The 57,671-nt window shown below is 53.4% G+C and carries 53 protein-coding genes, 1 tRNA gene and 1 pseudogene (2 of these 55 running past the window's edge); 24 read left to right on the forward strand and 31 right to left on the reverse strand.

Translation table 11 applies throughout. The features are described from left to right. From G340_RS0104145 to G340_RS0104160, 3 genes are all read right to left on the reverse strand, one after another. Positions 1-105 carry the beginning of a methyl-accepting chemotaxis protein gene (locus tag G340_RS0104145; protein ID WP_020072398.1) on the reverse strand. The gene continues 1,611 nt to the left of window position 1, outside the view, so 105 of the gene's 1,716 nt are visible here — the first part of the coding sequence; it begins with the start codon at positions 103-105; its stop codon lies off the left edge, out of view. A 320-nt stretch (positions 106-425) separates the two neighbouring features. Further along, positions 426-1,601 (reverse strand): tyrosine-type recombinase/integrase, encoded by a 1,176-nt coding sequence (locus G340_RS0104150; protein WP_020072399.1) that lies wholly within the window; start codon positions 1,599-1,601, stop codon positions 426-428. Positions 1,602-2,341: 740 nt separating this feature from the next. Then, the gene (locus tag G340_RS0104160) at positions 2,342-3,112 is read right to left on the reverse strand and encodes an IclR family transcriptional regulator (RefSeq protein ID WP_020072401.1); all 771 of its coding nucleotides are present in this window, start codon (positions 3,110-3,112) and stop codon (positions 2,342-2,344) included. A 330-nt stretch (positions 3,113-3,442) separates the two neighbouring features. Between G340_RS0104160 and G340_RS0104165 the strand changes: the two genes are divergently transcribed. From G340_RS0104165 to G340_RS0104205, 9 genes are all read left to right on the forward strand, one after another. Continuing rightward, positions 3,443-4,369, forward strand: a complete 927-nt coding sequence (locus G340_RS0104165; RefSeq protein WP_020072402.1) for a dihydrodipicolinate synthase family protein — start codon at positions 3,443-3,445, stop codon at positions 4,367-4,369. Between the two features lie 68 nt (positions 4,370-4,437). Beyond that, entirely contained in the window at positions 4,438-5,763 is a 1,326-nt protein-coding gene (locus tag G340_RS0104170; protein ID WP_020072403.1) for an ABC transporter substrate-binding protein, read from the forward strand. An 86-nt stretch (positions 5,764-5,849) separates the two neighbouring features. Further along, positions 5,850-6,785, forward strand: coding sequence for a carbohydrate ABC transporter permease (locus tag G340_RS0104175; protein WP_020072404.1), 936 nt, complete (start codon positions 5,850-5,852; stop codon positions 6,783-6,785). A gap of 3 nt (positions 6,786-6,788) precedes the next feature. Then, positions 6,789-7,622: a carbohydrate ABC transporter permease gene (locus G340_RS0104180; protein WP_020072405.1), complete on the forward strand. Its 834-nt coding sequence runs from the start codon at positions 6,789-6,791 to the stop codon at positions 7,620-7,622. A gap of 6 nt (positions 7,623-7,628) precedes the next feature. Continuing rightward, positions 7,629-8,684, forward strand: coding sequence for a sialidase family protein (locus tag G340_RS0104185; RefSeq protein ID WP_020072406.1), 1,056 nt, complete (start codon positions 7,629-7,631; stop codon positions 8,682-8,684). Then, positions 8,681-9,151, forward strand: coding sequence for a YhcH/YjgK/YiaL family protein (locus G340_RS0104190; RefSeq protein WP_020072407.1), 471 nt, complete (start codon positions 8,681-8,683; stop codon positions 9,149-9,151). Before G340_RS0104185 ends, G340_RS0104190 begins: the two co-directional genes overlap by 4 nt. Before the next feature lie 16 nt (positions 9,152-9,167). Next, complete coding sequence (locus G340_RS0104195) at positions 9,168-10,166, forward strand: ribokinase (RefSeq protein WP_020072408.1); 999 nt, start codon at positions 9,168-9,170, stop codon at positions 10,164-10,166. Positions 10,167-10,181: 15 nt separating this feature from the next. Further along, positions 10,182-10,796: a KpsF/GutQ family sugar-phosphate isomerase gene (locus G340_RS0104200; RefSeq protein WP_020072409.1), complete on the forward strand. Its 615-nt coding sequence runs from the start codon at positions 10,182-10,184 to the stop codon at positions 10,794-10,796. A gap of 15 nt (positions 10,797-10,811) precedes the next feature. Next, complete coding sequence (locus G340_RS0104205) at positions 10,812-11,216, forward strand: RbsD/FucU domain-containing protein (RefSeq protein ID WP_020072410.1); 405 nt, start codon at positions 10,812-10,814, stop codon at positions 11,214-11,216. 261 nt (positions 11,217-11,477) lie between these two features. Here the strand turns inward: G340_RS0104205 and G340_RS0104210 are convergent, their stop codons facing one another. Genes G340_RS0104210 through G340_RS0104230 form a run of 5 tightly spaced genes read right to left on the reverse strand, consistent with a single transcriptional unit; the run spans position 11,478 to position 16,867 of the window. Continuing rightward, positions 11,478-12,200: a phosphatase gene (locus G340_RS0104210; protein ID WP_020072411.1), complete on the reverse strand. Its 723-nt coding sequence runs from the start codon at positions 12,198-12,200 to the stop codon at positions 11,478-11,480. Next, the gene (locus tag G340_RS0104215; RefSeq protein ID WP_020072412.1) at positions 12,197-13,234 is read right to left on the reverse strand and encodes an ABC transporter ATP-binding protein; all 1,038 of its coding nucleotides are present in this window, start codon (positions 13,232-13,234) and stop codon (positions 12,197-12,199) included. The genes G340_RS0104210 and G340_RS0104215 overlap by 4 nt, the downstream gene beginning before the upstream one ends. Then, positions 13,231-14,961, reverse strand: coding sequence for an ABC transporter permease (locus G340_RS0104220; protein ID WP_020072413.1), 1,731 nt, complete (start codon positions 14,959-14,961; stop codon positions 13,231-13,233). The genes G340_RS0104215 and G340_RS0104220 overlap by 4 nt, the downstream gene beginning before the upstream one ends. 60 nt (positions 14,962-15,021) lie before the next feature. Further along, positions 15,022-16,086, reverse strand: a complete 1,065-nt coding sequence (locus tag G340_RS0104225) for an ABC transporter substrate-binding protein (protein ID WP_020072414.1) — start codon at positions 16,084-16,086, stop codon at positions 15,022-15,024. A 1-nt stretch (position 16,087) separates the two neighbouring features. Beyond that, positions 16,088-16,867, reverse strand: a complete 780-nt coding sequence (locus G340_RS0104230) for a sugar phosphate isomerase/epimerase family protein (RefSeq protein WP_020072415.1) — start codon at positions 16,865-16,867, stop codon at positions 16,088-16,090. Between the two features lie 166 nt (positions 16,868-17,033). Here G340_RS0104230 and G340_RS0104235 point away from each other — a divergent pair, with 166 nt between their 5' ends. Beyond that, positions 17,034-17,876, forward strand: a complete 843-nt coding sequence (locus tag G340_RS0104235) for a MurR/RpiR family transcriptional regulator (RefSeq protein WP_020072416.1) — start codon at positions 17,034-17,036, stop codon at positions 17,874-17,876. 341 nt (positions 17,877-18,217) lie between these two features. Here G340_RS0104235 and G340_RS0104240 read toward each other — a convergent pair whose 3' ends face one another. From G340_RS0104240 to G340_RS0104265, 6 genes are all read right to left on the reverse strand, one after another. Beyond that, positions 18,218-19,666: a sigma-54 interaction domain-containing protein gene (locus tag G340_RS0104240; protein ID WP_020072417.1), complete on the reverse strand. Its 1,449-nt coding sequence runs from the start codon at positions 19,664-19,666 to the stop codon at positions 18,218-18,220. A gap of 108 nt (positions 19,667-19,774) precedes the next feature. Next, positions 19,775-20,902: a 2-hydroxyacyl-CoA dehydratase subunit D gene (locus G340_RS0104245; protein WP_020072418.1), complete on the reverse strand. Its 1,128-nt coding sequence runs from the start codon at positions 20,900-20,902 to the stop codon at positions 19,775-19,777. Beyond that, positions 20,895-22,190: a 2-hydroxyacyl-CoA dehydratase subunit D gene (locus G340_RS0104250; RefSeq protein ID WP_020072419.1), complete on the reverse strand. Its 1,296-nt coding sequence runs from the start codon at positions 22,188-22,190 to the stop codon at positions 20,895-20,897. Before G340_RS0104250 ends, G340_RS0104245 begins: the two co-directional genes overlap by 8 nt. Positions 22,191-22,195: 5 nt before the next feature. Further along, positions 22,196-22,981, reverse strand: a complete 786-nt coding sequence (locus G340_RS0104255) for an acyl-CoA dehydratase activase (protein ID WP_020072420.1) — start codon at positions 22,979-22,981, stop codon at positions 22,196-22,198. A 26-nt stretch (positions 22,982-23,007) separates the two neighbouring features. Further along, the gene (locus G340_RS0104260; protein ID WP_020072421.1) at positions 23,008-24,210 is read right to left on the reverse strand and encodes a CaiB/BaiF CoA transferase family protein; all 1,203 of its coding nucleotides are present in this window, start codon (positions 24,208-24,210) and stop codon (positions 23,008-23,010) included. Between the two features lie 82 nt (positions 24,211-24,292). Next, positions 24,293-25,075 (reverse strand): enoyl-CoA hydratase/isomerase family protein, encoded by a 783-nt coding sequence (locus G340_RS0104265; protein ID WP_027103857.1) that lies wholly within the window; start codon positions 25,073-25,075, stop codon positions 24,293-24,295. Between the two features lie 629 nt (positions 25,076-25,704). Between G340_RS0104265 and G340_RS0104275 the strand changes: the two genes are divergently transcribed. The 4 genes from G340_RS0104275 to G340_RS0104285 all read left to right on the forward strand — a co-directional run bounded on the left by G340_RS0104275 (position 25,705) and on the right by G340_RS0104285 (position 29,319). Then, the gene (locus G340_RS0104275) at positions 25,705-26,898 is read left to right on the forward strand and encodes a thiolase family protein (protein WP_020072424.1); all 1,194 of its coding nucleotides are present in this window, start codon (positions 25,705-25,707) and stop codon (positions 26,896-26,898) included. A gap of 41 nt (positions 26,899-26,939) precedes the next feature. After that, positions 26,940-27,833, forward strand: a complete 894-nt coding sequence (locus G340_RS0104280; protein WP_020072425.1) for a 3-hydroxyacyl-CoA dehydrogenase family protein — start codon at positions 26,940-26,942, stop codon at positions 27,831-27,833. 119 nt (positions 27,834-27,952) lie between these two features. Continuing rightward, on the forward strand, positions 27,953-28,135 hold the full coding sequence (locus G340_RS17790; protein ID WP_154653090.1) for a hypothetical protein: 183 nt from the start codon (positions 27,953-27,955) through the stop codon (positions 28,133-28,135). A 2-nt stretch (positions 28,136-28,137) separates the two neighbouring features. Continuing rightward, positions 28,138-29,319 carry a hypothetical protein gene (locus G340_RS0104285; RefSeq protein WP_020072426.1) on the forward strand — a complete coding sequence of 394 codons (1,182 nt, stop codon included), beginning with the start codon at positions 28,138-28,140 and terminating at the stop codon, positions 29,317-29,319. A gap of 421 nt (positions 29,320-29,740) precedes the next feature. Here the strand turns inward: G340_RS0104285 and G340_RS0104290 are convergent, their stop codons facing one another. The 3 genes from G340_RS0104290 to G340_RS0104300 all read right to left on the reverse strand — a co-directional run bounded on the left by G340_RS0104290 (position 29,741) and on the right by G340_RS0104300 (position 33,714). Then, entirely contained in the window at positions 29,741-31,180 is a 1,440-nt protein-coding gene (locus tag G340_RS0104290; RefSeq protein ID WP_020072427.1) for an aminoacyl-histidine dipeptidase, read from the reverse strand. Positions 31,181-31,401: 221 nt separating this feature from the next. Continuing rightward, positions 31,402-31,743 carry a PqqD family protein gene (locus G340_RS0104295; protein ID WP_020072428.1) on the reverse strand — a complete coding sequence of 114 codons (342 nt, stop codon included), beginning with the start codon at positions 31,741-31,743 and terminating at the stop codon, positions 31,402-31,404. Positions 31,744-31,812: 69 nt separating this feature from the next. After that, positions 31,813-33,714 (reverse strand): OPT family oligopeptide transporter, encoded by a 1,902-nt coding sequence (locus G340_RS0104300; protein ID WP_020072429.1) that lies wholly within the window; start codon positions 33,712-33,714, stop codon positions 31,813-31,815. A 272-nt stretch (positions 33,715-33,986) separates the two neighbouring features. Between G340_RS0104300 and G340_RS17795 the strand changes: the two genes are divergently transcribed. Next, positions 33,987-34,382: a hypothetical protein gene (locus tag G340_RS17795; RefSeq protein ID WP_154653092.1), complete on the forward strand. Its 396-nt coding sequence runs from the start codon at positions 33,987-33,989 to the stop codon at positions 34,380-34,382. Here G340_RS17795 and G340_RS0104310 read toward each other — a convergent pair. The 13 genes and pseudogenes from G340_RS0104310 to G340_RS0104370 form a co-directional block, all read right to left on the reverse strand. After that, the gene (locus G340_RS0104310) at positions 34,348-35,706 is read right to left on the reverse strand and encodes a CitMHS family transporter (RefSeq protein WP_020072431.1); all 1,359 of its coding nucleotides are present in this window, start codon (positions 35,704-35,706) and stop codon (positions 34,348-34,350) included. The genes G340_RS17795 and G340_RS0104310 overlap by 35 nt on opposite strands. A 50-nt stretch (positions 35,707-35,756) precedes the next feature. After that, positions 35,757-36,464, reverse strand: coding sequence for an S-adenosylmethionine--2-demethylmenaquinone methyltransferase (locus G340_RS0104315; RefSeq protein WP_020072432.1), 708 nt, complete (start codon positions 36,462-36,464; stop codon positions 35,757-35,759). After that, complete coding sequence (locus G340_RS0104320; RefSeq protein WP_020072433.1) at positions 36,461-37,360, reverse strand: DUF1932 domain-containing protein; 900 nt, start codon at positions 37,358-37,360, stop codon at positions 36,461-36,463. Before G340_RS0104320 ends, G340_RS0104315 begins: the two co-directional genes overlap by 4 nt. Positions 37,361-37,633: 273 nt before the next feature. Then, positions 37,634-39,577 (reverse strand): sigma 54-interacting transcriptional regulator, encoded by a 1,944-nt coding sequence (locus tag G340_RS0104325; protein ID WP_020072434.1) that lies wholly within the window; start codon positions 39,575-39,577, stop codon positions 37,634-37,636. 430 nt (positions 39,578-40,007) lie between these two features. Further along, positions 40,008-41,003 carry a zinc-dependent alcohol dehydrogenase gene (locus G340_RS0104330; RefSeq protein ID WP_020072435.1) on the reverse strand — a complete coding sequence of 332 codons (996 nt, stop codon included), beginning with the start codon at positions 41,001-41,003 and terminating at the stop codon, positions 40,008-40,010. A gap of 13 nt (positions 41,004-41,016) precedes the next feature. Further along, positions 41,017-41,796 carry an SDR family NAD(P)-dependent oxidoreductase gene (locus tag G340_RS0104335; protein ID WP_020072436.1) on the reverse strand — a complete coding sequence of 260 codons (780 nt, stop codon included), beginning with the start codon at positions 41,794-41,796 and terminating at the stop codon, positions 41,017-41,019. Between the two features lie 68 nt (positions 41,797-41,864). After that, a complete protein-coding gene (locus tag G340_RS0104340; RefSeq protein ID WP_020072437.1) occupies positions 41,865-42,977 on the reverse strand; it encodes a sugar ABC transporter substrate-binding protein in 1,113 nt (370 codons plus the stop codon). A gap of 72 nt (positions 42,978-43,049) precedes the next feature. After that, positions 43,050-44,051 carry an ABC transporter permease gene (locus G340_RS0104345; protein ID WP_020072438.1) on the reverse strand — a complete coding sequence of 334 codons (1,002 nt, stop codon included), beginning with the start codon at positions 44,049-44,051 and terminating at the stop codon, positions 43,050-43,052. Continuing rightward, positions 44,041-45,579, reverse strand: coding sequence for a sugar ABC transporter ATP-binding protein (locus G340_RS0104350; protein WP_020072439.1), 1,539 nt, complete (start codon positions 45,577-45,579; stop codon positions 44,041-44,043). Before G340_RS0104350 ends, G340_RS0104345 begins: the two co-directional genes overlap by 11 nt. Positions 45,580-45,618: 39 nt before the next feature. Next, complete coding sequence (gene hisD, locus G340_RS0104355) at positions 45,619-46,881, reverse strand: histidinol dehydrogenase (protein WP_020072440.1); 1,263 nt, start codon at positions 46,879-46,881, stop codon at positions 45,619-45,621. A 432-nt stretch (positions 46,882-47,313) separates the two neighbouring features. Next, entirely contained in the window at positions 47,314-48,318 is a 1,005-nt protein-coding gene (locus tag G340_RS0104360) for a MerR family transcriptional regulator (RefSeq protein WP_407635353.1), read from the reverse strand. A 158-nt stretch (positions 48,319-48,476) separates the two neighbouring features. Further along, positions 48,477-48,602, reverse strand: a pseudogene (locus tag G340_RS17400) (hypothetical protein); the annotation flags it as partial. 145 nt (positions 48,603-48,747) lie between these two features. Beyond that, positions 48,748-48,832: transfer RNA gene (locus G340_RS0104370), tRNA-Tyr, on the reverse strand. A 149-nt stretch (positions 48,833-48,981) separates the two neighbouring features. On the opposite strand from G340_RS0104370, the gene G340_RS0104375 reads away from it, so the two are divergent. The 4 genes from G340_RS0104375 to G340_RS0104395 all read left to right on the forward strand — a co-directional run bounded on the left by G340_RS0104375 (position 48,982) and on the right by G340_RS0104395 (position 52,495). Then, on the forward strand, positions 48,982-49,500 hold the full coding sequence (locus tag G340_RS0104375) for a hypothetical protein (RefSeq protein ID WP_020072443.1): 519 nt from the start codon (positions 48,982-48,984) through the stop codon (positions 49,498-49,500). Positions 49,501-49,586: 86 nt separating this feature from the next. Further along, complete coding sequence (locus G340_RS0104380) at positions 49,587-50,237, forward strand: DUF6550 family protein (protein ID WP_020072444.1); 651 nt, start codon at positions 49,587-49,589, stop codon at positions 50,235-50,237. A gap of 66 nt (positions 50,238-50,303) precedes the next feature. Continuing rightward, positions 50,304-52,070 carry a hypothetical protein gene (locus G340_RS0104385; protein ID WP_020072445.1) on the forward strand — a complete coding sequence of 589 codons (1,767 nt, stop codon included), beginning with the start codon at positions 50,304-50,306 and terminating at the stop codon, positions 52,068-52,070. Positions 52,071-52,285: 215 nt separating this feature from the next. Further along, the gene (locus G340_RS0104395; protein WP_020072447.1) at positions 52,286-52,495 is read left to right on the forward strand and encodes a helix-turn-helix domain-containing protein; all 210 of its coding nucleotides are present in this window, start codon (positions 52,286-52,288) and stop codon (positions 52,493-52,495) included. Positions 52,496-52,782: 287 nt separating this feature from the next. Here the strand turns inward: G340_RS0104395 and G340_RS0104400 are convergent, their stop codons facing one another. Further along, on the reverse strand, positions 52,783-53,241 hold the full coding sequence (locus tag G340_RS0104400; protein ID WP_020072448.1) for a hypothetical protein: 459 nt from the start codon (positions 53,239-53,241) through the stop codon (positions 52,783-52,785). Between the two features lie 233 nt (positions 53,242-53,474). Between G340_RS0104400 and G340_RS17190 the strand changes: the two genes are divergently transcribed. From G340_RS17190 to G340_RS0104425, 5 genes are all read left to right on the forward strand, one after another. After that, positions 53,475-54,374 (forward strand): hypothetical protein, encoded by a 900-nt coding sequence (locus tag G340_RS17190; RefSeq protein WP_020072449.1) that lies wholly within the window; start codon positions 53,475-53,477, stop codon positions 54,372-54,374. Between the two features lie 12 nt (positions 54,375-54,386). After that, positions 54,387-54,722, forward strand: coding sequence for a hypothetical protein (locus G340_RS0104410; RefSeq protein WP_020072450.1), 336 nt, complete (start codon positions 54,387-54,389; stop codon positions 54,720-54,722). A gap of 78 nt (positions 54,723-54,800) precedes the next feature. After that, on the forward strand, positions 54,801-55,568 hold the full coding sequence (locus tag G340_RS0104415; RefSeq protein ID WP_020072451.1) for a ParA family protein: 768 nt from the start codon (positions 54,801-54,803) through the stop codon (positions 55,566-55,568). Between the two features lie 4 nt (positions 55,569-55,572). Beyond that, on the forward strand, positions 55,573-57,444 hold the full coding sequence (locus G340_RS0104420; protein ID WP_081626924.1) for a ParB/RepB/Spo0J family partition protein: 1,872 nt from the start codon (positions 55,573-55,575) through the stop codon (positions 57,442-57,444). Next, positions 57,425-57,671, forward strand: the 5' portion of a protein-coding gene (locus G340_RS0104425) for a SpoVG family protein (protein ID WP_020072453.1). The gene runs 38 nt beyond the window's last position; only the first 247 of its 285 coding nucleotides appear in the window; its start codon is at positions 57,425-57,427; its stop codon lies beyond the right edge, outside the window. Before G340_RS0104420 ends, G340_RS0104425 begins: the two co-directional genes overlap by 20 nt.

Here is a 57,671-nt window from a genome sequence, read left to right on the forward strand (position 1 = left end):
CAGACCGAAAGCGCCCACACCGCCTACAATGATCATGCCAAGCACCAAGCTGAGAAACCCCGTAAGCAGCTTGCGTGAAATGCTAAAATCCTTGAATTTCCTCATAACCCTGAACCCTCCTGTATTGTGTTTTCTCCGGACCGCCACGGCGCTTTCCCGCCCTTGAGACGTGCTCCCATTCGGGATGCCTTCGGAAAGAAAAACCGCATTTGCCTCCTGTTCCAGCAAAGCTTGCCTTTTTACACGCAGGCAGCATCTTCTTTTCTTGCTGTTTTGCGTTATGTATTCCAAGAAATCTCTCCCGAAATGTCCCGGAATAAATTTTTGAATCTTTGCTCTTTGCAGAGGATATAATAGAATCAATCGGCCTCTTGCAGTGTCGCAGTTTATCCTAAACGAAGACCGGCAGGGGTTTTTTTCAGGGCTTATCCGGAAACGCGGGAGGCTATGACGGCAGAATCGACGGCGAATGATGCCGGCTTCATATACATCACATGCATCTCATTAAACTTTTCGATGGCGACCTTTTTCTGCTCCATCAAAGAGTGTGCATATACGTTTAATGTAATATTCACGCTGGAATGTCCCAGTATTTCGCTGAGGGTTTTGATGTCGACGCCCAGCTCCAGAGCCCTGGTTGCAAAGGTATGGCGGATCGTGTGGAATTTTCGGTCTTTGACCCCCGCCGCGGCCAAAACCTTTTTGTACAGCCTTTGGTAGATTCGGGGGTCGAAGGGAGCCGCCTTCCCCGAGAGCATATAGCAGCCTTCCTCCGGGGCGGGGGGACTGTTTTTTTCGATCAGCCGCAGTAAAAAATCCGGCAGCGGAATTTTTCTCAGCGAGGTCTCACTTTTTGGGGTTCCGACAGAAAGAACCGTCTTTTCTCCGTTTGGCTCGCGATTGCGGATGCGCGACACCGTACGTGTAATGGACACGGCGCCGGCGTCAAAATCAAAATCCTCCCATTGTAAGGCGCAAAGCTCGCCGAGACGGATACCGGAGTAAAAGCAGAGCAGAATCCCCAAAAGCCTTTTGTCTTCCGATTGCTGCACGGCATACTCCAGTACCCGCTGCTCCTTCATGGAGAACACCGGCACTTCTTTGCCGCTCCTGACCTTCGGGAGGGTTATAAGCTCTGTGACGGAGGGGTGGTTCGGAGTGTTCCTGTATATTTCCCGGAGCGCCGTTTTGAGGATGGAAAGAATTTTTCTTCGGTACGATACGGAAATCACGGTATTCTGATTGATTTTTTCCACAAGCTGCTTGATGGACTCCTGCGAAAGCCGCGCGTTGCCGGGGAGCCTGAAATAGGGGATGACATATCTGCTGATGCAGTGATAATAATTTTCGTAAGTTGAGGGCTTTAAACGGGTGGTGATCTCTCCGGATAGCCATGCCTCAAACAAGTCCGCGGCGCTTTCTTCCCCGCCTGTTCTCTTTGGATGGACGAGCTTGTTCAGCTCCCGCGTGTCTTTCATCTTACAGCGGACTTCCCGGTAGGTTTTCGCATACAGGTACCGATATGTTCCGTCCGGCTTCAGTACCCTCCCCTCCCATCGTCCATCCTTGCGTTTATAAATATTTTCTCCTTTGCGCGGCATATTCAAATGTCTCCTTTCGTTATGACGGTTGTTGCTGACGGCGATACTTTTCAGAACAGGCGAAAAAGAACTGTATTTTCATTCAAAATCATCTGTCCTTTTTGTCAAAAGACTGTACTGCCTGTCAGATTGACAAGCAAAATAAGATACTATATAATAAAAATTGTCGTAGTTTGTCAAATCGATGCGGTCTTCGTTTAGGATAAACTGCGACAGCTTCGACTATTTTCGCCGGCAGCAATTGGATAGAAATTGAAATAACAGATTGCTGCAACGCTTTATTGAATTAGCTGCGATTGCTTTTGAAGCAGGTGCAGCAGATCGTTCGGATCATTCATTTAATACCATATCATAATGTCTCAGAAGATTGCTGCAAATAGCCCAAAAAAGCGTTCCGATTGTCATTTTCGGAACGCTTTTTTCTTTTGCGCGTACAGATAAATCAAAAGGAATTCGCACCGCGGCCAGGCGGCACCCGCAATGCCCGGCCCCTGCGGAAAGGAGCCAAAGGCAGTGCTTCATCCCATAAATCGCCGCGTTTGCCGTTGAAACCGCGCGTGATCAGTTACAACAGCCAAAAGCCCCAAAAGAGCGCAAGCTTGCACTCTTTTGGGGCTTTCCTCTGAAAACAGGGAACGGGGATTCTTTCAAAATCCGTTTTGCTTTTTATTGCACAACTTGTTTTTTAAAACCGCAGCGGAGCAGGCTTCCTGTGAATCTTTCTGCTCGGCCTTTCCGAGTTACAGTCGGTTGCGAATCTGATTCGCATATCCGTTCAGCAGCTTTGCGTATTCCACAATCTGCTGCTCATTGAAGCGCAGGGAAGGGCCCGAAAGACTGATTCCGCCAATCACCTGGTTGCGCCCGTTGCAGATTGGAACCCCCACACATTTGATGCCGTATTCATGCTCCATATTATCCACCGAATACCCCACCGCGCGAATGTGATCGATCTCCTCGCGGAAACGCTGTGCGTCCGTGATGGTATACGGCGTAAACCCCTCCAGACCCGCCGCGATCACCTGCTCGACCATAGAGGGCTCCATGCGGGAAAGAATCGCCTTTCCAAGGCTGGTGCAGTACATCGGCGCCACAACGCCCTTGATCGACCGCACTGACATCGCGCCCTTTGGAAAGGCCGCCTCCAGATAAATGATGTTCGTCCCGTAAGGGGTGGCCCAAAAAACCGTCTCGCCGGTTCGGTCGGTCAGCTCTTCCAAAAACGGGCGGATCACGCGCCCAAACATATCGTTCTGGCTCAGCGCGTTGCTCCATTCCAAAATCTTCAGACCCAAACGGTACTGGCTTGTTTTCGGATCCTTTTCCACCACTCCGCAGCATTCAAACGTACTCATAATATTATAAACACTGCTCTTGAGCATTCCGCTCAGCTCGGCCAGCTCACTGATCCCCCGTTCCGGATGGGCGGAATTAAAATAATCCAACAGCTTTACCGCCTTATACAGAGAACGAACCTTTACTCCTTCAGGGTAATTTTCTTCGTTAGGCATTTTGTAATTCCTCCAAAATCCGCAGTATTCCAAAATGAAGAGAACGTTGTTCCACATAACAGAATTATATTCATTTATTATAAATCATCTTTCAAAAAAGTCAATTCTTCCTCACAGAATATAATTCAGTTTTATGGAACAGCAAAGCTTTTCGCCATCATATTGGGTATTTTATATATTTTTATAAAAAATTTTAAAAACAACTTGACACATATATGAAATTCAAGTAAAATCAAAATAAAAGAACATCGTTCATTAATAATGAACTTGCAGTATTTTCACATTTGGAAAAGCAGAATTTAACCTAACAGCTTGGAGGGACTACCGTATATGAGTACGAACTTTGCACACGGGGCGTGGCCGACGATGATTACCCCGTTTAACCGCGATAACGAAATTGATTACATCGCGCTTGGCGCGCTGATCGAATGGTATATTCAAAACGGGGCGGACGGATTATTCGCAACCTGCCAGTCCAGCGAAATCTTTTATTTGTCTTTGGAAGAGCGGGTAAAGCTTACTCGATTTGTCCGGGAAAAAGCCGCCGGCAGAATCCCGGTGATCGCCTCGGGCCATGTTTCCTACGATTTACGGGATCAGGCCGAGGAGCTCAACCGCATTGCCGAAACAAACGTGGACGCCGTCATCCTCATCAGCAACCGGCTTGCGGCGGAAAACGAAAGTGACGACGTCTTTATTGAACGCCTCGAACGCCTGCTGGAGCAACTGCCAAAAGACGTGAAGCTGGGCTTTTACGAGTGCCCGGTTCCTTATAAGAGGGTGCTGACGCCCCCCATTTTAAAATACTGCGTTTCCACCGGCCGTTTCGCCTTTTTAAAGGACACCTGCTGCGATATGGAACAGATTGGGGAAAAGCTTGAAATTTTAAAGGGCAGCGGAATTCACCTGTTCAACGCCAACACGGCCACCCTGGTGGAAAGCATGAAGCGCGGCGGCTCGGGCTACAGCGGCGTGATGGCGAATTTTCAGATGAAGCTGTATTCCTGGCTGGTAAAGCACTGGCAGGACGACCCCGAAACGACCGATTTTATACAAAATATTTTAACGGCATGTTCTTACATAGAGCTGAAAAATTACCCCGCAAATGCAAAGTGTTATTTGAATATGGTCGGCGTGCCGATGAAAGAAGCCGCGCGAAAAGGCAGGCAGAGCATCCAAACCGCAACGGAACTGCTTGAGCTTTCTCAACTGGCCCAGCTGACGAAAAGGCTGGAGGTACAACTCGGAATTTCGTAAATTTGCAGTTGCCGTACCAAAAGCAGGCCCGGGAACGCAACTGTAAAAAATATTTGGGAGGAAAAGAAATGAAAAAAATTATTGCCGTTTTGGCAAGCATTGCAATGGTTTCTTCTCTGTTTTCCGGATGCGCGGGAGGCAGCCAACCGGCCAGCACCGCTTCCGGGGCTGCTTCAGGAGCCGCTTCCAGCAGCGCGTCCGCCCCGGTAAGCATCAATTACTATGGCGGCTGGACGGGCGGGGATCTGGACAAAATGAGCGCTTTGGTCCAAAAGTTTAACGAGAGCCAGAGCGAGGTGCAGGTTACCTTTACCTCTTTGCAGTGGTCGCAGATGTTTACCAAGTTTCTTGCGGACTACCAGGCCGGCTCCACTCCGGATGTTGTCGCCATGCACACATTTGAGCTCGGGCAGTTTGTCGACATGGGCGTTCTGAACGCCGACGCCATCAAGGGCCTGAACCTGAACGCCGCCGATTACATTAAAACCGCCTGGGACGGCACCATTCTGAACGATGTGCAGTACGGCATACCGCTGGACGTGAACATGCACGCTTTGTATTACAATAAGGATCTGTTCAAAGCGGCGGGCATTGCCAGCGCACCCACCAACAAGGAAGAGCTGATTGCGGCCGCGCAGAAGCTCACTGTGGACGCCAACGGAAAAAATGCTACGGAGAGCGGCTTTGACGCCGCGAACATCAAGCAGTACGGCTTCGGCTTTTTGCAGAATCACCACGCGTTCTACCAGACTTTTGCACTGATGAACCAGCAGGGCTACAACCCCTTTACGGACAATATGACCACCCTTTCTCTCGACAGCGGGAAAACCTCCGCCGCCCTCCAGTTCCTGGAGGATCTTGTCTACAAATACAAGGTGACACCCGCCGGCGAAAAATCACCCATTGATGACTTCAAGGCCGGCTCCGTCGCGATGGTAATCGACGGCAACTGGCAGCTCTCCGGCGTGAACAGCGCCGCCAAATTCGATTGGGACACCGCCGCTTACCCGCAGATTTTCAGCCAAAAGGCAGTGTGGGGCGCGGCCGAACTGCTGGCGATCCCGAATAACAAGGACGCCGACAAGGTCAAGGCCGCTCAGACCTTCATCAAATGGCTCTCCGACAACTCCGCCGAATGGGCACTTTCCGGCCAGATTCCCGCCAATGTGAAGGCACAGCAGGCCGCGACAAAAATCAAGGGCATTGACGCCTATAACAGCGAGCTGGATTATGTCAAGTTCCTGCCCGCACACAAAAAATCCGTCAAAATATTCTCCAGCGCGGCTCCGAGCCCGATTCTCACCGCCGCACAAAACGCGATGCTGAACGGCAAGGACCCGGCAGAAATTACAAAGCAGCTTGAGAGCGACATCAATAAAGTTCTGGCAGGCTAACCTGATTTCTTTCGGCGGGCAACCTCCCACAAGGCTGCCCGCCCTTTTATTAGAATGTTGTTCCTCATCTAAGGAGTGATAAGCGTATGTCCAACAGACAAATGAGTTCGGGCGCAGCTGCCCGGAACCTGACCAGCACCAAAGGAACAAAGCCGCTGAGAGCCTCGCAGGGGAAAATCGCAGCGCTGTTTTTGCTGCCGTATCTGGCGGTGTTCCTCGTGTTCCGCCTTGGGCCGAGCATTGCGGGGATTGCCATCAGCTTCTTCAAATGGGATCTTGCCGGATCGCTGTCCTTTATTGGAATCAACAACTTCAAGCGCATGCTGACCGACAGCAATTTTCACACCTCCATCCTCAACACGCTCATCTTTTTCGTTCTGACACTGCCTCCCCTGATTCTCCTCAGCCTTCTGCTCGCTGCCTTTTTCAATCAAAAAATGCGGGGAAGAAACGTCGGCCGAGTTGTCGCAATCATCCCCTATGTTCTGATTCCGGCGGTCGTAGGCATTATCTGGAACTGGATGTACGACAACAATTTCGGCATATTGAACTTTTACATAAAGAAAATGGGAGGATCTGCGATACACTGGCTGACGAATGAGCATGTGGCCCTTATTTCCGTCGCCATTGTCATCATCTGGTCCTTTTTGGGATATAACACCATTCTGTTTCTTGCGGGTCTTCAGGGAATCCCCAAGGAGCTGTACGAGGCGTCTTTAATTGACGGGGCCACGCGTTTTCAAACCTTTATGAAAATCACCCTGCCGCTCCTCAAACCGACCACCTCCATGGTCGTCACCCTCACAATGGTGAACACCGTGCAGCTGTTCGACCAGATTTACGTGATGACAAACGGCGGGCCCGGCACCTCTACCCTAACGATGGTGCAGTACCTGTATACCTCTGCGTTTCAAAACTACGAGATGGGCTACGGCTCCGCAATCGAAGTCGCCGTACTCATCATCCTTGTCATCATGATCTTTATTCAGAACAAATTTCTGAAAGTGGACGAGGGGGTGTAAAAAATGGAAAAGGGAATGAGACAAAGTCTGAAATACATTCTTCTGATTGTAATCTGCGTTGTGTTTCTGTTTCCACTCGCCTGGGCGCTGGCCTGCTCGATAAAGCCCGAGAGCGAAATTCTGAGTTACCCGCCCAAATGGATTCCGGACACCTTCACGGTTTCCAACTATACCACCGTGCTGGAAAAATACCCCTACCTTTCCTGGGGGGCCAACAGCCTGATTACTGCCGTTTGCGGCACACTGATGATTCTTTTTCTGTCGTCTCTCGCGGCTTACGCGCTCGGGCGCTTTGAATTTCGCGGGCGCAAGCTGATTTACGGCACAATCGTCACCATGCTGCTGATCCCCATTCAGGCATACATGATCCCGCTGTATTTGATGTGCGCCAAGATCGGCCTGCTCAACACCTATGCCTCCATTATCTTCCCTTCCGCGGCGAACGTGACCAGTATTTTCATACTGACCAGCTTTTTCAAGAGTTTGCCGCGCGAGCTGGAGGAAGCCGCCCGCATCGACGGCTGCGGCGAATTCACGATTTTTCTCAAGATCATGCTGCCGCTCTCCAAGCCGGCGCTTTCTACCGTTACGATTTTGACCTTTATCGCAAACTGGAACAGCTTCTTGTGGCCGATGATCGCCATCCGCTCCGACAAAATGCTGACGCTCCCGGTCGGGATCGCTCAGTTCATGGGTTCGGTAAACTCCAATGCGCAGTTCCAGTACGGCACCGCACTGGCGGCCTGCTGTATGGCCATTATTCCAACCATGGTCGTCTTCCTGCTGCTGCAGCGGTATTTTGTGGAGGGAATTGCAACGTCGGGGATTAAGGGGTGACACAAAATGAAAACAGACACCGCCAGACAGTTCCGGCAGATTGAAAAAGAAAGCATTCTGGGGCAGCAGCCCCCGTTTGCATCCTGCCACGCTTCCTCTCTGGCCATTCTTCCAAACGGCGACTTCTTCTGCGCTTGGTTCGCCGGCAGCCGCGAGGGCGCGGACGACGTCGCCATTTGGGGCGCGAGGCGCAGCGGCGGCAGGTGGCAAAAGCCGCAGATTCTTCAGCAGAACGGTCTGCCTCACTGGAACCCGGTCCTCTTTGTGCAGAAGAGCGGTTCCGTCTGGTTATTCTTCAAGATTGGAAGAGAGATTTCCTCCTGGCAGACCTGGGTTTCCATATCTCAGGACGGCTGCCGCACATGGTCGCCCGCGCGGGAGCTTGTCTCCGGCGACGCCGGCGGCCGCGGCCCCGTGCGCAATAAGCTGATCGTCCTTTCGAGCGGGCGCTGGCTGGCTCCGGCATCGCTGGAAAACGGGCAGTGGCGCAGCTTTGCCGACCGCTCGGATGACGAGGGAAAAACCTGGAGCAGAAGCAGCGAGGTTTTCATCCCCCTTGCCGGAACGGGAACAAAAAGCGAAACCTATCAGGAGATTCCGGTTTCGGAACAGTCCTTCACCGGCCGGGGCGCCATTCAGCCCACCCTGTGGGAATCCGAACCCGGTAGGGTGCATATGCTCCTGCGCACGTCGGAGGGCTTTATCGCCCGCAGCGATTCACAGGACAGCGGCGAAACCTGGTGTGAGGGCTATGCCACAAGCCTGCCGAACAACAACAGTGGCATCGACCTTGCCCGAACGGCTGACGGACGCCTGTTTCTGGTTTACAACCCGGTGGGCGAAAACTGGGGCCCGCGCTTCCCCCTGCGGCTGGCCCTTTCAAAGGATAACGGGCAAACCTGGGAGGACGTTTTCACGCTGGAGGAAGCGGAGGGAGAATATTCGTACCCTTCTGTCAATTGCAGCGGCAATTCTCTGTTCGTCACCTACACCAACTGCCGAAAGGACATCTCCCTCTGGCATTTTGAGCTGGAGGAGCAAGGAAAGGAGGCGGGAGTATGATTTACGACCACTGCGGCAGCCTGCTTTCTTACCGCGGGCTGTCTCCCCTGTTTGATCTTGCGCTGCGTTACCTGGAAAGAACAGACCTGGCCGCTCTGGAACCGGGGAAATACCCGATTGACGTCGATGCGGTCTTTGTGCTGATTCAATCTCCTCGCACCCGCAGCCGTGCGGAAGGCCGCTGGGAATCGCACCGGCGCTACATCGACATTCAATCCCTCCTCTCCGGCAGCGAGCGGATCGGGATCCAAAGCAACGAATCGCTCACTGTGGAGGAGCCGTATGATTCAGGCCGAGACATCGCGTTTTACCGGGACAACGGGCAGGGGTTCTTTGTGCCGATGGCACCGGGGAACTTCGTCGTCTGCTTCCCGCAGGACGCCCACATGCCCCTTGTGTGCGCGGACGCCCCGGAGCAAATCAAGAAGGCGGTGATAAAGATTAGAATACCCGAAGGAAAATCCTGAGAAAGAAGAGATCCATATGTCACGAAAACCGAAAATACTTGTCGTTGGCAGTTTTGTGATGGACCTGATCGTAAAGACGGGGCAGTTCCCCAACGCGGGGGAAACGGTGCTGGGGCTGGATTACCAGACGGCGCCCGGCGGAAAAGGAGCAAATCAGGCGGTTCAGGCGGCGCTCCTCGGCGCGCAGGTAACAATGGCCGGGAGAGTCGGGGATGACGATTTCGGGCGCAGACTGATTGCCTCCTGCCGGGAGGCGGGCGTCAACACGGAGTTCGTTTCTGTGGACGGCACGACACACTCCGCCATCGGCAACGTGCAGCTTGAGGTTCGGAACGGAACCACACGCAACCGCATCATTGTGGTCTCCGGCGCCAACATGGCGATCCGCCCGGAGGACGTCGCGTTCCTGAAAGATTCCGTCGCCGAATACGATATGGTGATGCTCCAGCTGGAAATCCCCATGCAGATCAACGAGCTGGTGGCCGCGTACGCTTATGAAAAAAACGTTCCGGTTATGCTGAACTCCGCGCCCTCCGCCCCGCTCTCCGATGAACTGCTCTCGCATTTGACCTATATTTCGCCCAACGAGCATGAGGCGGCCGACCTGACCGGCATCCCCATTCGGAAAGACGGGAAGCGGGTGAACATGGACGACGTTCATAAGGCCGCAGATATTTTGCTGGCAAAGGGCGTCAAAAACGTTGTGATCACACTCGGGAACGCGGGCGCCGCTGTGGCAAATCGGGAAGAATTCCTCTATGAGCCGTGCATCGACGTGGTTGAGGTAAAAGACCCCACCGCGGCCGGAGACTCCTTTGTCGGCGCGTTTACCGCTTCGGTTTGCGCGGGGCTCAGCCATAAGGACGCGCTCCATTTTGCCAACTACACCGCAACGCTCACGGTTTCGCGCATGGGCGCACAGCCGTCCCTGCCAAAGCTTCCGGAAGTCGTTGCGCTCCTGCAGCGGGAAAACGATCTGACCTTCCGCCTCTCGGCTCTGGATGGTCTGAAATAGAAGGGAGACATATTTATGATATCGGAAGGAACTCGCCAGGCCCTGCGTCAATTTCAGCAAACCTCTGCCGAGGAGATCGGCCACTTTATCCCCTCCATCACGCCGGAAAGCCTGGAACCGGCTGCCGAGCTGATTCTTCAGGCGCAAAAAAACGGGGGCCGCGTTCATATTACGGGCATCGGCAAGCCCTCTCATGTGGCCGCTTACATGGCCTCCCTGCTCTCCTCCACCGGCACCCCAACCTATTTTCTGCATGGAACCGAGGCGGTGCACGGCTCCTGCGGCCAGCTTGTCGCCGGGGATGTCGTCATCTGCATTTCCAACAGTGGAGAAACCGCGGAGCTGAAAGCTACCGTAACCGCCATCAAAAACAACGACTGCCGTGTCATTGCTGTTACCGGCAACCCCGAATCCTGGCTGGCAAAGAACGCCGGGGCAACCCTGCTGGCCAATGTCACACAGGAGGGCGGGCCGCTGAACCGCGCGCCCCGTGCCTCGATTCTTGCGGAAATGTATGTATTGCAGGCACTGAGCGTCTACTTACAGACCATACGCGGTCTCACTCCGCAGGAATATGTTCGGTGGCACCCTGGCGGAACCCTGGGGCAGCTTCGGGACGGCGAAAAATAAAAGGAGGGACTGAGCATGCTGAAATCCGGATGCATTCATCCCGGAATCATGAGCGCGCTTTCCCTGTGCGGGCACGGGGATAAAATTTTGATCGCCGACGGAAATTACCCGCTCTGCGCAAAGAGCGGGGGCGCCGCCAAAGTATATTTGGGGCTGACGGAAGGAATTCCAACCGTCACCGATGTGTTAAGGGCGCTTTTGAATTGCGTCACTGTTGAAAAAGCCGAGGTCATGCTTCCCGACGGCGAAGAACCGGAAATCTTCGCTGAATTTCGCACTCTTCTCGGCGGCATGAAGCTGGATGGCATCGACCGCTTCGGTTTTTATGACGCATGTGAGCAGCCCTGCGTTTGCCTTGCAATCTCCACCGGCGAAAAGCGTACCTTTGCCAATCTTTTGATTACGGTCGGCGTCGCCTGACCCCCTTTTCCCCGTGATTGGCAAGTCCAAAAGAAGCAAAAAAGGCCGGTGTTTTATCGTACTCTTATGTAACGCAGCAGTGATCCCCCGCCATAGGCGGGGGATCACTGCTGCTTTACATAAGACCATTTGAAAGGAAATGGTCTAGAACGGAATCGTTCTAAAGGGAATCAATACGAAAAAGATGCACTTGAAAATCAGATTCTCATGGCAGCGAGTACCGTACAGATCAAGCACTGCCCGGCAGCCTACTTCGCGTATTTATATTCTGGTGCAGGATTCGTTTAAAACGGCCCGGATTCCGTCCGGACTCAGGTTTAAGACCAGTTCCTGCGGAAAACCGACTTCTTCCAGCAAGGCATACGCCTCGTCAAAGCGGCCCACATCATACCAGATATGCGCGTCACTCCCCAAAATTACAGGCGTTCCAACGCGTTTGCAGGTATTCAAAAGCACCTTGGCGTTTTCCCTGCCGTTGAGCCGCGTGGAGTCGGGGATCAGGGAAGAATTGTTCAGCTCCAGCGCTACTCCAAGCTCCTTGGCCGCCTGTACCAGCGCTTCGTAATCCAAAGGATACCGGCTGTCGTCGGGGTGCGCGATGATTTTTACATAGGGGTTCCTCATCGCGCCGATCAGCGCCGCCGTGTTCTGTTCGGCGGTTCCGCTTGGGATGCACGGGGTGTGCAGGCTTGCCATGACGTAATCCAATCTTTGCAGCAGGGCTTCCGGCGCGTCGATCGTGCCGTCGAAATCACAGATATTCGCTTCCATTCCGCAGAAAACCCGAACTCCCTGCAAGGATTTCTGTACGACTTTATAGTTAATAAAGACATTGGGGTTGGCCCCGGGCATTTTTTCCGCGTGGTCACTGGTACCGATTGCCCAAAGGCCCTTTTGCCCCGCCTCTTCTATATTCTCCTTCAGGGTGCTGTACGCGTGGCCGCTGGCCAGCGTGTGTGTGTGAAGATCAAACAGTGCCTTCAACCTATCTCCTCCTTTTTGATGAGAACCACCGATTCATTTAAGTCGTAGCTGGTCTGGATGGGCGCATACACCGTAATCAAATTTCCGGCGCTTTCAACGGAATAATGAATCTCGCGCCCGCAGTACTGCCGGTTCCTGATTTTTCCGGGGATTCCGTTCCCCTGCTTTTCGATTTGGAGCTGATCGGGCCGCACGGGGTACAGCCCCAGCTTTTTCAGCTCCGGCCCCACGGTTTGGCCGGGGAAGCAGACGCGCGAGCTTTCCTCGTAAAAGCGGTCGCTGTCCCAGGTTCCGCGGAACAAATTGTATTTGCCGACGAAGGTTGCGGCGAACGGCGTACGGGGGTGCAGATAAATTTCTTTCGGCGTGCCGATCTGCTCCACTTCGCCGTCTTTCAGGATCATGATGCGGTCCGCCATGGCAAGCGCCTCGCTTTGGTCGTGTGTAACATACAGAATCGTCGCCCCGGTCATGCGGTGAATGTCCTGAATCTCTTTTCGCATGCTGATTTTCAGCTCGGCGTCCAAAGCGCTGAGGGGTTCGTCCATCAGCAGAATTTTCGGCTTTGTGATGATGGCCCTCGCCAGCGCAACGCGCTGTTTCTGCCCGCCGGAGAGCTCATCCGGGTAGCGGCCGGAGAGCGCTGCAAGACCGACGCTCTCCAGCGTACGGTCAATCAGCTTCTGCTTTTCCGCCGCATCCATTCGCGCGTATTTCTTTTGCCGCAGGGGGAATTCCGCGTGCTGGCGCACCGTCATATTGGGCCACAGCGCAAACGACTGGAACACCATGCCCAAATCCCGCCGCTCCACCGGAATGCATTCCTCTTGAGAAGAGTATAGCACATCTCCCGCATAAATAAAACCTTCGGTGGGCTGCTCAAAGCCCCCCACCAGCCGCAACAGGGTGGTTTTGCCGCAGCCGGAGGGGCCAAGGATGCAGACGAACTCGCCGTCCTCAATCTCGGCAGACACCTTCCACAGCGCCGGGTGGTCGCCGTACTTCTTAGATAAACCGCTGATCTTCAGGCTCATAAAGCAGATTCCTCCATCTTTTGGGATGCTTTGAGGGGATACAGGCGGAGCAGCCCCGCATTCCGCCTTCTTTCGCACTTTTCCTTTTTCACCGGTTCCCGGCACACATACTGAACCAGTGCATATCCGCAAATGATCAAAAGAACGATCAGAACAGAAAACGCGTACGCAAGGTTGTAATCGCCGGACTGCTGCAGATTAAACACGCTCAGGCCGATCGTTTTGGTACCGGCGGATGCCAGAATGGAAGACAGCGTCATTTCGGTCAGGGCGGAGACAAAAATCAGAAGAGAGCTCGAAATGGTCTGCCGGAACAGCAGGGGAATCAAAATTCGCTTCCACATCCGCGCGTTCCCGCTGCCCGACACATGCGCCGCTTCCTCCAGCGACGGGTGGACGGAAAGCATTGCCGCCGAGCTCCCCTTCACCTGAAGGATCAGGTACCGCGTCACATAAGAAACCAGCAGGATTTGGATACTGCCGTAAACACCCGGAATCGCGGACCAGTGAAAGATCATGGCCAGCGCCAGCACGATGCCCGGAATCGCGTAGGTGAGGGAGGAGCAGGCTTCCAGCAGGCGAACCGCCGGGCCGCTCCCGTGCAGCTTTTGATACGCCGCCGCCGTGCCGACCAGAATGCAGACCGCGCAGGTGACGAGCGAAAGCATCAGGCTGTTGCCGACGGCGCTGGATATACCGCTGTTCGTAAACAGGAACCGATAGTTTTGCAGCGAGAAATTCTTGAGCGAAAAGCTCTGGCCGTACAGGTCCTGAAAGGAAGCGGCGGTCATCGTGAGCAGGGGAACCAGATCGATCACCGCAAAGACCCCGATGCTGATCCATTCCACCCATCTTCTCGTTTTGTCCTTCAAAAGGATGCGCTCCGAAAAATCCGCGCGGATGCTGTCGGCCTGCTTTTCTTTTTGCGAAAAGGCGGAAATTCCCAGCGACCCGGCGATCGCCACGACAGACAGCATGACGGCCAGAGCGGAGGCCATGGAAAAGGCCTGCGAGCCGAAGCTGATCGCCTTTTCATAAATATAGGTGCTGAGTACGGGGATGGAGGCCGGTATCCCGAGAAAGGCCGGAACGGAAAAATTGTCGATACACGAGAGAAAGGCCAGCACGCTGCCGCCGATGATCGCCGGGGCCGCCTGCCGAAGATTGATCCGCAGCAGCGTTTCCCATTGGCCGCAGCCCGAGGCGCGGGCGGCCCACTCCAGATCCCGCGGGATTTTCCGCAGCATGTTCACGGTGGTGAGATACACCAGCGGAATATTGCAGATGCCGAGGATGAAGATGATCCCGCCCAGCGAATACAGGTTCACGGGGCCAAGGTGCAGCAGCCGCAGGAGCCGGTTCACCTCGCCGTTCCCGGCCAGCGCGCTGGTCCATGAAATTGTGATCACATAGGATGGAATGATGAAGGGCGCCAGCACAAGCAGCTCGAGCAGCTTTTTGCGCCGGATATTCAGGTAAGCGACAACAAAGGCAAACAGAACGCCCAGAACGGTGGAAAGCGCGGTGGCCGCCAAAGAGATGACCACCGTGTTTCCAATGGCGCGAAGCGTGCGCGGCTCCTGAAGCAGCGCAGTGTAATTGCCGAAGCTGAAGCTGCCGTCGTGCTGCGTAAAGCTCATCAGCACCAGTCGCCACAGCGGAACCAAAAACAGGAAGGCGACCGCAACGCAGCCAACCGTTTGAAGCATCAGATTCCTTTTTTTCATTTTTATCAACCTCCAAAAAGGCTGCGGAAAACCGCAGCCTTTTATGCATTCACCCGGTTTTTAGCCAAACAGTTTGCTGAACTCTTGTTTGTCGCCGTCCCGTGTTTTGACAAGCTCCGAAATATTGTAGGTCAGATTCTTGATTTCGTCGACGGATTTGAATCCCTCCGGCGCCTTGATTCCGGACTTGATCGGCGTGTACCCGATCACAGAGGTGGCCGTCTGGCCGTCATCGGATAAAATGAAGTCCACAAACGCTTTGGCCTGCGCCTCATTCGGAGTTCCGTTTACAATTCCGATCGGCTCCGTCACGCTCAAAGAGCCTTCGCTGGGGTAAATGAACTCGACCGGCGAGCCCTTGGCCTTATCGCGCAGCGGCAGATAGTCCACCACGATTCCGCAGGATTTCTGACCGGCCAGCACCGCTTTTTCCACAGCGCCGTTGCCCTGCTGTACAGAAATTCCGTTTGCCTTCAGGGCCTTGTAAAAGTCCCAGCCGATTCCGTTTGTTCTGACCAGAACGCCGAGGTTATAAGCGGCGGCGCCGGAGTACAGCGGGCTCGGCATGATCAGGCTGTCCCGATAGGCGGCGTCCGTCAGGTCTTTGTAGCCGGTCGGCGCCTTTTTGACCATGTCGGTATTGATGACAATCCCCGTGGAGATGATTTTGGTGCCGGTGTAGGTATGTTCCGCATCGTAATAATCGCTGCTGATTCCCTTGAGCTCGGGGGACTCGTAGCTCATGAGCAGGTTTTCGGACTTGAGGGATTCAAAGGTGGCCGCATCCGCAACCAGGAGCAGATCCGCTTTGACCGCGCCCGCCTTTTTTTCCGCAAGCACTTTGCTGACGACCTCTTCGGTGCCGCTGCGGAACACATTCACCTTTACGTCGGGCTGTTTTTGGTTGAACGCTTCAATCAGGGCCTGTACATCCTGTTCCGGCTGAGAGGTGTAAAGCGTTACCTCCCCTTTCAGCTTCTCCGGCTGCTGTGCCGCAGAAGGATTTGCGGCGGATGACGCCGCGCCGCTCTGCGAGGAGGTGGAACCGGCCCCGGAACACCCCACAAAACCCGCCAGCATACACAAAGTAAGAATTCCCGCCGCGATTTTTCTGTTTGATTTCATTTCAGACTCTCCTTTTGATTGTTTGAATATAGTTCATGTTTTCGTACAGCATGGTATATTCCTTCGAGCGATCAAGGCCTTCCACCACCATGGGAAGATGGCTGCCCTGCAACACCGGCCACAGCTCCGGGAACGAAAAATCCCCGTCCGAAAGCGGCGTGTGATACTTGGCTCCGCGGCGGTTGCTGATATGCAGCTTTGATATGCGGGGGAGCTTTAAAAGAAAATCCTTCACCTCCGCCGCGTCATCACAGTGAGCTACATCCACCGTATAAAAAAATTCCGGGTACAGGTCGCGCGTCAGCTCCTGAACCTGCCGGCGCGAGGTCATCATTTCCTTTGGAATTTTCTCCATCACCTCCAGCGACACATCCACATTTTTGCCGCGCGCATACAAAAGGAGCTCCTCAAGACCCCGATACGCCAGCTCCCGGTAAAGCGGAAGCTCCCCGCAAAGGGATTCCCGCGGTGGGTGCACGGTGATTTCCGGGGCATGCAGCCTGCCAGCCAGATCGATGGAGGACTTGATTTCGCGGATCGAGGCCTCCCGAATGCACCGGTTCATCGAAGCGAAATTCAAATCCCATGTTTTGCTGTGCACAAACGCCTCAATCTGGTACTCCTCTATCAGCCGAAGGCATTCCTCTGCGCAATAGTCCCGGCTTTCAAACTGCTGCGCCCAAAACTCGATTCCCCGGGCGCCAAGCGTGCGGGCGGCCTGGAACAATTCGGGCAGGGACGCGCTCCACATCAGCGTAGAAGAAAAATAAATGGAATTCACCAGCCGTCCTCCCCTTTCAGTGCTGCACTTATCATATTCCCTCAACATTAAAATCACATTATCAAACCGTTATGCGATGATTAATAATTTTCATAAATTTTTTAATGAAAAATAACTTTCATTTTTGAAGAAAATCCTTATAATAAAAAGGAAAGGAGGCATCCGCATGATTTATTTATCCGACAGCAATCAGGGCGGCTTTACCAAGGCCGACCATCTGATCCTGAATTATCTGATGAGCAACGAAACGGCGCTTTACTGCGAAACGGCCAGCGATATCTCTAAAAAGGTGGGCGTGAGCCTCGCTACCGTCGGCAGGTTTTGGCCCAAAATCGGGTTTCTTAATTTCAAGGAGTTTAAAAGAGCACAGCTCTCTCAAAGCAGCACCACCCCCGCCTCAAAGGTAAAAAACACCCTCTCCTCCCTCGCCGACTCGGATCGGGAGCCCAGCGACTGGATGGTAAATAACATTGACATGCAGGTAAACACGCTGGAAAAAACGATGAAACTGATCTCGCCCGAAGCAATTGAAACAGCGGCGCATCTGATCGCACAAAAGCAGAAAATCTATGTTTTCGCGCCGGACGCTTCCTTCGGGATCGCCCATGTGATGAAATACCGTCTGCGCCGGTTTGGAATTGAGCTGATTTTCATGGAGGGAGGGTCCGCTTTATACGAATCCCTGAATAATATCCGAAAGGAAGATCTGGTTCTGATCTTCTGCTTTGGCCGCGTTTTAGCGGAAACGACCGTTCTGCTCGCCCAAAAAAGCCACGTGGGATTTTCCTGCGTGATTTTCAGCGATCTTCTGGCGAACGGGCTGCAAAATTCGGAGGCCTTTCTCTACTGCTATCGGGGCGAACCGACGGAATACCATTCCATGGTGTCTTTAATGGCCGTTGTGGACAGCCTGATCATTAAAATTGCCATGGAGTCTTTTGACTCCATGGCAAGGATCAATCAGTTAAACGACTTGAGAAACAAATACCAGAAATATATTCGCCGGTAACGGGAAAGCGCTCGCTGAAATGGGCGGCAACACGCTTTCAGGTTGTTTGCAAAACGAGGCCTCCGTGCTTTTTCCTGTAATGCCTTTTCGTGGGTTTGGCCCGACGCTAAGGTGAAAAAGAATAGAAAAAACCATCCTGAATCATTCAAACTCAAAAAATCACCTAAAGAACAGATGTGGCCGCCGGAACAGTTTCGGCGGCCGTATTGTTCTTTTTTTGAATCTTTCGCGGCATGGCGAAATCCGCTTGAAGCGAACGGGGCCATCCTGCCCCTCCAGAAAAAGCGTCTCCTGTTTTTCAAGAAACGGGAGACGCTTTTTCTCATATTATGAAATGAAAATTATTTTTCATCCTCATCCTGATATTGACAGCGGGAGGGAAGATGGTACTCCCGAATCTTGTACTGCAGCTTTCGGCGAGAGATTCCCAGGTACTGCGCCGCCTTTTCGCGATGGTTGGCGCAGGCAGTCAACGCGGCCAGCACCTCCTCCCGGCTCGGGCCGTCGGAGCGCTGCCTTGGCCGGCTGCGGGCGATGGAGAACGCGGCGGATTGGGCAGGGTACTGCCGGGCGGTATCCGCCTGGTTGGAGAGCATACCGGAGGGAATGCTGCTGATCTCGCGGGTAGCGTGCGGAGTCATGACGACCATCCGCTCCACAAAATTGCGGATTTCCCGCACATTCCCGGGCCAGCTGTAGTTCCGGGCCTCCTCCAGTACCTCGTCGGAGAAGCTTTTCTGCAGATTATACTTCTGGCAGAAATGGTGCAGAAAATACAGGCAGAGCGGAACAATATCTTCCCTGCGCTCCCGCACCGGCGGGATGGTCAGGGGAATGACGTTGATGCGGTAGTATAAATCCTCACGGAAAGTGCCCCCGCGCACCATTTCCTCCAAATTCTGATTGGTGGCGGCAATCAGGCGAAAATTCACCTTTTTGGCCCGGGTGGCACCGATGCGCTGGACGCTCTTTTCCTCCAGACATCGCAGCAGCTTGCCCTGCACGTTCATGGGGAGCGAATTGAGTTCGTCCAAAAACAGGGTGCCGCCGTCGGCGGATTCCACAAGACCGGTCTTGCCCTCCCGATTGGCGCCGGTGAAGCTCCCCTTCTCATAGCCGAACAGCTCCGCCTCGATCAGATTTTCGGGAAAAGCGGCGCAGTTGACGGTGATCAAAGGCTTGGTCTTTCGGTCGCTGTGCTCATGGATATAGTGGGCGATGACCTCTTTGCCGCAGCCGGATTCCCCATAGATCAGCACCGTAGAATCCAGCGGCGCAATGCTTTCGGCCACCGAAAGCAGCTGCCGGAATTTCGGGCTCTTGGCGATGATGCTGACCTGTTCCGCCTGGCCTATTTCTTTGGACGCAAGAATTTTGTGATCATTGAGCAGCGTGTGATACAAATCCTCAAAGGCCTGCACATCCTGCAGTGTGGTGACGACGTACTTGACGTTGCCCTGACCGTCGAAGATCGGCGTGCCGATGACGATGCGCATCCGCGTGGGGCCGTCTACCTGCTGAAAATCCTTGTAGTACTGCAGGCGGCTGACCCGGCGCTTTTCCCGGCAGACCAGGTCGAACACAGAGACGTCCAGTACATGGCTGAAGTCGTGGACATTCATGTTCAGGTATTCCCTGCGGGGAATATTCCGCCAGTTGACCATCACGGTGTTCATGAAAATAAAGTTCCCCTGTGCGTCGTAGAGGGCGATTCCGGTGTCGATATTATCCAGAACTTCAGTAAAAGGCAGTGCGTCGCACAACTCCTGAAAGGACGAAACATCCTGCATTGACCATGCCTCCCATCGAATCAACAGCTATGCATAGCATATCACAAATGATACAAAAAAGCCAAGAAAGAGGGGTCGTTTTCCATAAATATTTGAGAGAAGCGGCTGCTACATCATGTCCCGAAAGGTTTGCAAACGGGTGCGCAGCTGCTCGAAACCACCGTTCTGCTGGTCCACCTCGATGGACAAACTCGGGATGCCCGCCCTGCGCAGATCCGCTTCAAGACAGGGCTCGTCGTACTCCTCCGGGTCGCAGAACTTCATCATGCACAGAACAACTCCCTCTGCCTCGGTCTCTCTGCACAAATCGACCATCATGCCGCCCCGGGGCTTGCCCAGCGTGTGGATCAGGCTGCAGCCGCATCGGCTGCTCCACTGCAGAGCCAGCCGTTTCAGGCCGCCGCCCCCCTTGAGCGGAATGTCGGTGCGGTACTGGCGCATCTCCTGCGCCAGATCATCCCCCACCACGGCAAATTGGTTTTCGGCCAGGATGTCCAGCAGCTCATCCGGTTCACAGGAGATACCGCTGAGAAGAATCTTTTTGCCGGGGTGGGAGTAAACCGGGCGCTGCCTGAGCGCATCCACAATCTCCCGCACGATGGCGGTATGCTCCTGCTTCTCATAGAAAAGCGCGCTTTTCATCACCGCGTGGCGAACCCTGGGGGTGATCACATCCAGGTGCTCCGCGGCCGCAGCGGAAAACTCCCGCATGACCGCGTTGTGCTCGTTGTAGATCTGAATGGTGCGGCCGAGGGCGGCTTCGTTCATCATCCTGCCGGTGATGGTGTACAGCATGGCCAGCACAGTCTCAAACTCGCTGATCAGGTAATCCACACTGGCGGGAGAGGTGCGGTTCTGGGGATGCACAATGGGGATCATGGGAATGGAGGGCACCCCGAAGCGCCAGTTCTGGGTCATGCAGCGCAGCGTGTCGCAGATGGCGGGGATAATGACGGCGGACATGCCCTCATACGTGCCCCTCAGGCCAAACTCCATATTGGACTGCATGATGGGGCAGGCGAAGGCAGGCAAATACCTTTTGGCAAGCTTCCATTCCGTCTGGCCGCCCCACATGCCCATGGGGATCATTCCGCAGGCGTGAACCAGCTCTTCCGGGGCGTAGTAGGGAAAGCACCCGACGACCTTTTTGCCCTGCCCCAGATAGTGCTCCAGCCTGCCGCGGGGATTGGCGCAGGCCTGCTGCAGCGTGGAAAGGTTTTGATTCAGATCAGTCATTGCGCTTCGCCTCCTTATTTTGCTCCATGACCTCCACCAGCCCCTGAATGCGCGTTTCAAACTGGGCCTCGCTGTAATTGCGGTAGTCCGCCTGGTCGCCGTCGAAGGAGGTGAAGGGCACCCCGGTCAGCGCTGCGAGCTGGCGCTGAACCTCCATCATCTGGCAGTCCATCACCTTGCAGCTGCGGTTGACATGGTAAATGGTACCCTCACAGCCAAATTTCCGCAGGGCCTCCAGCCGCCGTGAGATCATGGTGGTGGCGTTGTCGCCGTTGGTAGAGGCAAAGCAGTAGGCCCGGGCCATGCCGTCCAAATCCTCATACTCAATCGCCCAGGCCTTTCCGTAGCTGGAGGCAACCATGTTGATGCCGTACTTTTTGAGCGTGCGCAGATTATGGCTGAGATAGGGCCAGCAGGCAATGCCGTCCCACGAAACGCGGAACTGCTCCTCCACCGGGAAGGTAGAGGTTCCCTCGGCGATGTGCTGCTCAATTTCGGCGTTGAGCTGCTCCAGAACGGCGGTAGAGGATTCCTTGCCCCGGTTGCACACCATTGCGGACATATAGTTGAACAGCTCGAATCCGCTCAGGGGGGAGGGCTTGCGGTCGAGCAGGTCGTTGGCCCGCTCCCACAAATAGCTGTTGCGCTGGGAAATCCGCATCACCCTCTGGAATCGCTCCTCATCCCAGGCCTTCCCGGTAAAGGCGCATAAATCCCGAATCAGCTGGTCGATCTGCGCGCGGACATAACGCACCCGGCTTTCCGTCACATAATCGTAGGGGTTGTAACAGGTGTCGATGAAGAAGATGGGAATATCCATTTGCCTGGCCAGATTCTCGTACCATTTGGTCAGCTGATTACAGATGTTGTTGGTCAGCAGCAGAAAGTCCGGCTTTACCATCCTGCCCCCGTCGGGCAGCTCCACCCCGCTTTCACCGTTCAGAACAGCGGCATACGCGAGGTTCAGCTTGGCGTATGCGCACAGGTCGTTGGAGTAGCCCAAAGGCCCCTCGCACTCCTGCAAAAAAGGGTCCGCCTGATGACGGGCCGCGATGCCGGCGGCGTGATTTTCCGGATAAAGCACATTCAGGCCCAGCGTCTCCGCAATCTCCTGTGGGAAGATCGAGGCGGACCACCCCACTTTTTCGCCCCGCTCTTTGGCCAGCCGTGCATTGTCAAACAGGGCCTGGGTCTGCTCGCCCAGCAGAAGCATGGACTTTGGCTTTGGGCGCCTGGGTTTTGGCGCCGGTGCGGCGGCGGTTTCCGCCGCGGTTGTCTGTTCACTCATGATAATCAACCCTCTCCTTTTCTTCGCTTTTCCCATGCCAGAACCGCGGCGCCGACGGCGCCCGCCGACTGGCACAGCGGATGAACCAGAATGCGGCACCCCATCTCCTGCTCCATGGCATGAACCACCCCGGTGTTCAGGGCGACTCCTCCGCTCATGGCCACGTCGGGGCTGCGCTCCAGGCGCAGCGACATGCCGGCCACACGCTTCGCCACCGAGCGGTGAATTCCCGCCACAATGTCCTCAACGGGAACATTGGAAGACAGCTGAGAGATCACCTCCGATTCGGCGAACACCGTGCAGGTATTGCTGATGCTGACCGGATGCCGGGATTTTTGGGACAGAGGCCCAAGCTCGCCGATCTCCACGTTCAAAACCCGGGCCATCACGTCGAGGAACCGCCCCGTACCCGCCGCGCATTTGTCGTTCATCTGGAACGCGGCGAGCAGGCCCTTATCCGTAATACTCATCGCCTTGGCGTCTTGACCGCCGATGTCGATAACAGTATGTACCGTGGGCAGCAAAAAGTGAATTCCCTTCGCGTGGCAGCTCAGCTCGCTGATCTGCTCGTCGGCAGCGTCGCAGTTCATCCGGCCGTAGCCCGTCACCACCGTGTAGCTGATCTCCGGCTGCGAAAGGCCGCACAGCGCAAACACCTTTTTCAAAACGCGCCCCGGGCCTGCCGTACCGGTGCCCAGCGGCTCTACCGCGTGAGCGGCAAGCTCGGCGCCGTCCCGCAGAATCACCGCCTTGCTGGAGGTGGAACCGATATCGATTCCCAGTGTATACATAAGGTACCAAGTCCCCTTTCCGGCAGCTATTTGATTTCTTCTGACCGGCGCATGGCGTTGATTTGCTCCTGTGTATAGCCGATCTCTTTGAGAACCTCGTCCGTATCCCGCCCGATGGAGCCGGAGGTGCGGCAGGGGATCGCGGACGGGTCGATCGAGCCGAAGTGCACCGGGCCATTTGAAAACACGGTCTTGGTTCCATCCGAATATTCGTAGAAATAGGTATAATGGTTCGCCTGCACCTGCGGGTCGTAAGGAACGTCCTTAAAGTGATGCAAAACCTCGTGTGGGAGGTCGTGGGCGTCCAGCAGCTCATGCCAGTAAGAGACCGGCTGTTCCGCAAATTTTTTGTCCAGAATTCTGGTCAGCTCGCTTCTGTTCTCGTAGTACGCCTCGGAGGTGGAAAATCTGGGGTCTGCGGCAATCTCGGGCATACCGATCACCTGGCAGAATTCCGGAAAGCGCCGGTAATCGATAATGGCAAGGTAAAACCATTCCCCGTCGGCACTCTGGTAGGTGTTGCTGCCGGCGTGTCCGCAGTCATAGCGGTCGCGGGGCAGCTTGCGCCCGTTAAAGCCGTTTAAAATGCCCGTGCAGTTGATAAAGGTGCCGGCCTGCAGCAGCGAGACATCCACCTTATCCCCCTCCCCCGTAACGGATCGCTGATAAAGTGCGGCGGCGATGCCGCCGGACAAGGCGACGGCCACGCTGTGGTCGCCGATTCCACCCACGGGGATCAGCGGCGGGCCGCCGGCCGGGGCAAGGTCGGCCATCAGGCCGGTTCTGGCAAAAAACACCGTGTAATCGTACCCGGGGCGGGAGCTTTCCGGCCCCTCGCTGCCGTAGCCCAGCACGGAAGCGTGAATCAGGCGTGGAAAAGACTTTTTCAGCTGCTCGTAAGTAAGGCCCATTGGCTCCAGTGCCTGAACGCGGTAGTTGGTGATAAAGATGTCCGCTCCGGACAGGAGCCTCATTATGGCGTCGCGCCCCGCCTCCGTTCTCAGGTTCAGGCAGACGAAGCGCTTGTTCATGTTCTGCACATCAAAATTGGGATTCGCGTCCTTTGTGCAGGGGGAAAGCGTGGTGCCCGCCTGCTTGCGCCACGCGTCGCCGTTGACCGATTCCACCTTGATGACGTCGGCGCCCCATTCGGCCAGTATCCGGGCGGTCATCGGGCCGGCCAGCATGGTGGACAGCTCTACCACACGAATGTTTTCCATTGGTTTCATATAAAAATCCTCCCTAAATTTTTGCTGTCTGATCCGATCAGAGCCGCCGTCAGCGAACCGGCGTCTTTGATTCTCCGGCGGTTCAGCGCCCTTTGAATTGGGCCGGGCGTTTTTCCAGAAAAGCGGCGGTTCCCTCTTTTCTGTCCTCCGTGCTGAACGCGATGGTCTGGGCCAGGCGCTCGATCATCAGGCCGGTGTTGATGTCTGTCTCGTAGCCCAGATTGACGGCCATTTTCGCCATCGTGATCGCCACCGGCCCCTTGGCCATAATCTGGCGCGCCATCTCCTGTGCCGCGGCCATCAGGGCATCCCGGTCGTCCTCCGTCACCTGGTTGACAAGGCCGATGGCCTCGGCCTCCTCGGCGGTGATGATTTTCCCGGTGTAGATCAGCTCTTTGGCCTTGCCCAGCCCCACCAGCCGGCTCAGCCGCTGGGTGCCGCCCGCGCCGGGGATGATGCTCAGGCCAACCTCCGGCTGCCCCAGTCTGGAGCGCCGGGTGGCAATTCGGATATCGCAGGCCATGGCCAGCTCGCAGCCGCCCCCCAAAGCGTAGCCGTTAATGGCGCAGATGACGGGCTTATACAGATCCTCCAGATTTTTTAAAGCCGCCGGCGCAGTGCCCAGCAGCATTTTCAAATAGTCCCGGTCATGGATTTCGCGGATGTCCGCGCCGCTCGCCAAAGCCTTTTCCCCCGCACCGGTGACGATCACCACTCTGATCTGGTCATCCTCCCGGGCGCATTGAACAGCCGCGCTGATGTCCCCCCACATTTCGGGGGTGAGAGCATTGCGAGCCTCGGGGCGATTCAGCGTCAAATATAAGATGCCGTCCCGGATTTCATAGAGAATATTATCAAAATGTATCCCCACTGTCTTTCAATCTCCTTTCCGTCGATTCAGCAGAGGCAGACCCTCTATATGCTTCTGCTCAGGGTGAATCAGCAAGAAGTGTGCCAAGTAATTCCTCCTCATTTCAAATTCTTTGCATAAAAAAGGCCGGGGGCTGCCGGAAACGTTCCGGCAGGCCGCCCGGCCTGGGAGAGCAAATTTTATGCAATTGAAAAAATTTCGGACGGAAAAGAGGTATACCGCAGGCTCTTTTTAAATTGGAACCGCAGGCGAACGCCTTCCTATTTTTAAAGAGAAATAAAAAATTGTGCAAAGAAATTGCACAATGCGTGCATATGCACAATGATATGTGCATTTCACAAAAGAATGAACCTCCCCACCAATGCGGCGACCGGTTCCGGCACAACGGCGGGAATCTTTTTAGCGGATGGCATCGGGTGCACGAAAAATTGCCCCGCGTCCGGAGAGCACCCAAAAACAGCGGGGTTTTCAACAAAAAAAGCGGAGCTTCCTCTCTTTCTTCCATTCATTTTTCATCTTGCAAAAATGGATTGGCACAGAGATTGCTTTATCACGTTAACAGAAACTGTGTACCAAAAATCCCGCCGCATTGCGGCAGGACTTTGTGAAGGGGGAATCTCTTGATGGAGATGGAAAACGTTTATATCATGGGCGCCGTTCGTACCGCCGTGGGAAAATACGGCGGTTCGCTGAAGAGCGTACCGGCCCACACCTTGGGGGCACTGGTCATTCAGGAAGCGATCCGGCGCGCCGGGGTAAACAAAGATTGGATCGATGAGGTTATTTTGGGTGAGGTGCGGCAGAGCACCGAGGCCTCCAACATCGCCCGGTGCGCCGCGCTGGAGGCCGGCCTGCCGGAGAACGTGCCCGGCTTTACCGTGAATCGCCTGTGCGCCTCCGCCATGCAGGCTCTGTTCAGCGGCTGTCAGGAAATCTGGTGCGGCGAGGCCGACGTCGTCGTGGCCGGCGGCACTGAGAACATGAGCCGCGCGCCCCACTACCTGCGCCACGAGCGCTGGGGGGACGGCCCCCTGACGCTGGTGGACTCCAATATAGAGGCGGGCACCACAGCCCAGCCCGCATCCATATACGGTACCGCTCTGAGCATGCCCAGAACGGCGGAGAATGTGGCCGAGCGCTTCCGCATCACCCGGGAGGAGCAGGACAGATTTGCCGCCGAAAGCCAGCGCCGGGCGGCGGCGGCCATTGCCGCCGGTTATTTTAAAGAGGAAATTCTTCCTGTGGAGGTGAAAGAAAAAAAGAAAAGCTTTGTGTTCGACACCGACGAGTTCCCCCGCCCCGGCACCACCATGGAGGTTCTGGCCGGTCTCAGGCCCATCGTCAAGCCGGACGGAACCGTGACCGCGGGCAACTCCTGCGGCCTGAACGACGGCGCCTCCGCTCTGGTTCTGATGTCTGAGCGCAAAAGGAAAGAATCCGGCCTTATTCCTTTGGCACGAATCGTGGGCATTGCCAGAGCCGCTCTGGACCCGGCCATCATGGGCTATGGCCCGGTGTACGCTACCCGCAGAATCATGGAGCGCACCGGGATGACCGTGGAGCAGATGGATCTGGTGGAGCTGAACGAAGCCTTTGCCTCTCAGGCAGTGGCCTGTATGCGGGATTTGCAGCTGAACCCGGAAAAGGTCAACATCAGCGGCGGGGCAATCGCTCTGGGCCACCCCCTGGGCAGCACCGGTACCCGCCTGATCGTCACCCTGCTGCACAACCTCATCCGTACCGGAGGACGATACGGATTGGCCACTTTATGCATCGGCGGCGGTCAGTCCATGGCCGTCATCATCGAAATATTGTGATTTCAATCCCGCAATTTCTATATTAAAATGAGGTGTGTCAAATGAATATTGAGCAGGTCAAAACCATTGTGGTGATCGGCGCCGGAGCCATGGGGCAGCAGATCGCCATGAACACCGCTCTCAATGGCCGGGCCAGCAGCTACCGGGTGATCCTGTGCGACTCGTTCCCCAGCGCGGTAGAAAAAGCACAGAAATGGGCTGCCGACTATCTGGCGGGCCGGGTGGCCAAGGGCCGCATCACGCAGCCGGAGGCCGACCGGATATCGGCCAGCCTGTCCTTCTCTCAGGATGTGGACGGGGCGGCTGTTCAGGCGGACATTGTCATTGAAGCCATTATCGAAAAACTGGAAATCAAGCGGGAGCTGTTTGGGCGGATCAGCAAGCTGTGCAAACCGGACACGATTCTGGGAAGCAACAGCTCCAATCTCGTCAGCTCCAAGCTGGCCGACGTCACCGTGAACCCCCAGCGGCTGCTGAATATCCATTACTTCAACCCCGCTCTGGTAATGCAGCTCGTGGAGCTGGTACGCGGCCCGCATACCGCGCCGGAAACGATTGAGACCGCAAGGGCCTTTGCCCTCAGCACCGGAAAGGCCCCCATCGTAATCAACAAAGAGATTGCCGGCTTTGTAGCCAACCGCATCAACGCCGCGGTAACCCATGAGGCCTGTTCCCTGCTGGAAAAGGGCGTCGCCTCGGTAGAGGACATCGACACCGCCTGCGAAAAAGGACTGGGGTACCCCATGGGCCCCTTCCGCCTGATGGACCTGACGGGCATCGACGTTAACTACTATGTGCGCCGGGATCGCTATGCCGAAAGCGGCGACGAATACGACAAGCCCAGCCCACTGGTGATAGAAAAGTTCCAAAAGGGGGAATTGGGGCGAAAAACCGGAAAGGGCTGGTACGACTATTCCGCAGCCGACAAAAAATAAAGGGCCGGGTTCTGCGCAGTGTTCACGGCGTGATACCCGACAGGAGAACGCCTGAGGAAGTTCGACTCTTTTCCTTCCCTCCTGTGGGAAAGAAAAGAGATTCCCGGTCATAGCCGGAATTGAAACACGATACGGGGACAATCTATAAAACAGCACAGGCAAGACACGGCGAAACGGCCTCGGGGCAATTGAGAAGGGGCGCACCCGCCCGGCGAAACATGTTTGAAAAAGAGCGTGTTTCTTTGGTAAAAGCAGCCCTTCAAAGCCTGCGGTGCAGGTACTATGATATTGAGGAGATGTGAAGATGAATAAACCCAATCAGGTCAAAATTCAGTGGTTTGTGGCACTCGGCGCCGCTTTCGCATGGTTTGGCAATCACTGCGGGGCGGGGTTTTGCTCCGGTTTAACCTTACTCAAATATTTTACAAAAGCAGGGTGGCTCTCTCTTATCACCACATTGGTTCCGTTTATCATTCTTGGTTTCGTTTTTTATTATATGGGAGAGTATTCGCGGTTAATCCGCGCCGACAGCTACAAGGACGTCGCGTTTTCGCTGTATTCCAAAAAAGAAGCTGTCGGGAAAATCATGGTCATCGTTTTTGACGCGATCGTTTTAATCTCTCTTCTGGTAAACAGCAGCACCGTGCTGGCCGGCGCGGGAACCTTTCTGAACAAGTCCGTCGGTATGAATTATACCCTTGGAACATTCGTGTGCCTGCTGATTGTCGTGGCAATCTCCATGTTTGGCGCGACCGTGATGGCGAAAATTGATCTGCCGCTTGGAATCATCCTGACCAGTGCGATCCTCATCGTGGCGTTTGTTCTGCTGAAAGAGAACTGGGGTGGTGTTGTAAACATCGTGCAGACCAAAGAGACCTTTAACATTTCAACGGGAACAGCAATCGGTGATATGCTGTGGTACACCGGCATACAGGTTGGATTCTGCAGTGCTTACATAGCCATTGCGGGAAAATTCACCAGCAAAAATGACTGCAAGGTCATGGCTGTTTTCGGCGGCTTCCTCAATGGATTTATGCTGTTCATCGTTTCTCTTGCCGTTCTGTCCCGCATGCCCGGGATCAGCAGCAGCGTGATTCCGATTTACGACATGATCGTTGAGCGCTTCGGCTCCACCGGCATTTTGTCTTTAATCTACAGTGTGGGGCTGTTTTTGGCCTATGTTTCCATGTCGGATGTAGTGGCCGTCTGCGCGCGCTTCGGGCCTTGGTTCAACCCCAATCATAAGTACAATCAGGTCGTTGTGGACATGATTTTCGGCATTATCCTTCTGGGCTTGTCCCTGCTGTTGGCGCAGATCGGCATCGTCGCTCTGGTCACAAAAGGGTATCAGCTGATCTCGTTCCTTCGCATTCCCACCTTCATTGTAGGCGGCTTGTTCTTTGCGCCCTGGCGGATTCATCAGATCAACAAGCAGCGCGCCGCCGCTCTGGCGGGGAGCGCGGAGCTGGAGGCCGCTTTGAAATAATCGTCCGCTTTCAGAGAAGCCGGGCAGGCCGAGCTCCGGCATTAGATGCCGCGCCTTACCGCTCAAGCACAAACGCTGTCCCCCAAACGGAAGCATTTCCGCCCGGGGGACAGCGCTGCGGATATTCCGTCCCAGCCAAGGCAGGCAGAAAGCTTTTGGGCGCTCCGGGGCATGGAAAATGACGATTCGCCGCGTTTATGAAAGCGAGCCGTCCTCCCATGCTCCCCTTCCGCTCCAGGCAAAAAGACTGAACCGGCACCAATGCGAACAGCAAAACGCGCCTCACAAAGTGGGGCGCGTTTTGCTTGCAGGCGCAGCCTGACGCAGGAGCGGTATTCAATCGATGCGTTTGGATTTGAAACCGCACCGGTGGGTACGGCGAAAACCCGCAGCTTTCCAGGCAGAGCCTTCTCAGCCCGCCTTATTTCAGGCACTGAAGAACTTCCACCAGGTAGTTCCATACGCGGCCAACGGATGAAATGCTCATGCTTTCGCGGTAGGTGTGAACCTCCGACATGTCCGGCCCAATCGATATGCAGTCCAGATCAGGCAGCTTACCCATAAACATGCCGCACTCAAGTCCCGCGTGGATGGCGGAAATCTCGGGATCGCGGCCATACTGCTTTTGAAAAATCCGAACCATCAGGTCGCGCAGCGCCGATTCGTGCTTATACTCCCATGCGGGATAGTCCCCGAAAATCTGGATGTCCCCTCCCAGCAGCTCCATTTCGCAGGCCAGGCGGTCAACCAGCATCTGCTTTTGCGTGGCGACACTGCTGCGCAGGCAGAAGGAGGCCAGCAGCTCTTCCTCTTCGGTTGCCAGAATGCCGAGATTCAGCGAGGTTTGAACCAGGCCCTCAATGTCGGCGCTCATCTCCTGAACGCCGTTTGGCATACAGGTCAGCAGATGCAGCACCTTCCGGGTTGAGGTATCATCCATGGGAACGCGCTCCGCCGCCGCGTCTGTCACTTCAACAAACAGGCCCGGATCGTTTTTTTGGTATTCCGACTGAAAGGCCGCTTCCATCTGCGCCGCAATCACACGAACCAGATCCGCATTGGCGGCGGCCAGCAGCGCTTGCGACTGCTGCGGGATCGCGTTGTCCTTTTTGCCGCCCTCCGCCGAAATCAGGCGGAAATCCGACTTTTTCTTCACGGCATACAGCAGGCGGCCCAGCAGCATATTGGCGTTGGCGCGCCCTTTGTCAATATCCGCACCGGAATGGCCGCCGAGCAGACCGCCCACCGTAATGTGCAGCACGGTGCCGGGATACGGCGCGCGCGCAATGGGCAAACGGCACCGGGTCATATTGCCGCCCGCACAGCTCACGGTGAAAATTCCTTCCTCCTCCGAGTCCAGGTTGATCAGCCTTCTGCCCTTCAGCGGCGACATGTCCAGCTGAATGGCGCCCAGCATACCGATTTCCTCATCGATGGTGAGAATCACCTCCACGCGGGGGTGCGACAGCTCCTTTGAGTCGAGCACAGCGAGTGCCATGGCGACAGCAATGCCGTTGTCCCCGCCGAGCGTGGTGCCCTTGGCGCGGATGCGGTCGCCGTCGATCACAAGATCAATGCCTTCCTTCTCCATGTCCTTCGTGCAGCCCGGCTCCTTTTCGCAGACCATATCCAGATGCCCCTGCAGGATAACCGGCTCCGCGCTTTCATAGCCCGGGGTCGCCTCTTTGATGAGGATCACATTGTTGAAGCTGTCCTGATGATACTCCAGCCCGCGCGCTTTCGCAAAGCTCACGCACCAGTCACTGACTGCTCTGGTATTTGTCGATCCGCGCGGGATCGCGGAAATTTCTTCAAAAAAATGAAACACTCGGTTCGGCTCCAGATGCTCTAATACTCCCATGACGATAGCTCCTTTACAGTATTTGTTCGGCAATGCGCTTTAAAATGCTCTGGCGATTTTTCCCCTCGCCTGCGGCGGGGAAAGAAACCGCTCCCTTTTCAAAGCGGGCATTGCCCTATAACATCCGTCACTCGTCATGCAGAATCCCTGGATTCCGCACAAAGGCTGGGTGGTTCCGTTCCCGTCAGAAATCGTGCCGGCTTGTTCTGCCGGGCAGGGTTTCATCCCTTCTTTTGGAACTGAACGAAACGGTTGTTTTGCAGAATCTTCATATATTGAACCAGACGATTGTAAACCGGTTCCGCCTGATCGCCGAAACGCGCCTTCATTTCGTCCGCTATGTCGCCCACAGTCCGCACGCCGTCGATTTTCTTCCACACAAAGCTGCCAAAGGCATCCAGTGCAATATGGCTTACGCGGGGCGAACGAAACAGCTTTTGGGCGATCACGTGGTGAATGCCCTTATGCACCATGTGCACGGTGACAATGCCGTCCTTTTCGTCCCATGAATTCTGAGGATTCAGAACCGGCACAAAATCCAGATAGTTTTTTCTTTTCTCCATCAACGCTTCTCCCGATTCGATCGGAACCGGGCCGTACCCCCTTTTACGGGATACAGCCCGGCCGCATTTTTATTTTGATGATCTTTTCAGACTCTTATTCCAAACCGTGAATTTCAGAATGGTCATGAGAAGCAGAACAAACGCGATCAGACCGGCGATATTGCCGAAGTGCAGGGACTCGGGCAGCGCAACGTTAACGCTGAGCGCGGCAAATACCGCGAGGAAAACGCCGATGAGGCCTTCACCCGCAATCAAACCGGAGCTGTAAAGCACGCCGGACTGCACCATATCCTCTCTTTCCTCTTCGGACGAAGCCTTGCGCTTTTCCAGATACAGACGAATCAAGCCGCCGGCCATGATCGGCACGGAGAGATGAATCGGCAGGTACAGGCCAATTGCAAAGGGCAGCACGGGAATGCCCAGAATTTCGATAATAACCGCGATGCTCACACCCGTAAAGACAAGCGCCCAGGGCAGATTGCCGCCCATAACGCCCTCCACAACCATCTTCATCAGCGTGGCCTGCGGCGCGGGGAGCTCCGATGAACCATATCCCCATGCCTTGTTGAGCAGATACAGAACGCCGCCGATGGTCAGCGCGGAGATGATCGTTCCGATCAGCTGGCCAATCTGCTGCAGCCTGGGCGTGGCGCCCACGAGGAAGCCGGTTTTCAAATCCTGAGAGGTATCGCCGGCAATCGCCGCGCTGATGCAGATGATGGAGCCGATGGTGATCGCGCCGATCATGCCGCCGATTCCGCTGTTGCCCGTCGCCTTCAAAAGCATGGTGGCGATGAGCAGCGTTGCGATCGACATGCCCGAAACCGGGTTGTTGGACGAACCGATCAGACCGACCATGCGGGAAGAAACGGTCGCAAAGAAGAAACCAAAAATAATGACGATCAGCGCTCCCAGGAAATTCAGCGGGATCGCCGGAACGAGCCACATCACCAGAGCGACGATTACCGTGCAGAGCAGCAGGAACTTCATGGAGAGATCCTGCTCGGTGCGCAGCGTGCCCTTTGTGCTCTGTCCGTAACCGGCAACTGCATCCTTAAACGTGCGGACAATCAGCGGCAGAGTTTTCACCAGAGTGATGATTCCGCCGGCCGCCACGGCGCCCGCGCCGATGTAGCGGACAAAGTTGCTCCAAATCCCCCATGTTCCTCCGGTTTCCCACAGCTCCGCAACAGAAACGCTTGCGGGGAAGATCACCAGATCGCTGCCGAAAAGAACGATGAGCGGCATAATGACAAACCACGCGGTGGCGCCGCCCGCAAGAAGATAGGAGGACACCCGCGCCCCGCATATGTAACCAACACCGGCCAGCGCGGGGAGCACGTCCGCACCGAACCCAGCCCCTTTATACATGGGGACTTTCCAATCGATCTCACTGGGGAAGAGCTTGAGCCCGTCCGCAATGAACTTGTACACGGCGGAAACGCCCAAACCGATAAAAACGGTAGAGGCCTTGTTGCCGCCCTTGTCGCCGGCCATCAGCACCTCGGCGCAGGCCTGTCCCTCCGGGTAAACCAGAACACCGTGCTCCTTGACGATCAGCGCCGTACGCAGCGGCACCATAAATACAACGCCCAGAACACCGCCGCACAGGGCAATCAGAGAAATTTCAAAAAGAGATGGCATCGACGCAAGCCCTTCCTCCGCCCACATAAACAGCGCGGGCATGGTGAAGATTGCACCGGCCGCCACGGCCTCGCCGGCAGAGCCGATGGTTTGCACCATGTTGTTTTCCAGAATGGAATCGCGTTTCAGAATCATGCGAATGATGCCCATTGAGATAACCGATGCGGGAATCGCGGCCGAAACCGTCATACCCACGCGCAACCCCAGGTACGCGTTGGCGGCGCCGAACAGAATCACGAGTAAAACACCTAGAGCTACCGAATAAACAGTAAATTCAGGGACCACCTTATCCGCCGGAATATAAGGCTTGTGATTTTTTTCTTCCAATGTTCTAACCTCCAGTAAATTTTCATGAATATGTGAGTCAAATTTCATGCAGAGATTGATATAGAATAATTTTAATCGGGTTTTGCACATTAGTCAATGCTTTGTTACAATATGTTAAAACTGTTGAAAACGATGTGGGATTTTGTGGAATTCTGACAATCAGAACGATCTTCTATCAACAGATTCATCCGACCGAAAAGCACGGATTCCTTTCAGAATTCTCGGCGTGACGGGAGTGTTTTCCTGCAAAAAACAGCGCTGCCGCTGGCCTTTTGGCAAAACGACACCCCATCTGTTTCTGTATGAGATACAAAAACAGATGGGGTGTGGCTCAGGCATTGCCGTGCTGTTGGAATGTAAATTTTCTTGTTTGCCGGGATGCTTTTCTTGTTCCGTTTGCCGCCTCAAATTGTTATGCGGCGGCAAACGGTTTCTTACGCTCGCTTCAATTAATTGATTTCACGGCAGCGGAACGCCGCAAACCGTCCCGCTTTTCGCGCGGCAGAAGCAATGGTACCCGCACAGAAGCTTTCTTCCATGAAAGGGGCTGCCGTCACTGCATCGGGTTTCCTGCCGCGGCATCCGCGCCGCAAAATGCAAACCGGCTTTTCCGGCATATCTTCGCCGCTGAAATTACAGGTGGAACAGCCCGAGCGCCAGAGCGGTAACAGTAAACACCAGGTACAGGGGAATGGCGTACTTCATAAAGGTTTTCAGATACTCGCCGAAATTCATTTCCGTTCTGTCGATCAAAAGGAACAGCCATGCGACGGTGGGGCTGCCGTAACGAACCGCCTGACCCATCAAAGACGCCATGGTAATTTCCATCGCGCCAACCCCGAACTGCGCGGCGATCGGCACGATCACGGGAAGAATTCCGAAATAATAGGCGTCGACCGGCAGAGCCCAGCACGCGACGGCGCCGATGAGAGCAAAAATAATCGGGATGTGGCTGCCGAGCGATTCGGGGATCAGGCTGGCCAGATTGGCCGCCAGAGCCGTCGCCATGCCGCTGCTGTTGAGAACACCCATAAAACAGCCCGCCGCCATGATAATGATCGCGACGGAAATGGTGTCCGCCCCGTTGGCGGCAATTCTTTCGCGCTGCTCTTTGAAGCCATAGTTAACAGCTACCACAATTCCGGTGCCAACCATGAAAAGAAGCGCTCCGCTTGCAATGCCCATAATCATCGCGGCCATAAGAGCAAGGGTGAACACCAGGTTGAACACAAACAGCTTGGGGCGTTTGTGTTCCTTCTCGTTTTCGGTGATCGCCGCGCACATTTCCTCAATCTGGGCCGCGCTGATGATCTCTCCGCCGCCCTTTACATAGCCCAGGCGCTTGCGCTCGGCCTTGCCGAGAAAGTACGCCAGAGCGATCACATAAACCAGGCCCATGCCCAAAACGGGAAGAAACGCCTTAAAGAGAACGTTGACGTCCACGTTGATGACAGAAGCCGCTCTGGCCAGCGGGCCGCCCCACGGCAGGCAATTGCCGATGGAACAGGGCAGAATGATCATCATCGCCAAATTGGAGAGCTTCATGTTCATCTTCTTAAACAGAGGGATAAACGCGGCCGTTACGATCAATATGGTCGTCGTCCCGTCGCCGTCGAGGGTTACCGCACAGGAGGTCAGCGTAGCGACCATCATCACCTTCAGCGGGTCGCCCTTTGCCTTCCGGATCAAAAAGGTACACAGCGGGTCAAACAATCCGACGTTCATCATCAGGCTGAAGTAAAGCACCGCAAACAGAATCATCACGCCGGAATTGATGGTTCCAAGCTTCACAGAGCCGGAATCGCTCAAAGTGTAAAACAGTCCATCCTTGAACCAGGAGAAAATCTCTGTAAAGGGAACCCCGTTTACAACACAGGCAAGCAGGCCCGCGACAGTGGATGAAATAATGAGGCCCGCAAAAGCGGACATCTTTTTCGTACAGACAAGAACGAGGAACAAAATAATCATGAAATATGCCAAAGCTACCAACATATCAATACCCTCCTCTATCATAAAACATGATGCGATTCCATTTTAATCCATCATGATTTGCCCTGCAGCATTTCGGTCACCCATGCGGGTGCAAGGTTCGGGAGCTCGCGCCCTTCTTCCCTGCATTTGCGGTAGTTGTCGATGGCGTCGCGGCGCTTGAGCTCGTAGTCCCCTTTCTTTTCGGCTGCCGCCAGCACTTCTTCAATGCGCCCGCGCGGAATGACCGTTACGCCGTCGTAGTCTCCCACCACCAAATCTCCGGGAGCCACTTTTACGCCCGCGCAGGTAACGACCGTGTTGATTTCGCCCGGGCCTTTTTTGGCGGGGCTCCTCTGCATAAAGCCCTTGGCATAAACCGGAATATCCAAAGCGGCCAGACCAACCTTGTCTCTCACGTAGCCGTCGATGACAATGCCGGAAAGTCCGATGGCCGCCGCCGCGCCGCCCATCAGGTCGCCCATATAAGCGCGCTCGGTGTAGCCCTTCCCCGCAACGACAAGCACATATCCCGGCTTGCCCTGATAAATCGCCACATGAATCGGGAAGTTATCGCCGTCCTCCGTGTCGACCGTGCAGGCGGTGCCCACCATAAATTTGCCGTCGTCCAGAGGGAGCAGATCGGCGTCCATACAGCCGTTGCGCTCAATTCCAAGGGACGCCATGCCGTCGCACAGCTGCGCGGGGCTCAGCTTTTTCACACGCTCAATGATTTCCTCCGGAATCCGCTCCGGCAGTTCATAGTATTGATTGTTGCTCATTTCAATCCAGCCTCCTCATTCTCTTTTACCAGCAGCTTAATGGCCTCGCGGTAGTCCAAATCGCCGCTGGGGTCTATTTTGTCCGCCCAGTGCTGCGCCGCGAGTGCGTCGAGCTTTGCGACCGCTGCCTTCGACATGGACGCGTCCACCTTCAGGCTTTCCAGCGTGCTCACCACGTCCCGCATTTCGGCACTCCTGCGCTCGGCATGGATCATGGTGCGCGCGATAAACGTATTGGCCAGCTTTTCCACCGTTTTTCCGTTGATGGATTCGCCGAGGGACTCTGCCAGAGTGCCCAGCACGCCGTATTTTTCCGCAGCCTCGAAAGACTCGAACATCAGCTGGGGCAGGCCCTTCATGACGACGCTTTTCAGCATTTTAATAGCGGACGCGCCTCCCGCCGGAGCGTCCAGCACAGTCAGCTTCATGCCGTAACGGGCAAACGCATTGTAAAACGATTGCGCGCCGTCCCCCGACAGAAACATGGGTACCTTGTGGCGGTTGCCCGGCACAGTGCCCATAACGCCCGCGTCGCAGAACAGCACACCCTGCGCGCGGGGAATTCTGTCGATCTCCTCCTCAACGGTGGGGGCCGCGGAGTTCAGATCGACAAAAATCTGGCCCTCCTTCAGACGAGGAACGATGTCTTTTGCCACGGAGAGCGCCACCTTCGCGCTGTTCATGGACGCGATACAGGCACCCTCGCCGCAAGCCGCCTCCAAACCGATCAGCGGAATCCCCGCCTCCTGCGCGCGCGACCGAATCAGTTCGCCCCGCTTCGGGTCCTGCGCGAACACATCGTATGCGGCCATGCTGTCAAACCCTTCCGACTTCAGGCCAAGCGCGATGTTGTACGAGGCCTCCCCAAAGCCGATAAATACCAATTGATACTTCAAAATTGTATCCCTCCTTCAAATTGTTCGGGTTTCACTGAATGATTTAAGCAATAAGTATGCCAACAGTATGCCCGCATGGTTTTACCATACCCTCCCTTTCCGTCGGCATTGACGGAAAAGCAGGGACGCCCCGGGTTTTGCGCGAAAGGATACAAAACAAAAAAATTCTGCGCTTTTACGATTCAGCGCAGAATGATCCATATTTCCTCTATTGCATTTCATTTCAGATGAACGATTTTGAAATAAAATGAAATATTCAGAAACAATATGCAATTAATCAAAATATTTCACCAGGTCAAAATACGTCGGCTCCGACTCCTGTATCTTTTTGATTTTGCGCCAGAGAGTCGTCGTGCTGATTCCAAGCTGACTTGCCGAGCGCTCCCGGTTGCCCTTGTTTTCATGAAGAACACGCCGAATCAGCTCGCGCTCGGTCATCGGGTGTTTGGCAGCGGGGGCGCCGTATTGGGGCAGGCTCTCTTCCGTTTGTGTGCGGGGCCTTGTCAGCACCGCACGTTCGACAAGATCGGCTGTGATGGTATCCGTATCACATATCACCGCCAGCCTTTCCACAATATTGTTCAGCTGGCGGATATTCCCGCGCCACTGCTGCCCCATCAAAAGGTTCAGGGCTTCCTCCGTGATTTTCTTGGAAGGCAGCTTGGGGTTGTTCAGAAAATGGCGCACCAGCTCGGGAATATCCTCTTTGCGCTCATCGAGTGTGGGGAGCTGAAGCTCCAGAACGCAAATGCGGTAATAGAAATCCTCCCGAAACAGGCCGCACTGCACCAGCTCTCGCAGATCCCTGTTGCTGGCCGCGATAATGCGGACATCCACAGAGGTGACCCGGTCGTCGCCAAGGCGGATCACCTTTCGCTCCTGAATCACCCGCAGAAGCTTGAGCTGCACATCGGGCGGTGTCTCGCTGATTTCGTCGAGAAAGATGGTTCCGTTATGCGCCAGTTCAAACATGCCGGCCTTTCCCTCGCTCCGCGCGCCGGTAAACGCGCCCTTCACATAGCCGAACAGCTCGCTTTCCAACACACTGGCGGGCAGCGCAGCACAGTTGATGGCGACAAAGGGAGCCGACTTGCGCCTGCTCGCATTATGGATGCTTTGCGCAAAAAGCTCTTTTCCCGTACCGGTATCGCCGAGGATCAGAACGGTGCTGTCCACTGCGGCGTATCGCTGCGCCAATGATTTTGCGGCTTTCAGCGCGGGGCTGCTCCCAATGATATCGTCAAAGGTTTTATCCGAAATGTGTCCGCTCGTCAGAAGACTGTGGCGGATTTTCTGTTCCATTTTCTGTATCTCGTGCTGGTACTGCACCGTCACCGTCGCCCCGATTACGCTGTCTTTCACGCACACGGGGGCGATGTTCAGGATGAGAGAGGATTTGCGGGTGTTGATCAGCACATTCGACAGCGTTTCTCCATGCTTGAGCGTCGAATCCAATAAATCGCTCTGCAGGAGCTTGCCAATCGGCTGCCCCGGTGAAAGCTCCGGGAGCATCCGGTGAGCGTTTTCATTGATATTGGTGACGATCCCCTCCTGGTCCACGCTGAATATGCCGTCTGAGGTGCAGTTCATAACGGCCTGGATCATTTCGTGCTTGCGTTTCAGCTCGTTGTTTTTCCGCAAGCGCTCGTCCTCGATCTTCAAATGATACAGCGCCTCGTCGATTGCGTCGTTCACCGCGTCTTCATCCGTTTCGGTCATGATATACTGTATCCCGTACTGAGTCACCAAATCGCGCAGGGAAATCCCGCCGATTGCCACCTCAATCCCCATACGCACCAGCTGTTCCATCTCCGCCCTTACATATTCCTCCTTGAGCTGGGCGTCTATGGGGCAGATCAAGGCGTTTTTGAGCAGCGGCTTGCTCTTGTTGAGAATTTTGAGAAAGGAATCTGAGGTTGCGAGGAAAGCGATTTTGTCCGATCGTTTCAAAGCCTTTTGGTAGCCGATGTAGCAATCGAAAAAAGTGTGCTTTTCCTCAATCACGGGGATTTCGAGGTTGCTCCGCAGCATGCGCGCGGTATTCCCGCGGCTTATGATGATCTTCGCGCCTTGCTCAATCATCTGCCGGGCGGCGGGAATGGCGTTTTTCTGGGAGGCCTGTACAACAGGGCAGCTGATTTTCCTCTCAGAAAGAACCTTCTTAAATTTTGACGTCATCGTGCTGGACGGAGAAACCACCGCAAATTCTACCCGCATCTGTATCCACCCCCATGGTGTATATTGAATATCGCCGCTGGAAAGCACCCGCAGGAGCAGCGATTTATGATCTGAAATCAGTGTATCATGAGTATGTGCGCTTTGCAAATAAGAAATTCCTGTCGATTGAGCTCCGGCAGAGCATCCATGCCCGGAATATAAATCTGTAAACATAGAGAACCGCTGAAACGGATTTGTTGTTTCAGCGGTTCCCTTGACTTTTCCTTCTGTTTTGGGATATTTCTGCGCACAGCAACCCCCCCAATACTGTGAAAACGATGCGGGTTTCTTTTGGCCGAGGAGTGGGGTGAACCACCCCAATGCAACAAATTGACAGTCCGCTCCCTTTGGCCACTCGGGTACTGCTGCCTGTTTCTTTTGTTTCAAACCGTTTGAGGTACTCGTCCGATCCATGGAGCAAATGTACCGATTAAATTTGAAAATCCAATAAGATTTTCAAATCCGTCTTTGCCGGAGCCGTCAACAGCCGAAACGCCTGATCCGCCTGATCTGCGGGCAGCACGCGGGTCACCAGCCAATCCAGAGGCAGCTTTTTCCCGCCGACCAGCCGGGCGGCCTCCTGCAAATCGGAAAAGGAATAGGCGTTGTTCCCGCAGAGCCTCTGCTCGTTGGATACCAGATAATTGACGTCTACTACAGGCAACGTTTCGTAAATGGCGGAAAGAAAGACGGAACCGCCCGGGCGGGTGGATTGAATGGCGCCTTCCAGCGCGCCCTGAACGCCGACTGCGTCTACCGCGCAGTCAAATGCTCCCCCGGCTTTGAGCCCGTCGGATACCGCCTGATCCGCGCCGGCCTGTTCCGCCTTTTTTCGGCGGAACTCGTCCAAGTCGGCCACGGTTACCTGTGCCACCCGATACTGCGCCTTCAGCAGGCAGGCGATCAACAGGCCGATAGGCCCCGCTCCCATTACCAGCACACGCTGAGGATCGGCCCTCATAATTTCCTTGCAGGCGTGAATTGCCACGGCCAGAGGTTCGCACAGCGCCGCCTGTTTCAAATCGGTGTCCTTGGGGAGCACGATCAGCTTTTCCGGCTCCAGAGCCAAATACTCGGCAAAGCACCCGGGCCTGACCTCTCCAATAAACCCCAGAGAGGCGCAGCGGTGGCTGTCGCCCTCCAAACAGGCCCGGCAGTGACCGCAGGGCACCCGTGGATCGCCCACCACCAGATCCCCCTCACTCAGCCCGCTTTCCGCCGGTGCGGAGCAGACCCGGCCCACGAATTCATGCCCCATGGTTTCCTCCAGACGCTCCACAAACATCCCCTTCCGGTAGATGTGCAGATCGGAGCCGCAGATGCCGCCGTACAGAACGCGGATCAGCGCCTGGCCGCCTCCAGGAGTGGCCGCCTCGGTATCGACGGTGCGCACGTCGCCGATGCCGTAAAATTTTACCGCTTTCATCCCTGCCTCCTTCCTAACCGGCCAGCCAGCCGCCGTCTACAACGACGACCTGCCCGGTGACATAATCGCTGGCGGCGGAGGCCAAAAACAGCGCAGGGCCGGCCAAATCCCTTCCCATTCCCCACCGGCCGGCGGGAATACGGCTTTCAATCCAGGCGCGGTGCTCCGGATCATCGTAGAACTGCCGGGTCATGGGTGTGACGAAATAGCCGGGCGCGATAGCGTTGACCTGAATGTTGTATTTTGCCAGTTCAATGGCCATGGTCTTGGTCAGCTGAACAATGGCCCCCTTGCTGGAGCAGTAGACACTCGATTCCGCCAGACCGATGTAGCTCCCCAGAGAGCCGATATTGATAATTTTTCCTCCCTTTTCCTTCATGGCTTTGGCCGCGGTCTGGGCCATGAAATAAGCGCCCTTTAGATTGACGTCGATAATGGCGTCAAAATGCTCGGGGGTAACGGAAAGAAAATCCTCTACAATTTCCGCTCCGGCGTTGTTCACCAGTACATCCACGCCGCCGGTTTGTGCCTGAACCTGTTCCATAAACCGCCGAATGGCGTCGGGATCGGCGACATCCACACGCAGCGCGATCGCCGCGCCGCCGTTTTCTCGGATGCCCGCAGCCACTCGTTCCAGGGGACCAGGGGTTCGGCCGGCACAGACGACGGTTGCCCCCATTTCCCCAAACGCCTGCGCATAGCATTCGCCGAGCCCGGTTCCCGCGCCGGTGACAACGACTACTTTTCCACTGACATCAAAGATGTTTTTATCCGCAATGCCGGATTTCTGCATAGGGAATCTCCTTTCTGAATCGTTGTGCAGAGCGGGCAGGAATTTTGCCCGCTCTGCCTGCCTACTGTTTAGCCGATGCGGTTTTCATAAAGCCGTTTGTCGGTGGGAGGGCATTCCTGCGGAACCAGAGGCGACTGAAGAAGCATAGTGGTGCCGCTGTCCGCAAACTCATTCTCGATCACCTTCGCGGGCGACCACAGGGCCCCTTCCTTCGTGATGGTCTCGCCCACCTTGGGGATTTCTTCCCCGTTGAATATCTTGTTCAGATTTTCTACGGCGATGGTAATCATATCCAAAGCAGGCTGCTCCACCACGGCATACAGCTTGCCCTCCTTGAGCAGATTCATCCCCTCCACCCCAATGCAGATACCGGAGATAAAATAGTCGGCGGGGTCAAGGCCGGCGGCCTCTACGGCAGCCACAACGCCGGAACCCATAATATCGGGCGTATGGACGTAAATGCCTTTCACATCGTCGCCGTAACGGGTCAGCAGATCGCTGGTGCGGCTGTGCGCGTCGTCATTGTTCCAGTGGCCCTCGCCCTGAACCACCTTCAGCTGGGGGTACTGCTTCATCACGGAGGAAAACCCTTCATGACACTGTGTGGTGTACATATCCACCAGGGAGCCCGTGATTTCGATGATGACGCCCTCGGGAACCGTTCCCCCGTTGGCATCCTGAATGCCCTGAATCATCTGGGTTGCCGCCTTGCGGGAAGAATCGACAATATCGTTGGTGATGAACATGTCTACGCGGCCGCCCTCCGGGCAGGTGTCCACCGCAAAGACCGGGATTCCCTCTGCGTTCAGCTTTTCGATGCCGGGAACGAGCGTGACCAGATCTTCCGCTCCGGCCAGAATGAAGCCGTCGATCCCCTGCACGATGAACGTGTCGATGGCGTCCATAATTTTCAGGCTGTCGGCCTTGCCGTCCACAATTTTCAGCTCGATGCCATATTTATCGCAGGCTTCCTGTGCGCCGATCATAAACGCCTGAATGTATTCGGTAGAGGTGTTTTTCACCACCATACCGATGGTTTTCTTCTCTGCCGGAGCGCCGGAACCGGCAAGGCTCTGCCCGGACCCGCCTCCATTGGAGCCGGAACCCGCGGTTCCGCAGCCGGTGAACGCGGTGAGCAGCATGGTCAGGGCGAGCAGGATCGTGAGCATCTTTTTTTTCATGTAATTCTTCCTCCATTCACTGGTATACTACAAACTATAAAATCGAAGCGGCACAATTGCCTGAGTTTTCAGTCAGGAATTACTTTGCACAGCGGAAAGCTTTCGGACATTCTCCTTGTGCATGATGTCGGCGCTCATTTTAAAGCGCAGCCGATCCAGAAGAATTGCCAAAAAGATGAGGCCGCCCTTTGTTGCGCTGACCAGATTGACATCCACCCCGTTGAGGTTCAGCGCGTTGTCGATCATACCCAGCAGCAGTGTGCCGCCCAGCATTCCCACAGGCTTGCCCATGCCGCCGTTAAAGCTGCAGCCGCCCAGAATCGCGCCGGCAAAGGCCATCATTACCATCCCCTCGCCCATGCTGTTGGAAACGGCGTTCTGCCGCCCGGCTGTGACCAGCCCGGCCAGAGCGGAAAGCAGGCCCGCCAGCATGAAGGCATAGATGACGACGCGGTCGGTGTTGATGCCGGAGATGTAAGCTGCGCGGCGGTTGCCGCCGGTGAGGGTGAACTTGCGTCCGAAAACCGTTTTATGAAAAATAAATTCAAATATAATGTAAACCACGATCAGCACCAGTATGGCGATTTGAATTGCCCCGATGCGCCCACGCCCCAAAAAGGTATAGCCTTTGTCAAGCCCGGCCAGGGAGAAGGGCACCAGAAAGAGCACCAGTCCCCGCATGACAATCTGGCTGGACATGGTCAGCAGAAAGGAGTTGGTTTTCAGCTTGGCTACGAAAAAGCCGTTGAAAAAGCCGATCACCGTACCCAAAACCAGCGTGAGAAGAATACACGTCACAGGCCCCATATTCAGCTGCCGGGCTGCCAGTATGACGATGCCGGGCGCAAAAGCCAGCGTGGCCTCCATGGAAAGATCCAGCTCTCCCACCATCATCACAATTCCCATGCCCAGCACCAGCAGGCCGAGCGTTGCGGACTGATACAGAATATTCAGCTGGTTCTTCATGCCGAGAAACGCGGGGGTAAAAAAGGCGTTGGCAATAAAAAATGCCGCAAGCAGAACCCACACCAGATTATCCAGCAGGGCCAGCTTTATCTTTGTCTTAAGACTCATTGTTTCTCACCTCGTCAATATGGATCACCTCGCCTTGCATTGCCCGGTATATCTCTTTTTCAGAAAACTCCTCCCGCGAAAACTGGTCGATGATCTTACCCTCATACAGAACCAGAATACGGTCGCAAATTTTGATCAGATCCTCCACTCCGGGAGATGTGATAATAACGCAGGATTGCTTGCGAAGCTCATGGTGAATGGTGTTTAGAATGGATTCCTTGGCCTCGATATCTACGCCGCGGGTAGGCTCATCCAGCAGGCAGACCAGCGGGGTATAGGCCATGATCTTGCCCACCAGCACCTTTTGCTTATTCCCGCCGCTGAGCTGCCCGATGTTCTGATTTCTGGAAAAAGCCTTCACATCCAGCGTACGAATCAGATCGTCTGCCAGCTGCTCCTCTTTTTTGGTCTGGAGCACCCCCCACCGGCTGATCCTGGGCAGTATGCTGACGGTTAGATTTTTCTGAATGGAGGCGATGGGGATCAGCCCCTCTGCCTCGCGTTCCTCCGTCAGGTAAAGCACTCCATCGTCACGGGCGGCTGCCGGGGAGCGGTAATGCTTTTGGCTTCCCGCAACCCAGACCGTTCCATCGTCGTACGCATCGATCCCGACCACACTCTTCATCAGCTCGGTTCGCCCGCTGCCCCGCAGCCCCGCCAGCCCGACAATCTCGCCCATTCTGACGGACAGGCTGATATGCTCAAATTTTCCGTAGCTGGTAAAGTTCTTTAGCGCAAACACCTCTTCCTCCCGAATCATGGAGGACATGTCTTCCATGATCTGTTCGTCATAATTGGTGCTGCCGACAATCAGCGAGGCCAGCTTCTTTTTATCCAGATTCTCCCGCATGACGCTGCCTACATTGTGCCCGTCCCGGATCACCGTTACCCAATCGCAGACGCGCAGGAGCTCCTCCGTATGGTGGGAGATAAAAACAATGGTTTTCCCGGCCGAAATCAGGTCGTCGATCAAGCGGTAAAGAATCGCCTGATCCTTTTGACTGAGAGAGGCGGACACCTCATCCATAATGACAATCTCCGCGTTTTCCACAAAGCACGCCTTGATGACCAGCAGCAGCTGGCGCTCACTGATGGATAAATTCCGCATCTTTACGGATACGTCTATGGGAAAGCCCGCCCGATCCAGAATCTCGACCGCCCGGCGGCGCATCTCGCTCCAGTCGATGACCTTTTTGTCATCCAGATACCCGGGCATAAAAAAGTTTTCCATTACGGTGCTTTCTTCTATCACCTGCGGCTCCTGTGTAATGATCGAGATGTGCTGGTGCTTGGCCGTGATAGGAGACAGGGAAGTATATTTCTGCCCGTTGATCCAGATTTCCCCGCTGCTGGGGGCGACCAGCCCGGAAATGATACCTACCAGCGTGGATTTTCCGGCGCCGTTTTTGCCTATGAGCCCGTGAACCTCTCCGCGCCTGATGGTGAGGCTCACGTCCTCCAGCGCCACAGTTCCGGCGTACAGCTTCGTAACGTGCCGCAATTCCAGAGCCGTCTGTTCCTCTGCCACAAGAATTCCTCCCTTCTGTTTCCGGTTCGCCTGTGCAGTTTACTCCACGCGCAAACGGACGGAATCTCTATGCGCGTAAAGTCCTTCCACCTGCGCGAAATGCATGCAGGACTCGGAGAGATTTTTGCAGCCCTCCTGACTGACGTACTGGTGAAAAGGCGTCTTAATAAAGGTTTTGACACACAGTCCGTTAGAATAGCGGGCCGTGGACATGGTAGGCAAAATGTGATTGGTTCCGGAGACGAAATCCCCAAAGGCCACCGGCGCATAATGCCCCACGAACAAAGACCCATAGTGATACAGCCGGGCAGCTACCTGCCGTTCTTCCTTCGTCTGTACCTCCAGGTGTTCCGGCGCCACCCGGTTGGCCAGCGCGATGGCCTCCTCCATGCTCTCGGCCAGGTAAACCTCCCCGTTATCCTCCCATGACCTCTGGGCCACATCGCGGGTCGGCAGATCCGCCAGCAGGCGCTCCAGCTCCGCCATAGACCGTTCGATCACGCCCGCATCGGTGCAGACCAGAATAGGCTTGGCATTGGGATCGTGCTCCGCCTGACCCAGCAGATCAATGGCCACAAAGGTGGGGTTGGCGGTCTCATCCGCAAGGATCAGCACCTCGCTGGGTCCAGCCAGGCTGTCGATTCCCACGTCGCCCAGCACCTGGCGCTTGGCCTCGGTGACAAATTTGTTTCCCGGCCCGACGATCATATCGACCTTTTGCACCGTCTCCGTGCCGTAAGCGTAAGCCGCAATGGCCTGCGCCCCGCCCATGCAGTAAATGTCATCGGCACCGGCAATATCCATCGCCACCAGCACGGCGGGGTGGATCGTTCCGCAGCCGTGAAAGGCGGGGGAACAGGCCGCCACATGCTTTACACCGGCTACCTTTGCGGTAATAACGCTCATCAGCGCGGAGGAGGGCAGCGGGTAGCGCCCGCTGGGAATATAGCAGCCGCATTTTTCTACCGGCACCAGCCGGTGCCCCAGCTCCACACCCGCTATGGGGCTTGGAACGTTCAGCGGCTGCATGCATTGCAGCTGCTGCCGGGCAAACCAGCGGATCTGGTCGGCGGCAAAGGTGATGTGCTTTACGGTTTCCTGATCCACCAATGTATAGGCCTTTTCAATCGTTGGGCGATCCACCTTCACGCATTTCAAATCTGTGTGGTCGAACCTTTGGGCCAGTTCCAGAAGAGCGGCGTCTCCGCGGCTCTGCACGGAATCTATGATCTCCAGCACCGTCTCTGTCAGCTGGTGATCTCTCTGGTAAGTTTTCTTCTCCGCCTGTTTGATCGCTTGCATGTCAAGTCCACTCCTGTCTTTCATTTCATTCGGTTGGATTTCTCTGTTCTCTTTCAGATAAGACAAAGGAGCCACTTTTTCTGCACAATACTGTGCAGAAAAGCGACTCCTTTGTCTTACGTATATTCCCGCCGGCTTCGTCAGCAGCAGACCCAGGTGGAACACGGTTTCCTTTTGGGGATATGCTTTGAAACGGTTCCGCCGCACGCTGGTATTTTTGGTCTGCGACCTCTGAGATTCATCTTACAGGTATCCCCCGGGGATAAGTCAAGTATCAAAATGATTTGAATTATGAAAATAAAATTTTTTCATAATTTACAAGAAATCCTTAAATTTTACCGAAAAGCCGCCGAATTATGCAGGAGCTGAATTTAAAACATGCCCCTGTGGGACACGTTTTCCTTTGCCAAAGCGCAAAAACCCGCCCGCTGGTCACCCCTGTATCCCTGTTCCCCGGAACGGGATCATGACCCGAATCATCCAAAGGTCGGAGTTGTTGGTAATCATGGGGCTGATCAGCCACTCTTCCACCGACCAGTTCTCCAGACGGTATCCCTGCGCTTTTGCCCATTTCAGCAAATTCATGTAGGTCTGGCAGAGCCGTTCATTTTTGGGAGAACCAATGTGGATGGCCGACACCCCCTGAAACGCCGGGATATGATCGCAATGCTGGACGTGCGGGCCGGCATCGGCAACCGGAACGGCAATTTTAAAATCGTGAACCTCGTTGTTAAACGAACAGGCGTCACTGTCAAAATGGTCGTAGGTGATATACATCAGCGCGCTGATGCTGAGGGACGCGGCATTGACGGACTGCGCTTTGGTCTGGATCAGAGGGAGGTAATCCATGTCCAAACCATCCGCGTCCTCAAAATCGGTGCGATACCGCAGCGAAATCACGCTTTGGGCCGGGCGATCCACCACTTCATAATGATAATCCGTTTCCCCCTTGAGATCGTGGATTTTAAAAATGGAGATGGCCTCCATCAGCTTGGTATATTCCAGCGTGCTCTGCTCGTAGCGGATCATGCTTTCCTCCAGAGCCTCGCGGGAGGCGGTCATCTGCTTTCGGATCGATCTCTGGATCGCCTCAACGTTTCGGCCATAGATAATGTCCTTCATTTCAGCCAGCGACATGTCGATGTTTTTCAGCGCTTTCGCTGCCACAATCGCGCACAGGTGCTGCTGGGTGTAGTAGCGGTAATTGTTCGCGTCGTTTCTGGGAACAGGGCTGAGCACCCCATGCTCCTCATAATAGCGCAGCTGCTTTCTGCTTACGTTACACATCTGACAGACTTCATTGGTACTGTAGCTTTTTATATGACCGCCTCCCCACTCACACAAGCCTTTTCCGTAACTATATCGAATTTTACGCGCTATGTCAAAAGATATTTTTGGTTTTTCCTGCTGAGCAAAGCCTGCCCTTCCAAAATGCACCTTCTGATCTTTGCCGTACTCTCAGCCGCAGAATCAGGGCGCGCAAGTTGAAAAGGGGTATAAAAGGCGGCCATCTGCTGCCAACAGTTAGCCTCCATGCGCCATAAGGGCTTCCGGTATTGCTTACGACTTGTGGCCACCGTTATTGCGCCGCTATTTCAGCACGCATCATGGGTCACTAGCAAGGTCTGTCCTCGCATTGAGCAGTACTCGGCCGTTACTTCATCCGTAACATTTCCGCTGCTGGCGACGAAATAGGCCCGTGCCCATAAATGCTTTCCCCAGAATTCTTTGTTGAGGCTTTAATTTTAAGAGGTGAATTGGCGACAGTATGTAACCCATTCCGCCGCTCTACCTATACTGTTTCATCTATACAAAATGAAAAATCCGACCCTTTTCCAATTGGAAAAGGGTCGGATTATCTTAATTTGGTGGAGGAGGGTGGATTCGAACCACCGAAACGTAACGTAACAGATTTACAGTCTGCCCCCTTTGGCCACTCGGGAACTCCTCCATATTACCTTTTATCTCAAACAGATGCAGCAGTTTGTCCGATTCAGCTGAACGCCGAAGCGTGGAGCTGGTGGACGGATTCGAACCCCCGACCTGCTGATTACAAATTATATCGGTCTGCTAAGAAAAACAGAAAGAGGTGCATTGATTATGAAATCTAAAAAAATGATACTGGCTGAAAATCCCCCTATCGATCAGTACGTTGAACAGAGCTTCCCGGTAATTGCCACTTCGATTCCTGGATCGCCAGATCGTAAAGAAATTGAAGTTGTTGAATACCTTGGCTCCAATGGTACACACAAGACTTATAATTGCAGCTATTTTAAAGTAGAAGTCGTCAAGGATTATGACGGCTTCGTTTCTTTTATTGTAAAAGGTGAGAGTCGGGAAAAATACGGCGATGTTTGGATCATGAGAACCCATGATTTTAATAGAGCTTATGGGCTTAAGAACGAATTGGAGGCCTTATTAGGTAGAGAGCCGAACGAACGGGAGAAAATGCCCTGTCATGGTTCCCTGCAACGTGAACAGCTGTGGTGGGAGAAAGAACGGACACCCGAAAAAGCAGTTGACATAAGCGGTCGATTTCAGGACGCTAAACATCAGGCTGAAAGCCCCCAAAAGCAAAGCGTCGATAGAAGCACTAGAGCAAATTTAAAAGAATTATGAAGTCAAAAGCGGAAGCGCTTCCGCTTTCATCTTGACAGAATGTGGTAATAAGAATACACTCAAATTAACGAATGGAGGACGAACTTATGAAAAAGAAATATATAATTGCAATAGCGGCGGTTATCGTTTTTGCAGGTGTGGCTACGGCGTTCGCTACGCAGGATGGAGGGAAAGACGATCCCCTTACTCCGGCAGAGAGTACGACATCGTCCAATGTATCCCTGACGATTGGAGAAATCAATTCTGCTGACGTGGCCGGTGGAGCTGCCGGTTCGACATCAGGTAGCGGATCGGGCGCAGCCAGTGCAGGTGATAAAAATACAACGGCACTTACCAGCATAGCTCCAAAGTCGTCTTCAATGCCCCCGGCTCCGGTGATTGAGGGAGCCGGTAGCGAAACGAGCAGCGGATACACCAAGGCAACAAATCCGGCCTTGACTGATCCAGATAAGCAGCCCACTTATAAAGAAACTCCGGTTATCGACAACGGAAAGAAAACGACAAGCAGCAGTTCTTCCAGCAGTAAAAGCAACTCGAGCAGTTCCAGTAAATCTTCTTCGAGCAAGTCAAGCTCCAGCAAATCTTCCTCTTCTACCCCAAAAGCTGGTGATGTAAAGGATGGAAAAACCTATATGCCCGGTTTTGGCTGGGTAGATGGAACCGGCGGAGGTGAAGGTGAAACCGTTGGTAAATCCGGAGATGAATTGACGGGTGAAAAAGTTGGAATTATGGAGTAGAATTCAATATAGATTTGTTAAAGAGCATGGTATTGGCCATGCTCTTTCGTTTTGCAAGGAGGATATATGAAACGCATTATATCAGTTCTGCTATGCCTGCTCCTCTTTTTTTCTGCTTTTCCTACCTGTGTTTTTGCAGAGGTAGACGGGAACATTGACAATGGTGGCGGCGGCATGGGTGACGGAGAAGCTGGAAAAAATTTTTGGAATCCCGGGCAGGATGGCGTACGAATTACTGTTGTCCGTGCAAGTGACAATGAGCCAATTACAACTCCGATTGATTTAACTAACAAAAATGAAGATAACATAAAGGGACACTTTGGAAAAAAAAGCAAGCTGCATTATAAACATGGAGCTTCTTTGGTTGGAACCGCTGTTACTTATACCTATTATGTTCCTAAAAAAGGATTGCCTACCATTATAGAGGATAACGGTGTTGCTAACATCGATGAAATTCGGTCTTATTTTACAGATAAGCTAGTTGTCAGATATATAGCGCAGCTCACCATTGCGAAGAGTGATGATCCGACAGACATTAATAACGCCTACAAAGTGCTGAAAAACGGCAACTACAAGCTACTCATTGAACCAATTGCTTACATCACCTTCGGCGGTCAGCGCTACGCTATGACAGCTACGGAAGCAGCTTTATATGACCAAAAATTAAGCGGCGGGTTGCGTGCGAAAATGAAAGACTTATCGCATAAAAACCTGCCGCTTGCTATGTTTTTAAGAAAAGCTGATCTTGGTTACCCGGCCTATACCGGAAGCCGCGCATCAGCACAATCCAACAATACTATTATATCCTCCCTTGGCCTTGGCGCTGTAAAGTTCAGTGAGGATGATCCAGAGCCAGAAGACCCGATAACCGCCAACTACACCTACCGGGTGAACACAGATGTTGTTACGTCGGTACAGCTGAACTGCGGCAGTGAGATCAATCCGGACAGCCCCGCGAAGGTAACCTTTCGGATTAACGGCAGCACATACAACGTGACAAACATAGTAATCCCCGAAGATGAAAGCCAGCTTGTATGGGTAAAATGGCATACCCCCTCTACCCCACAGACGGTCAATATCTCTGTCAGCTCAAACAAGGGGAGCTTAAGTGCCACCAGCATTGCCGCTAAGGTTGAAAATCTTGACACTCATGAGCCACCGAACCCTACTGCAAAGGACCGCAATGATGGTTTTATCGCTACCTCAGTGCCAAACAAGCCTGAGTACCTCTCCCGGTCTTGGGGCGTGTGGAGCGCTCGTTGGCATGAGTATCTTGTATGGCACGAGCATTGGGTAAAGCGCCACCACGCTGACGGCAGCGTCGATTGGGTGGATAAAGGCAAGTGGAAAGATGAGGGATGGTGGGATTGGACGTTTAAAAAATATACGGCTTCCCTTACCGCCAAAATGAGTTTGATGCCAGATGATAAGGCCCCCACGGCCAGCGGAAAGGTCATGAAGTCTGGATATGGCGTGAAAGTATCTGTCACCGGTGACGTGGACGGCTCTGCCCCCAATTCGCATATCACCGGCCTTCAGACAGCTGTAGCTTACTTTCCCGAATTCAAATATAAAAGCTACTGGCGGCTGCTCGATCTGACACGATCCGGTAATCCTTCGACGCTGCAATTTAAGACCAATAAATATTCCACCTACAACCGTAGGGTGCATTTCACACCGCTTTGGTATCCAGACGGGAAGTATGAAGTATCAGTCTACGCTTTTGATGCATGGACTCCTGCCGGAATGCTTGTGGCCAATTTAAGCGACTATGTAACCATCAAGGGCAACGTTTATGATGATTGGCATGTTGGCCCGAAGCCGGTGGAGTAAAGGAGCTATTCAAATAATGAAGAACGGATTAATCTTTTCAACTGGTGTTGCTGTAATTGGCTTGGTTCTATTTTTAATTGGAGGCATAATTGGAAACGACGATCTTGCAGATACAGGCAAAATAATTTTCTACGTGGGTATCTTAGGCTTAATGTTAGTCATGTTTATAGCTACGTTTAGTACGTTATGGCCGCTGATAGAGTAAAGGAGATAATATGCTATCCGACAAAATATGCCAAGAGCGGCAAAAGAAAGGTTTGTCACAATCCGAGCTGGCCCGGCGCTCCGGCCATGCGGTTTCCACAATTCACGGGATTGAAAACGGAGATAACCGCAACCTCAGCTTTAGGATGATTTGTGACATTGCTAAGGTGCTGGACATCCCTCTGGATGAACTGTACCAAGATATGTTGGACGAAAGATAGCGCTTCTGATGGTCAATCAGGAGTGCTTTCTACTGCCATGAGAAAGGATGATAGATTTTGAAATGTTCGGAATGCAACTATTGCCGGTTCGAGGATTGCAACGGTAGCCCAAACCGATTTTATTGCAGACATCCACAGACTATGGCCGGGCAAGGTACTAGAATGGTCTGCCGGACGGAACGTTATTCAAAGCAGATTACCGTTAAGATCTCCCCTCGCTGGTGTCCGTTGAAACGTGACGCAGAGCAGCGGAGCTGACCAGCAAGTTGGTAAAGCAATCTTTGTAATTACCTATTGTAATGCTTCCTTACTTTAACTTTTTTAACATGAGCTATTTGCTCACTACATCTCATGGCTAACACAACTTTACACGCAGATAAGCGTATCGTGTACACTTTTTTATTCATCGTGTGTTTCAGTAACCTCTGAATCATCTTTGTAGAATAAATTACAATTATAGAAATTATCGATGCTATATAAATGAACACAAGTATCGGCTGAATCTGCATAGACGAACCGGCACCGACAAAAATCTGCGCTACACCGATAACCATTACCAAAGCTATATTGGACAATGTACTTATATAAGAAGGTAAATCCACCGTAATGTAAGCTTGACAAATTGCAATTTCCTCTTGTAAGCGTTCCAGAGACATAGAATTGGCATTCAGCAGCTCAGCGTTATACAAATCCTTTAGATCTTGATTATTTGGTTTATCATTTCTCTCGTTTTCAAATGACTGCATTTTAGTACCCCCATTGAATTAATTGGTATCAGAATCGTACGGTGATTCAACTATTTCATTGAGTTAATCGGCATGTATTTTTTTAATTTTAGTAGTATTAGACATTTGTTTCTGGAGCATCCTTAACACGCAGAGCAGCGGAGCTGACCGGCTCCGTTAATGCGGCCCGGATAGTCCGGACGGTTGCAAGCCCGTGGAAACGCATCAAATACAATCAGGAAAGGAATACAACGATGATACAAAGAAATGAGGGCCGTTTCCGGCCAAGGAAAACAAAATTTGCTCAAGTATCCAACGCCGCTCTACACGACGATAAGCTATCCCTGAAAGCCAAAGGGCTTTATTCGCTGATCCAGAGCCTGATAACAATGCCCGATGCAGATCTGAGCATATGGAAAATCAAGTTGAAGTGCAAAGAAGGCTCGAAAGCTTTTGATGCCGCTTGGAAAGAATTGAAAGACTGCGGATACTTAAAGCAGTATCGTATGCCAACCGGAGAAAGAGGTAAGTTCAAATACGAATACGACCTGCTGGAAGAACCAGACCTGACTACTTCGGCCACAATTAACCTCAACAAAAATGGTGAAATCGTCAGTATCACAGAAGAAATTGACCATATACCCCAAAATGGGGGTAGTGGTCAAGAAGCACCCGACGACCATACCCCCCATTTCGGATGCTATGCTCAAAGCACCCTATGCTTTAAGCACCCGGTGGAAAATGGGGGTGGTAATGATAATACTGTCCCTGATAATACTGTCCTTGATAATACTAAATCAGTCAGTCCATCTTACAACGACGGATTGACTGATTTTTTGTCCAACCAGATTAAGGAACAGATTGAGTACCGCTACTTTGAACAAGAAATGCCTGACGATATATTGACCATCACCGCACTGGTGGATTGCATGGTAGAAATTATGGCTTCACCTGAAACAAAAATAAACGGAGTGTCACAAAGCAGACAAGCCTTGGCTCCGTACATAGCCAAAGTTGACAGCTGCACAATCCGCGAATTTATGGAGCATATGCGTGGAAAATCCCTCAAAGGTGTCAAAAACATTACGGCTTACTATCGCAGCTGCTTTATCAACTACCTGCGAGAGCAGGAACTTAGTAAAATGGTGATTTAGGGAGGAATTAATATGAATACTGAACAGCAGAAAGCTTATGAATGGGCTAAAAATCAGAATTATCAATCCGTGGCAGCACAGTGTGCAAGACTACTTGCCGAAGCGCTAGAAGAAAAGATTCACAGCCGCCCTATCCCAGAAAACAAGACGCTGACGATTGAGCAGATCCAGCAAATGGACGGTAAACCGGTATGGGTAGTTGGAAAAACCCACCTCGGTAAAGATAGTTCTGGCACCTGGGTGCTTGTTTATATTAAAAATTCAGAAGCTATCGGATTCCTTGGGACTTACAAATTTAAGGACTACGGAAAAACATGGCTCGCTTATACTACTGAACCATTAACATAAGCGAGAAAAAATATCTATCCATTAAACCGGCATAAAAGCCGGTTCTATTTATTTTACAAGAAAGAAAGGGATACAATTATGAGCATCAAAATCGCTATTACTTACGAAAAGGGCGGAGTCGCCAAAACCACCACAGCAGTCAACGTGTCTGCAATCCTCGCGGAGCAGGGTTACCGGGTACTGCTGATTGATTTAGACCCTCAGAGCTACGCTACCAGTTATTACGCTCTTTATGATGATTCCGTTTCCAGCATCAACGACGTAGTGCAAGGTCGCATTCCCGCAAAGGAGGCCGTCAGGGAGTGCGGATTCTTCGGCCTTCAGATGATTCCCTCAAATTTTGCATTTAAGGAAATTGAAACATTCCTAATGGCTAAAACCCGGGGACAGGATTTCTTTCTCCAGAATGCCCTGACTGATATTGAAGAGGATTATGATTTTATCCTCATGGATTGCCCGCCCTCCGGAGAGCGCATTAAAACAAACGCTCTGGCCTTTGCTGACTATGTGATTCTTCCGGCCATCCCGGATGATTACGCTATTCAGGGGCTGCTTTGTATGTCAACCGAAATTGTGGATATCGTGAAATATGTCAATCCCACGTTGGCCGTGCTGGGCGTTCTTATAACCATCGACGAACGCACGGCCAACAAGATAGCCTATAAAACAGCCCTGCAGTCGCAGGATATTTTCCCCTGCTTTACAACCTCAATCCGTAAAAACACAAAGCTTTCTGAAGCGATCAACGCCCATCAGCCCATCAATGTTTATGAGCCGAAAAGCAACGGCTGCCAGGACTACAAAGCTCTTACCGAAGAAATCCTGACAAAGCTGCGGCTGAGGTAAGGCTATGGCTAAGTATTATTGCAAATGCGGCCGCACTTTTCAGAAAAGTGGGGATTCTGGTACTACCGGGTATCGCATGAAAGATTACGGATCGGAGCATGAATGCTATGGTTGCCCTTATGCTCTTCCGGTCATGGATCATTGGGATTACGAGCATCATACATGGGCGGGAATCCGAGCATGGGAATGCCGTACCAGCCAGAGCCTGAGGTATGACACCTATGCAGATTTATCTTTGGGGAGCAAAACGGTCGGAAGTGTTTACTCTTTGGATCTGGCCTTTCTGCAAGAGGTACAAGCTTTTGTACAGCAGACTGATGGCATTTCCACCGATACGGGAAAGCCCGGAGAGCGCGGTGTACAGTATGGCACTGATGGCCTTTATCGCCTGCCAATCTACCCGGAACAAAATAAAAAGGGTATTGCTGCAAAACAGGCGCTATTTGATCGGTTCTTTCTCCCGAATGGCAGCCGGAAAGATGTTGTCCCCGGGCAGGAAAGAGAAATCATCTTAAAGAGGATTGAGGGAACTACTATGGGAAAAATCAACATGGGCAATATCGCAGCCGGTTTGAATAAAGTGAAGGGCATTACACAGAGCCTGAAAAGCGTGGCAAAACACGAGCTGATTCCAACGGAATTTATTAAAGTAGGATATGATAATCCTTACGCTGCCAATGACACGCCGCAGAGCCGATATGAGCTGGCTATGAGCCTGCAGGCCAATGGATTGCTCAATCCGCTGCTTGTCAATAAAAAGTCGGACACGGAATACTGGCTCATCTCCGGTGAACATCGGCTCAGTGCTATCAAGGAAAATTTGAATTGGCCGACCGTATCCTGTATGGTGTACGACAATATCAGCGACAATCAGGCCAAGCTGATGCTCCATGCGGTTAATCTGGATGTGCGGGAATACACCACCGCTCAGAAGCTGCAATTCTATATCAGCACGGAACAATTGCTGACACAGATGAAGGAAAGCGGAGAATTTACCGGCGCTATCCAGCAAGGAATTGCTGAAACTTTGAAAGTCAGCACCAGACAGGCTCGGAAATATAAAAAGATTGTGGAATACCTGCCGCCCGAAGATCAGCAGCGGGTCATAGACGGAGAACTGAGCATTGATAAGGCGTATCAAATGACTATGCCCTCTGCTCTGCCGAAAAAAGCACCAATGACGGAAATCGGAAGCACTTCCGATTTTGAACAGGCATCACATATGAATCCAGATCACCTATACATAGGTGAAGCTACCGGCGAAGATGTTGTTGAAATAGTAAATTCTATCCAGTCTGGTCACGCTTCAATCGGTATAGGCGGCTCTTCCGATTTCTTACCGATTCCCCTACAAACGACTTCCACCAGAACTGACAGCGGAAGTACTTCCGATTTTGAGCCAAAAGCAGAAATTGACCACCACCCCCAAAATGGGGGGGATGGTCAGGATGTGGGAACCGGAAGCACTTCCGAATTTGATACCGCTTTCTGGGATGAAAAAGTGAAGTTTGCCATTAAAGTGCGTTATGATTGCGAAAAGCTTTTTCGGTATTATAAGTCTCAAATTCCAACTGTCCAAGAAGCTATTAAGGACGTTTTAAAACCTACTTATTCTGGCTCATACAGAACAATTTTTTATCCTGACCATATGGGTGGCGGAATCTCATTAAAAGCTACGTGTGCAGAAATAGAATACTCTGATTCTAATACCCGTCATTGCTGCACACTGACATTTTCCCAAATTGATGCCTACATTCGCCAGATGATCCGCTCTAATGAATTGCTTGATAAAAAAAGCAGCAACAATGAACTTGAACAATCGGAAGCACTTCCGAATTTGAAAGGAGATCAACATAGTGAAAATAACTCACGTTAAAATTCAGCCGGTGAACGGAATGCCCCGGCTAAAAGGAATTGCCAGCATCGTCTTGGATGACGAGCTGGCAATCAATGAAATTAAAATCATACAGGCCGAAAATGGTATGTGTGTTGAATTTCCCAATAACAACAAGAACAACAAGAACAACAAGAACAAAAACAAATTTGGTTATCAAAACATTGCACCGCTAAATCCTCAAATTAGAGGATATTTGCAGTCGGTCA

It is taken from the genome of Faecalispora sporosphaeroides DSM 1294 (genome assembly GCA_000383295.1).
Taxonomy (GTDB): domain Bacteria; phylum Bacillota; class Clostridia; order Oscillospirales; family Acutalibacteraceae; genus Faecalispora; species Faecalispora sporosphaeroides.

What these genes read in the sequence shown, in the direction of transcription:
- G340_RS0104410 (WP_020072450.1), top strand. Translation starts at nt 54,387, where the DNA reads ATGAATACTGAACAGCAGAAAGCTTATGAATGGGCTAAAAATCAGAAT.
- G340_RS0104295 (WP_020072428.1), bottom strand. Translation starts at nt 31,743, where the DNA reads ATGGAGAAAAGAAAAAACTATCTGGATTTTGTGCCGGTTCTGAATCCT.
- G340_RS0104250 (WP_020072419.1), bottom strand. Translation starts at nt 22,190, where the DNA reads ATGAGTGAACAGACAACCGCGGCGGAAACCGCCGCCGCACCGGCGCCA.
- G340_RS0104205 (WP_020072410.1), top strand. Translation starts at nt 10,812, where the DNA reads ATGCTGAAATCCGGATGCATTCATCCCGGAATCATGAGCGCGCTTTCC.
- G340_RS17190 (WP_020072449.1), top strand. Translation starts at nt 53,475, where the DNA reads ATGATACAAAGAAATGAGGGCCGTTTCCGGCCAAGGAAAACAAAATTT.
- G340_RS0104420 (WP_081626924.1), top strand. Translation starts at nt 55,573, where the DNA reads ATGGCTAAGTATTATTGCAAATGCGGCCGCACTTTTCAGAAAAGTGGG.
- G340_RS0104415 (WP_020072451.1), top strand. Translation starts at nt 54,801, where the DNA reads ATGAGCATCAAAATCGCTATTACTTACGAAAAGGGCGGAGTCGCCAAA.
- G340_RS0104315 (WP_020072432.1), bottom strand. Translation starts at nt 36,464, where the DNA reads ATGAGCAACAATCAATACTATGAACTGCCGGAGCGGATTCCGGAGGAA.
- G340_RS0104375 (WP_020072443.1), top strand. Translation starts at nt 48,982, where the DNA reads ATGAAATCTAAAAAAATGATACTGGCTGAAAATCCCCCTATCGATCAG.
- G340_RS0104200 (WP_020072409.1), top strand. Translation starts at nt 10,182, where the DNA reads ATGATATCGGAAGGAACTCGCCAGGCCCTGCGTCAATTTCAGCAAACC.
- G340_RS0104400 (WP_020072448.1), bottom strand. Translation starts at nt 53,241, where the DNA reads ATGCAGTCATTTGAAAACGAGAGAAATGATAAACCAAATAATCAAGAT.
- G340_RS0104245 (WP_020072418.1), bottom strand. Translation starts at nt 20,902, where the DNA reads ATGACTGATCTGAATCAAAACCTTTCCACGCTGCAGCAGGCCTGCGCC.
- G340_RS0104395 (WP_020072447.1), top strand. Translation starts at nt 52,286, where the DNA reads ATGCTATCCGACAAAATATGCCAAGAGCGGCAAAAGAAAGGTTTGTCA.
- G340_RS0104255 (WP_020072420.1), bottom strand. Translation starts at nt 22,981, where the DNA reads ATGTATACACTGGGAATCGATATCGGTTCCACCTCCAGCAAGGCGGTG.
- G340_RS0104385 (WP_020072445.1), top strand. Translation starts at nt 50,304, where the DNA reads ATGAAACGCATTATATCAGTTCTGCTATGCCTGCTCCTCTTTTTTTCT.
- G340_RS0104260 (WP_020072421.1), bottom strand. Translation starts at nt 24,210, where the DNA reads ATGAAACCAATGGAAAACATTCGTGTGGTAGAGCTGTCCACCATGCTG.
- G340_RS0104170 (WP_020072403.1), top strand. Translation starts at nt 4,438, where the DNA reads ATGAAAAAAATTATTGCCGTTTTGGCAAGCATTGCAATGGTTTCTTCT.
- G340_RS0104285 (WP_020072426.1), top strand. Translation starts at nt 28,138, where the DNA reads ATGAATAAACCCAATCAGGTCAAAATTCAGTGGTTTGTGGCACTCGGC.
- G340_RS0104310 (WP_020072431.1), bottom strand. Translation starts at nt 35,706, where the DNA reads ATGTTGGTAGCTTTGGCATATTTCATGATTATTTTGTTCCTCGTTCTT.
- G340_RS0104165 (WP_020072402.1), top strand. Translation starts at nt 3,443, where the DNA reads ATGAGTACGAACTTTGCACACGGGGCGTGGCCGACGATGATTACCCCG.
- G340_RS0104335 (WP_020072436.1), bottom strand. Translation starts at nt 41,796, where the DNA reads ATGCAGAAATCCGGCATTGCGGATAAAAACATCTTTGATGTCAGTGGA.
- G340_RS0104185 (WP_020072406.1), top strand. Translation starts at nt 7,629, where the DNA reads ATGAAAACAGACACCGCCAGACAGTTCCGGCAGATTGAAAAAGAAAGC.
- G340_RS0104215 (WP_020072412.1), bottom strand. Translation starts at nt 13,234, where the DNA reads ATGAGCCTGAAGATCAGCGGTTTATCTAAGAAGTACGGCGACCACCCG.
- G340_RS0104340 (WP_020072437.1), bottom strand. Translation starts at nt 42,977, where the DNA reads ATGAAAAAAAAGATGCTCACGATCCTGCTCGCCCTGACCATGCTGCTC.
- G340_RS0104190 (WP_020072407.1), top strand. Translation starts at nt 8,681, where the DNA reads ATGATTTACGACCACTGCGGCAGCCTGCTTTCTTACCGCGGGCTGTCT.
- G340_RS0104195 (WP_020072408.1), top strand. Translation starts at nt 9,168, where the DNA reads ATGTCACGAAAACCGAAAATACTTGTCGTTGGCAGTTTTGTGATGGAC.
- G340_RS0104235 (WP_020072416.1), top strand. Translation starts at nt 17,034, where the DNA reads ATGATTTATTTATCCGACAGCAATCAGGGCGGCTTTACCAAGGCCGAC.
- G340_RS0104225 (WP_020072414.1), bottom strand. Translation starts at nt 16,086, where the DNA reads ATGAAATCAAACAGAAAAATCGCGGCGGGAATTCTTACTTTGTGTATG.
- G340_RS0104345 (WP_020072438.1), bottom strand. Translation starts at nt 44,051, where the DNA reads ATGAGTCTTAAGACAAAGATAAAGCTGGCCCTGCTGGATAATCTGGTG.
- G340_RS0104280 (WP_020072425.1), top strand. Translation starts at nt 26,940, where the DNA reads ATGAATATTGAGCAGGTCAAAACCATTGTGGTGATCGGCGCCGGAGCC.
- G340_RS0104240 (WP_020072417.1), bottom strand. Translation starts at nt 19,666, where the DNA reads ATGCAGGATGTTTCGTCCTTTCAGGAGTTGTGCGACGCACTGCCTTTT.
- G340_RS0104380 (WP_020072444.1), top strand. Translation starts at nt 49,587, where the DNA reads ATGAAAAAGAAATATATAATTGCAATAGCGGCGGTTATCGTTTTTGCA.
- G340_RS0104325 (WP_020072434.1), bottom strand. Translation starts at nt 39,577, where the DNA reads ATGCGGGTAGAATTTGCGGTGGTTTCTCCGTCCAGCACGATGACGTCA.
- G340_RS0104220 (WP_020072413.1), bottom strand. Translation starts at nt 14,961, where the DNA reads ATGAAAAAAAGGAATCTGATGCTTCAAACGGTTGGCTGCGTTGCGGTC.
- hisD (WP_020072440.1), bottom strand. Translation starts at nt 46,881, where the DNA reads ATGCAAGCGATCAAACAGGCGGAGAAGAAAACTTACCAGAGAGATCAC.
- G340_RS0104275 (WP_020072424.1), top strand. Translation starts at nt 25,705, where the DNA reads ATGGAGATGGAAAACGTTTATATCATGGGCGCCGTTCGTACCGCCGTG.
- G340_RS0104330 (WP_020072435.1), bottom strand. Translation starts at nt 41,003, where the DNA reads ATGAAAGCGGTAAAATTTTACGGCATCGGCGACGTGCGCACCGTCGAT.
- G340_RS0104175 (WP_020072404.1), top strand. Translation starts at nt 5,850, where the DNA reads ATGTCCAACAGACAAATGAGTTCGGGCGCAGCTGCCCGGAACCTGACC.
- G340_RS0104290 (WP_020072427.1), bottom strand. Translation starts at nt 31,180, where the DNA reads ATGGGAGTATTAGAGCATCTGGAGCCGAACCGAGTGTTTCATTTTTTT.
- G340_RS0104150 (WP_020072399.1), bottom strand. Translation starts at nt 1,601, where the DNA reads ATGCCGCGCAAAGGAGAAAATATTTATAAACGCAAGGATGGACGATGG.
- G340_RS0104160 (WP_020072401.1), bottom strand. Translation starts at nt 3,112, where the DNA reads ATGCCTAACGAAGAAAATTACCCTGAAGGAGTAAAGGTTCGTTCTCTG.
- G340_RS0104180 (WP_020072405.1), top strand. Translation starts at nt 6,789, where the DNA reads ATGGAAAAGGGAATGAGACAAAGTCTGAAATACATTCTTCTGATTGTA.